This window comes from Streptomyces sp. NPDC089919, from assembly GCF_040684615.1.
In the GTDB taxonomy this organism is placed as follows: Bacteria; Actinomycetota; Actinomycetes; order Streptomycetales; family Streptomycetaceae; genus Streptomyces.
In genome coordinates this window covers 1-57,671 of the sequence record NZ_JBFBGK010000033.1, presented here as the reverse complement: position 1 = coordinate 57,671, position 57,671 = coordinate 1, and the positions used below count along the sequence as shown (strand labels likewise).

Genomic DNA, 57,671 nt, shown 5'->3' with positions numbered 1-57,671 from the left:
ATAGCGCATGGCCCGCGGGCTGCCCCAGGCCGAACTGCCCACCGTCAGGCTCGGCCGGGCCGTGAAGAGGCTGTCCTGCGGCTCGGACCAGTACCCGGACTTCGCGCTGTACGGGCCCTTGCGCAGCGCCTCCCACGCCGCCGCGGCCTGCGGGTCCGCCCCGCCGTACCGGCTGCGCGCGTACGCGGCGAACCACGCCTTCTGGTCGAGCGGCCCCGGCTCCCAGGCCAGGTCGGTGAAGAGGTCGAAGGCCGCCGGGTCGGTGCCGGCCGCCTCCGGCAGGTAGGCGATGCCCCGCAGCGCGCTGTCCGTACGGGTCCGCCACTCCTGGAACCGGCTCAGCCACACCGCCGTGTTGGCCCCGATCGTGGTGTGCCCGCCGAAGTTGTGGATGCTGCCGAAGGCGTACGGGGTGCCGCCCCAGCGGGTCTCCCGGTCCAGCTTGTCGTACCGGTCGGAGAGCCCGTCCAGGATCAGCAGCTTGGAGGTGTCCACCCCGGACAGCAGGGCCTTGGTCGGGTCGTCCTGCCAGCCCAGCACCGCCCAGAGCGCCCCCGGGTGCGCCGCGAACAGGGCGCCCTGCACCGCCCCGGCGGCGGCCTTCACGTCCACCGAGCCGACCGCGCCGCCCTCGTGCAGCGGGCTCATCCGGTACATCGTCGAGTCGCCGAAGGCGGCCCGCTGCTCGCTGTAGTAGTCGGTGGCCAGCTCCGCGAAGACGGGCCCGGCCGGATCCAGCCAGTCGGGCCGGTCGAAGCCCGACCAGTCGCCCTGCGGCACGGTCTTGGCCCCCGGGTTGCGGCCGCTGAACCCCGGCGGGACGGTGCCGAAGTACCCCGGCAGCACCGGGGTCATCCCCAGGGCGCGCAGCTCGTCCGTCACCCGGCGGCCCAGCTCGGCCCGCTCGGTCAGCAGCCTGTCGGTGACCGGCCCGCCGAAGCCGCTGAGGTTCTGCAGCAGCCACCAGCCCTGGTGGGCCGGGCCCGGGATCCAGGCCCGCAGCTCCTCGGCGGTGTAGCCGTAGCGCTGGAGCGCCTTGTAGTACGGGTACTCGGCCCCCACCTGGACGAAGACCTCGTTGATGCCGTGCAGGGCCATCAGGTCGATCTCCCGGCGGCGCTCCTCGAAGGAGCGGTACGCGCCCGCGTACCCGTCGTCGGTGTCGTTGAGCGCGAACCGGTGCGGCACCTGCGCCGAGCGGGTCACGGCCGCCGGGACGGCCGGCAGCACGGCCGGCAGCCGGCCGACGCTGTCGCCCGGCCAGCCGATGTCCACGTGCGCGACGTGCTGGAGGTACCAGCCCACGCCGGTGAGCTGGGTGGCCGGGGTGGTGCCCCGGACGGTGATGTGACCGGCCCGGCCGGAGACCGTGAAGGAGTCCTTGCCGTCGGCCCCGCGGGCGGCCGGGAAGAGCGAGAACTGCCCGGCGTGGGCCGGCAGCAGCCGCTCCAGCGCCGCCTCCGCGGGGCGGTCGTCGAAGAAGCCCCGGTCCTCGGCGGACCCCGGCGGGGGCTCGGCCGCCCCGGCGCAGACCGGGGTCAGCAGGGCGAGCAGGGCCGCGGCGAGGGTGGTGGTACGGGTCAGCCTCATACGGAATCCCTCCGGGTCAGACGGGCAGCGCCCAGGTCTGGTTGACGAGGTGGTCGCCGCAGGGCAGCGCACGCAGCGGACCGGCCGGGTCGGTGCCGGCCGCCACCGGAGCGTCCAGGCAGCGGCCCGCCTCATCGGTCAGCCGGCCGTCGGGCCGGGCGTCCCAGCGCTGCCCGGCGGCGGCGCCCGCCGGATCGCAGTCCGCCAGCCGCACCGCGTCCCCGGCCGAGGTCAGGCACTGGCCGGCGACCCGCAGGGTGCCGTCCGGGGCGGCCGTCCAGCGCTGGTCGCCGCCGCCCGTGCAGGGGGCAAGGCCGACCGTGCCGTCGCCCGTGGTGTGCTCCCCGTCGGCGCACTGGGCGCCGTTGCCGGTGAGCTGGCCGGTGGGCAGCGGCTCGGCGCAGCCGCGCGGGGTGAGCCGCCAGACCGCCGTGCCGTGCGCGGGCACGGTGGCGGACAGCTCGGTACGGGTGCTGCCGGTGGCGCCCGTCCACAGGTTCCGGGTGCGCACGGTGCACTCGGAGGGGAAACCGAGGTCGGCCAGCCGGACCACGGCCCGGCGGGCGGCGGAGGTGCGGTTGAGCACCGCCACCGCCCGGTCGCCGTTCGCCAGCGGGCGGGCCAGCAGGTCGGTGCTGCCGTCGGTGGCCAGCACCGCCGCCTGCCGGCCCATCGGGTCCTGGTCCAGCTCGATCAGGTCGTCGTTGCCGAGCGCCGCCAGGCCGGCGGGGGTGAGCTCGGAGACCTCGGAGGAGAGGATGAAGGGGGCGGCCATCATGGCCCAGAGCGCCACCTGGCTGCGGCCCTCCTCGGCGGTGAGCCCCGGGGCGCCGGCGATCAGGAAGTCCGGGTCGTTCCAGTTGCCCGGCTCGGCGTACCGGCCCAGCCAGCGGTTGTAGCCGTAGTTGCCCAGCACGGACTTCCAGCGGGAGGTGGCGGGCGCGCTCGGCTTGTACACCTGGATGTCCCGGCCCTCGCGCCACAGCTGGCCGGTGGAGCCGACCCAGTCGAGCACCGAGAACCACGACGGGCTGCCCCACTCGCCGTTCTGGAAGTACGCGGGCGCGGACGCCGAGTGGACCATGGGCCGCCCGGAGCTGCGGATGGCCCGGGCCACCGCCTCGTACGCCTCGCGGTAGGCCGCCTCCTTGGTCTGGCCGGGGGCCACCCAGACGTTGCAGCCGTCCATCTTGATGTAGTCCACCCCCCAGGAGGCGAACTGCCGCACGTCCTGCGCGAAGTGGTCCGGCCCGCCGCCCTCGGGCGTGCCGCTGCCGGGGTAGCGCTCGCAGGTCAGCGCGCCGGTGTCCTCGTAGATGCCGAACTTCAGGCCCCTGGCGTGCAGGTAGGAGCCCAGCCAGGCCATCCCGCGGGGGAACTTCACCGGATCGGGGACCAGTTCGCCGGCCGGGCCCCGGCTCCTGGTCATCCAGCAGTCGTCCACGGTGACCGTGTCGTACCCCTTGGCCGCCAGCCCCGAGGAGACCAGCGCGTCGGCGTTGGCCAGCACCTTCGCCTCGTCGATGTCGCACATGTAGTGCGCCCAGTTGTTCCACCCCATGGGGGGCCGCAGGGCCAGGGCCGCCAGCGGGCCCGGACCGGCGCCCGACCCGGCCCGGGGGGCCGGCCCCGGCGCGGGCGCGGCCTCGGAGGGGCCGGCGGCCAGCGACAGGGCGAGCAGGGCGGCGGCGGTGAGCCCGCCGGGGAGCGCGCGCAGGCGGTACGGCACGGAAACTCCTTGACGTGAGGGCGTGCTGACGGTCTGTCGTGCGCCCAGTGCAGCCGGGTGACCACCCCGTGTCAACGAAGATCAGGAGATACAACCCCATGAGATGGAATATGGGCGCAATCGGGTGTACTCGCGCCCGCGCGGGCCGGGCGCGCGGGGGTACCCGGGGCGTACGCGGCCGAGGCCGCACCGGGGGGAACCGGTGCGGCCTCGGGGGGTTCTGACGGGGGATCGGGCGGGATCGGGCGGGCGGGGGGTCAGACCTTGCGGTAGCTCCGGGCGTCCTCGGCGGCCGCCAGCACGGCCTCCAGGTCGCCCCCGACGGCCGCGGTGAGCGTGATGGCCACCGCGCCCTCCAGGAACGGCGCGTCCACGATCCGGGTGTTCCCGGGCAGCCCCGACGCCGGGTCCCCGACCAGGGACTTCAGTGTCAGGACGGCACTGCCCATGTCGCACAGCACCGCCACGCCCAGGCCCTCGTCCACCTGCCGGGCGGCGGCCAGCACCAGCTCGGCGCTGGTGCCGACGGAACCGTCGGCGGTGCCGCCGGCCACCGCCAGCGGCCCGCTCACCGCGCCTCCGAGCAGGGCCCGGGAGAGCTCCGCCACCGACTCGGCCACGGCCTTGCTGTGGGAGACCAGGACGACGCCGACCCGCGGGGTCTCGGTGCGCGCCGCGCCCCGGGTGCCGGCGGCCGGCTCCGCGGCGGCGGGGGCCGGGGTCGCCCCGGCGTCCGCGCAGCCGCCGCCGCACCGGGTGCCCGAGCACCCGGCGCCCTTGCACCCCGAGCCGCCGCACCCGCCGCCGCAGCCGGTGTCCGCGTACTCGGCGTCCGTGCTGTCCACGGCCGTGCGCAGGGCCTCCATCAGCAGCACCACCGAGTTGGCGCCCGCGTCCTGGTGGCCGACGCTGCGCTCGCCCAGGTAGCTGGCCCGGCCCCGGCGGGCCACCAGCTCCGCGGTCCCGTCCGCGCCCTGGCGGGCCGCGCGGACCGCGCCGTCCAGGGCCTCCCGCAGCGGCGCGCCGGCCTCCGCGGCCCGGGTCAGCGCATCGACCGCCGGCGCCAGGGCGTCGACCATGGTCGCGTCGCCCACCTCGGCCCCGCCGAGCTTCTGCACCGAGCGCAGCCCGGCACCGAGGGCCGCGCCCAGCTCGACGCCGGTGGGCGCCGCGGTGTCGCCGAGCACCTTGCCGGTACGGCGCAGCGCGGTGCCGAAGAGCGGCCCGGAGGCGCCGCCCACGGTGTTGGTGAGCGTGCTGCCGGCCAGCGTCAGCAGCGCGCCGGGGGTGGCCGGCCGGGCCTCGGTCACCGCGGCGCCGACCGCGCCGAAGCCGCGGACCAGGTTGGCGCCGTGGTCCCCGTCCCCGATCACCGCGTCCAGGTCGGTCAGCCGGGCGCCGTCGCGCCGCACCAGGCGGGCGCTCTCGAGCAGCCAGCGGGTGAAGTAGGCGGTGTCCAGGACGGGCTGCGGCGCGGTGGTGGTGGGCATGGCGGGTGCTCCTTGAGGGGAAGGCGGGGTGTTCGTGGTCGGGCGGGGGAGGGGCCGGGGTCGCGCACCGCTCCGGCGGGCGGGCCGGGGCTGCGGGCCGGCCGGCGGGGTCAGCGGCCCCAGCGGAGCGAGGGGGTCTCCACCGGGGCGTCCCACAGCTCCAGCAGCTCGGCGTCGGCCCGGCAGAGCGTCAGGGTGCAGCCGGCCATGTCGAGGCTGGTGACGTAGTTGCCCACCAGCGAACGCGCCACCGTGACGCCGTGCTCCGACAGGACCCGCTCCACCTCGGCGCGCATCACGTACAGCTCGATCGGCGGGGTCGTGCCCAGCCCGTTGACCAGGAGGATCACCGGGTCGCCGGCGCACTGCGGAAGGTCCTCGAGGATCGCGGCCAGCATCGCCTCGGCGGTCTGCGCCGCGGAGAGCAGCGGCCGGCGCTCGCGGCCCGGCTCGCCGTGGATGCCGATGCCCAGCTCGATCTCCCCCTCGCCCAGCTCGAAGTTGGGGCTGCCCTTGGCGGGGGTGGTGCAGGAGGTGAGCGCCACGCCGTAGCTGCGGGAGCGCTCGTTGACCTTGCGGGCGACCGCGGCCACCTCGGCCAGCGGGGCGCCGGACTCGGCGAGCGCGCCGGCGATCTTCTCGACGAACAGCGTGGCGCCGGTGCCGCGCCGGCCCGGCCCGCCCTGGCCGGCGGCCACGGCGACGTCGTCGTCCACCACCACCTGCTCGACCGTGACGCCCTCGTCCTCGGCGTCCTCGGCGGCCATCGTGAAGTTGAGGATGTCGCCGGTGTAGTTCTTGACGATGTGCAGGACCCCGGCCCCGGCGTCGGCCTCGGCGGTCGCCCGGGTGATCACCTCGGGCACCGGCGAGGTGAAGACCGGGCCGGCCACCGCGGCGGTGAGCATGCCCGGGCCCACGAAGCCCGCGTGCAGGGGCTCGTGCCCGCTGCCGCCGCCGGAGAGCAGCGCCACCTTCCCGGCCGGCGCACCGCCGGCCCGCAGCACGATCCCGGCCGGCGCGTCCACGCGCAGTTCCGGATGGGCGGCGGCCATACCGCGCAGCGCATCGGCGACCACGGATTCCGGGGAATTGATGAGCTTCTTCACGGGTGCCTCTTTCGCATTTCTCGGATCCGCGGGACGGGAATCACTGGAACTTTATGTCGCGCGAGCAGCCAGTCGCCGAGGGCCTTTGGTCCCGAATCCCGTCGTTGAAAGCCCTGTTCAGAAGGGGTCTGTGGATTTCTCTACGACGGCAATTCCGCGTGATAGGCATGGAGCCACCGCCCGGCAGCCGAATTGCCGGACCGTGCGGAAGCACGATGAAGTGCGCTGGAAATCTGGAGGATTGACCGTGAAGACCGTCGGCACCCGCATGATGATCAGTCCGCCGAAGTACGTACAGGGCGCCGGCGCCATGCACGACCTCGGCGAGCACGCCGCCCTGCTCGGCGAGAACGCCGTGGTCCTCGCGGACAAGGGCGTCTGGGGCTTCGTCGACGACGCGGTCACCGACTCGCTGGCCCGCTCCGGCGTGAAGCTGACCAAGGAGGTCTTCGGCGGTCTGTGCACCCAGAAGGAGATCGACCGGGTGGCCGCGGCGGCCAAGGCGGCCGGCGCCGACGTGATCGTGGGCATCGGCGGCGGCACCGCCATCGACACCGCGAAGGCCGTCGGCCACGCCCTCGGCGACATCGCCGTGGTCAGCGCCCCGACCGTGGCCTCCACGGACGCGCCCACCAGCGCCCTGGCCGTGATCTACACCGAGGACGGCGCCTTCGAGCGGTACTCCTTCTTCACCCGCAACCCCAACCTGGTGCTGGTGGACACCGCACTGGTGGCCAACGCGCCGAGCCGGTTCATCGTCTCCGGCATGGGCGACGCGCTCGCCACCTGGTACGAGGCCCGGGTCTGCGTGGCCGCGCACCGCACCGCCATGGCCGGCGGCCTGGCCACCGGCGCCTCCCTGAGCCTGGCCCGGCTGTGCTGGGAGACCCTGATGGAGTACGGCCACCAGGCCCGGCTGGCCGCCGAGCAGCACGTGGTCACCCCGGCCCTGGAGAAGGTCACCGAGGCCAACACCCTGCTCTCCGGCCTCGGCTTCGAGAGCTGCGGCCTGGCCGCCGCGCACGGCATCCACAACGGCCTGACCGTCTCGCACCGCACCCACGGCATGATGCACGGCGAGAAGGTCAACATCGGCACCCTCGCCCAGCTGGTCCTGGAGGGCGCGTCCACCGACGAGCTGGACACCTACCTCACCTTCAGCCGGTCGGTCGGCCTGCCCACCACCCTCGCCCAGATCGGCCTCGTCGACCCGGCCCGCGAGGAGCTGCTGGCCATCGGCCGGGCCGCCACCGCCGAGGGCGAGACCACGCACAACATGCCCTTCCCGGTGACCCCGGACATGGTGGCCGACGCCCTCCTGGCCGGCGACGCCTACGCCCGCGCCACCGCCGCCTGAGCACCGCCCGGAGCCTCAGCCCACCAGGAGCACGATCGCCGAGCCCCACAGCGTCAGCAGGACGTTGCCCAGGGCGTAGGGGACCGTGCAGCCCAGGCCCGGGATCTGGCTCCGGGCGCGTTCGTTGAGGGCGCCGATCGCCGCCGTGGTGGTCTGCGCCCCGGCGAGCGCCCCCAGCAGGGTGGGCAGCGGGATCCGCTGCACGAAGTGGCCGAAGGCGAAGCCGGCCAGCAGCGGCAGGGTGCTCGCGGCCGCGCCGGCGGCCAGCAGCGGCCAGCCGGCCTCGGCCAGGCCGTGCGTGAAGCCGGGCCCGGCGTTGAGGCCGACCACGGTGATGAACATGCACAACCCGAGGGTGCCCAGCAGCCACTGCGCGGCGTCGGGCAGGTTCCCGTAGGTGGGCCGCTTGGCCCGGACGTGGCCGAAGACCAGCCCGGCCAGCAGCGCGCCGGTCGAGGTGGAGAGCGACAGCGGGGCGCCGGCCGCGTGCAGCGCGGGGATGCCGATGCAGCCGCCGAGGAAGAGGCCGCTGGCGATCCAGGCCATGTCGGTGGCGGAGGTGGTGGGGACCGGCTGCCCCAGCCGCTGGGCCGCCCGCTCGACCAGCTCCCGGGGCCCGGTGATCACCAGCGTGTCGCCGCGCCGCAGGAGGTTGTGCCGCCCCATCGGCAGCTCGGCACCGGCCCGCAGCTGGCTGAGGATGAACACCCCGGTCATGAACTCCTCGAGCCGCAGGGTGCGGATGGTGGTCCCGTCCAGGTGGCGGCCGGTGAGGACGATGTGCAGGGTCTCGGTGCGGTAGCCGAGCAGTTCCACGTCGTCGGACTCGACGCCGATGTGGGTGCGCGCGTCGAAGGCCACCAGATCGCCGCGGACGGCGCTGATCGCGACGGTGTCGCCCAGCCGCACCCGGGTGTCCTGGTCGTGCTCGATGATCTCGCCCGCCCGGCGGATCCGGGTGATGTAGACCCGCCGGTCCAGCTCGCGCTGCTCCGCCTCGAACTCGCCCACGGCCCGGCCCGCGAAGCCCTCCACGTCCACCTCGTACGCGCGCAGCACGTGCTGGTAGTAGCCCTGTCCGGCGTCGAGGTCCGGGTCGGGGACCGCGTCGTCCAGGTCGGCGGCGAGCAGGGCGGTGTCGGCGGCGAGGTCCCGGCGCAGCAGCCGGGGCAGCACCGTGGGCAGCAGCACCGCCGGCAGCACCGTGCCCAGCGGGTACGTCACGGCGTACGCGATCGCCACCAGGTGCGCCTGGTCCTCGGCGGCCGCGGGGGCCAGACCGGGCAGGTGCACGATCGAGTCGGCGGCCACCCCGATCACCGACGACTGGGTCAGCGCCCCGCCCAGCAGCCCGGCGGCCAGCCCCGGCCCGTACCCGAGCAGGGTGGCCAGCCCCCAGCAGCAGAGCAGGCCGCAGACGCAGACCACGACCGTCAGGAGCAGCTGCGGCAGGGCCTCGCGGCGCAGCGAGCGGAAGAACTTCGGCCCCACGTCGTAGCCGAGGGCGAAGAGGAACATCAGGAAGAAGACGGACTTGACCGGGCCGGTGATCTCCACGTGCGCCTGCGACCCGATGACCAGCCCGGCGACCAGGCAGCCGGTCACCGCTCCGACCGTGAAGCCCCGGTACCGGATCCGGCCGATCAGGAAGCCGACCGCGACGGTGAGGAAGACCAGCAGTTCGGGGTAGGGCGCGAAGACGTGCTCCCGCAGCCAGTCCATGCCTCGTGCCTCCCCGCCCTCGGTCTCCGCAGGTGTACCTCCCCGCCGGGAGCGGGCCCCTGACGGGCGGCGGCGTCCGTTCCCCCGATCGGCGGACGCGGGCGGTCCGGCGACGGGGGAGTGACGGCTGATACGGCGTACGATACGGTGTATCTCATGCCCCGCCGCTCCGACGCCCTCGACCGGGCCACCCCCGAGGCCATCGCCGCCGCCGCGCTGCGGCTGCTCGACGAGGCCGGGCCCGCGGCCCTCAGCTTCCGCGCCCTGGCCGAGGCGCTGGAGGTGTCCCACGCGACCGTCCAGCGGCGCTGCACCGACCTCGCCGGGCTGCTCGACCTGTGCACCGACCACCTGGCCGCCCGACTGCCCGAGGTGCCCGCCGGCACCGGCTGGGCCGAGGCCGCCGAGATCCGCTTCGGCGCGCTCTACCGCCTGCTCGCCGCCCACCCCGGACTGCTCGCGCTGCGCGGGGCGCGCCCCTGGCTGGGCCGGAACCTGCTGGCCCGGCTGGTCGAGCCGGCCATCGCGGACGCACTGGCCGCCGGGATGACCGCCACCGGGGCGATGACCGCCTACCGCCGGCTCTACCTCTTCACCCTGGGCAGCGCCGCCTTCGTCGACCACCGCGACCCCGCCGCCGCCACCGACGCCTCCCGGGCGGCCCTCGCCGCCCTGGACCCGGCCGCCTTCCCGGCCCTGGCGGGACACGTCGCCGCCCTGCTGCCACCCCTCACCGACCACGAGGTCTACTACGGGGGCCTGCGGCAGCTGATCGCGGCCCACGACCCCGCCGCCCGCCCGTGACCCGCACCCCTCAGGAGACCGCCGTGACCGACCACGCCCCCGCCGCCCCCTCCTACGACGACGTCAGGGCCGCCGCCGGGCGGATCGCCGGGCGGGTACGGCCGGTGGCGGTGGTACCGGCCGGTGAGGGACTGTGGTTCGCCCTCGAACAGCTCCAGCACACCGGGTCCTTCAAGGCGCGCGGGGCACGGAACTTCATCGCCGCGCACCGCGAGACCGGCACCCTGCCGGCCGCCGGGGTGACCATCGCCTCCGGCGGCAACGCCGGGCTCGCCTGCGCCTGGGCCGCCCGCGGCGAGGGGGTGCCGGCCACCGTCTTCCTGCCCGAGTCGGCGCCCCGGGTCAAGGTCGACAAGCTCCGCTCCTACGGCGCGGACGTCCGGCTGGCCGGCACCGAGTACGCCGAAGCCCTGGCCGCCTGCGAGGAGTTCGGAGCCGGCAGCGGCGCCCTGGTCAGCCACGCGTACGACCACCCGCTGATCGCCGCCGGGGCCGGCACCCTCCTCGACGAGATCCGCGACCGGCTGCCGGAGCTGGACACGGTGGTGGTCTCCGCGGGCGGCGGCGGGCTGTTCACCGGGGTCGCGGTCGCCGCCCTGGCGCACGGCGTCCGGGTGCTGGTCGTCGAACCCGAGAACTGCCGTGCGCTGAACGCCGGACTGACGGCGGGTCACCCCGTCGACGTGCCGGTGCGGTCGATCGCCGCCGACGCCCTCGGCGCCCGCCGGGCCTCGTGGGCCGCGGTGCGGACCGCGGCCCGCCCGGGCGTCACCTCGCTGCTGGTGCCCGACGCCGCCATCGCCGAGGCCCGCCGGGCCCTGTGGGAGGAGCACCGGCTGGTGGTCGAACACGCCGCGGCCACCGCCTACGCCGGCCTGGCCGGCCGCCCCGGGGAGTACGGCAAGCAGGTCGCGGTGGTGCTCTGCGGGGCCAACACCGACCCCTCGGACCTCGCGGTCTGACCGCGGCGGGCGCCGGCGGACCCCGGCCGGCCGGTCCGGACCCCGGCCCGTCCCGTACCGGTGCGGTCGTGAGCCCGTCCCGACCGGGGCCGGACCTCAGCCCGTCCCGACCGGGGCCGGACCTCAGCCCGTCCCGACCGGGGCCGGACCTCAGCCCGGCCCGTCCGGGTACGGGCCCAGGAAGCGGTAGCCCGTGCGCTCGGCCCGGTAGAGGTAGGTGCCGCGGGCCGGGGGCAGCAGGTGGGTGTCCGGCGCGAACTCCAGCCGCTTGGCCAGGCCCTGATAGACCGTCCGGAGGAGCCGGGGCGCCAGCTCCGTCCGTCCGGCCGCCGGTCCGGCCGCCGCCAGCGCCGCCGCCACCAGCCCCACCGCGTCGTGGGCCTCCACCGCCCACCGGCCGGGCGGGGCGCCGTACGCCGCCTCGTGCGCCCGGACGAAGGCGCGGGCCCCGGCGCCCCGCACCGCCAGCGCCAGCGGGTCGGCGAACTGCGCGGAGAACACCCAACCCGGCCCCGCCGCCCCGGCGTCCCGCAGGAACCTCGGCTCCATCGCATACTGCGGGGCGGCCCGGGGCCCGGTGAATCCGGCCCGGCCCAGCGCGCGGGCCAGCAGCGCCGCCCGGGCCGGGGAGGTGCCCGTGTAGACCACGCCCTCGGCCCGGCCGGCCACCACCGAACACGCCGCAGCCCGGAAATCCGCCGCCCCGGCAGCGATGTGATGGATCGTCATCCGCCCTTCGGCGGGCGGCGCCCGGCGCAGCTCCCGGGTCAGCTCCACGGCCGGCGCGCCACCGGCCAGGTCCTCCACCACCGCGGTCCGGCGCACCGGCCCGGCCGATGCGAGGTACCGGATCAGCGGCAGCGCCAGCCCCTCGGCCGCCGGCCGGGTGGCACACAGCATCGGCGCCTGGGCCGGATCGAGGGCGCCCGGCTCCGCCGAGACCAGCAGCAGCGGCAGCCCGCCCCGGCCGCAGACGGCGGCCACCGCCGCCACCGCCCCGTCCCAGCTGGGCCCCAGCACCGCCAGCACCGCGGGGTCCGCCACCAGCTCGGCCGCCACCCGCGCCGCCCGCGCCCGGTCACCCGCATCGTCCGCGCTCCGCAGCAGCAGCCGGAAGGCCGCGTCGGTACGGGAGTTGTACCGCTGCACGGCCAGCCGGGCGCCCCGCTCCTGGGCCCGGCCCACCGCCGCCCCCGGCCCGCTGAGGTCCGCGTGCACCGCCAGGACCCGCACCGGGCGGCCGGCCCGCCGGCGGGCCGCCGGACGGCCGGACCGCAGCGCCCACAGCCCGGCCCCGCCCGCCGCCAGCGCCACCGCACCGCCGGCCAGCAGCAGCCGGCGGCGGGCCGGTGCGGATCCGGCGGCGCCCGGCCCGCCGCCCGGCCACGTCGGCTCCGGGTCCGTCGGGGCCAGCGCCGTGGCCGCCCGCGCCGCGATCGACCGGAGCAGTGCCGGCGGCAGCCAGGGGCCCTCCCCGGGATCCGGGCCCAGCAGCGCCCGCAGCTCGCCGGGGGTCGGCCGGGCCTCCGGCTCCTTCGCGAGGCAGGCCGCCACCGCCGACCGCAACTCCTCCGGTACGCCGTCCAGTTCCGGTTCCTCGTGCACGGTGCGGAAGACCACCCCGGCCGGGTGCCCGGCACCGAACGGCGGGGCGCCGCCCGCCGCGAAGGCCAGCAGGCAGCCCAGGGCGAAGACGTCCGCCGGCGGGCCCGCCGCGCCGCCCGCCCGCGCCTGCTCCGGCGCCAGGTAGCCGGGCGTCCCCACCACCGCGTCGGCGGCCGTGAGGGTGGTCGCCCCGGCCGCCCGGGCGATGCCGAAGTCGATCAGCCGGGGCCCGTCCAGGGCGAGCAGCACGTTCCCCGGTTTCACGTCCCGGTGCACCAGCCCCGCCGCGTGCACCTCCGCCAGGGCCTCCGCCAGCCGCGCGCCCAGCAGCCGGACCGCCGCCACCGGCAGCGGCCCGTACCCGGCCACCGCCTCGGCCAGCGACGGACCCGGCACGTACGGCGTCGCCAGCCACGGCTGCGGCGCCCCGGGGTCGGCTGCGAGCACGGGCACCAGCCACCGGCCGCGCAGCCCGCGGGCGGCCTCGGCCTCCCGCCGGAAGCGCTGCCGGAAGCCCGGGTCCCGGGCGTGCCCGGCGGTGATCACCTTGAGCGCGGTCAGCGACCCGCCCGGGCCCCGGGCCAGGTAGACCGTACCCATCCCGCCCGCGCCGAGCCGGCCCAGCAGCCGGTAGCCGCCCACCACGGCCGGGTCCCCGGGTCCCAGGGGCCGCATCCGCCCTCATCCCCCCGGCCGCTGCGGCGCGGGGCCCGCGTACCGGATCCGGCCGCCCTCGACCCGGTACAGGTACGAGACGGTGCTCCGGATCCGTCCCGAGCCGTCGAAGGCGTACTCCTTCAACAGGCCGCGGTAGGTGCCCCCGCGGAGCCCCGCCAGCAGCTCGGCACGGGCCGGGCGGCGGCCGCCCGCGGCCAGCCGGGCCAGCCGGTCGGCGACCAGCAGCGTGGCGTCGTACGCCTCCGCGGTCCACGGCGCCGGGTCGGTGCCGTACCGCCGCCGGTGGGCGGCGGCGAGGGCGGCGACCGGCGGTGCGCCGGGGCCGATGCAGGGGGCCAGGAACTGCCAGCCGGCCGCCGCCGGCCCCGCCGCCCGCAGGAACTCCGGCCCCATGCACGGGTAGTCGGCGGCGCGGGGGCCCCGGAAGCCCGCGGCCGCCACCAGCCGGGCCGCCTCCGCCGCGCCCGCCGGGGTGCCCGTGTACAGCAGCCCGTCCGGCCGCCGGGCCAGCAGGTCGGTGACCACCGGCGCCAGCCCCCCGCTCGCGCCGCGCGGTACGACCCGGGGGAACGCCTCGGCGGCCGAACGGTAGTAACCGACCGTCAGGTCGACGAGGAAGGCGGTCTCCCAGGCCGGGGAGCCGCCGGACCGGTCGCAGAGCACGGCCAGCCGCCGGACGCCCTCGGCGCCGACCAACTGCCGGTTGACCGCGCCCGCGTGGGCGGCGGCCACCGGGCAGCTCTGCAGCAGGGCACGCCGGTCGGCGGCGCCGAAGGCGGAGCCCGCCGCCGAGACCGTCACCAGGGGCAGCCCCGACCGGGCGTACCGGTCCAGGCAGGTGAGCGCACAGGCGTCCGCGGTGGGCCCGAGCACCGCCAGCACGTCCGGATCGCCGGCCAGCCGGTCGGCGGCGGCCGGTGCCCGGGCCGGGTCGCCCGCGTCGTCGGCCACCGTCACGGAGAGCCGGAAACCCTGCGTGGTGCGGGAGTTGACCTCCTCGACCGCCAGCCGGACACCCCGCTCCTGGGCCCGGCCGAGGTCGGCCCGGGGTCCGGAGAGGTCGGCCTGCACCCCGATCACCCAGCGCCGGGCCGGCGGCGGGGGCGCCGGCCGGTCCCCGTGCAGCCCCAGCCAGGCGGCCGCCGTGCCGCCCGCGGCCAGCGCCGAGGCCCCGGCGGCCAGGGCGAGGAAGCGGCGGCGGCCGGGCCGGGGGCGCGCCAGGTCCACGACGAGGGTGGCCTCGATCTCGGGCAGCGACAGCAGCTCGGTGGCGCGCGCCGCGACGGCCGCCACCAGCGCGTCCGGCAGCCACTCCGGGCCCGCTCCCGCCACCACCGCCGGTTCCGCCGGTCCCGATGCGACCGCCGTTCCGGGACCCGGGCCGGGCACCGTCCCCGCCGCCCCGCCCGCCGACCGCGGCCCCGGCTCCGGCGGCCCGGTCAGGGCCGTGGCCAGGGCCGCCGCCGGCGGCCGGTCGGCGGGCTCCTTGGCGAGGCAGCCGCGCAGCAGCCCGGCCAGCTCCGCGTCGCCCAACGCGGCCCAGGACACGTCCGGTTCGTCGTGCACCGTGCGGAAGAGCAGTGCCGGGGCCGGGCCGGTGCCGAACGGCGGCCGGCCGGTCGCCGCGTACACCAGCAGGCAGCCCAGTGCGAAGACGTCCCCGGCCGGACCGGACCGGCCGCCCAGGGCCTGTTCGGGCGGCAGGTAGCCGGGCGTGCCGACCAGGACCCCGGTGGCCGTCAGGGCGGTGGCGTCCCCGGCCCGTGCGATGCCGAAGTCGATCAGCCGCGGCCCGGTCACCGACAGCAGGACGTTCGCCGGCTTCACGTCCCGGTGCACCAGCCCCGCCGCGTGGACGACCGCCAGCGCCCGGGCCAGGGCCCCGGCCAGCGCCCGGACCGTCCGCACGGGCAGCGGACCGTACCCGGCCACCGCCTCGGCCAGTGACAGTCCCGGCACGAACTCCGTGGCCAGCCAGGGTGGTTCGGCGTCCGGATCGGACCCGGTGACCCGGACCAGGTGCGGTCCCCGGACCCGGCGGGCGGCGGCCGCCTCGCGCCGGAAGCGCTCCCGGTAGCCGGGCTCCTCGGCGCACTCGGGCCGGATCACCTTCACGGCGGCGAGGGCGCCCGCCCCGGTCCGGCCCAGGTACACCACACCCATCCCGCCCGCGCCCAGCCGGCCGAGCAGCCGGTGGCCGCCGATCCGGGACGGGTCGGCGGCCTCCAGCGGCCCGATCACGCCCACCGCCCGATCCGCTGCCCGGCGCGCAGCAGCATCCGGGCCCGGCCCGAGGCCACGAGCGGGGCGATCGACTCCCGGCCCGTGCCCGGCCCGCCCCGGACGCCCACGGCCACCGTGACCGGGCCGTACCGGGCCGCGGACCAGCCGTAGGGGTAGGGCCCGCCGCTCTGGTCGTGGAACTCGCCGGTCTCGGAAAAGGCGTCCCGGGTGGCGGAGTCGTCCTGCTCGCCGGCGTACAGGGCGGCGGGGAAGAGGGCGCCGACCCACTGGTCCTCGCGGAGCCGCTGGGCGGGGCAGCGCATCAGGTCCTCCATGGCGCGGGCGAGCTCCCAGGCGGCGTCGTCGGAGCTGCGGTACACGGTCACGGTGGCCGTCAGCCGGGCCGCTTCGCGGCCCGGGCCGGCCGGGATCCGGAAGCTGCGGGTGCGGGTGGCGAGCACCTCGCGCGGCAGCGGCCGCTGCCGCCAGTCGCACTCCCCGTCCAGCACCGGCCGCTGCCCCGGGTCGCTCTCGTACGGCAGGCCGGGCCGGGCGGCGGGGCCGAAGTCCGCCGGTCCGGCGATCACTTCGGCGACCAGGGCCCGGGCGCGGCCGGGCGTCCGGGGCGCCCGCGCCGGGTCCACCGGGGGCCCCGCGACCCCGGTCGGGGAGGCGGGGGAGGCGGGGACCGGCACCGGGGCGGCGGACGGGACGTCCGGGGGGCGGCGGCCCGCGGGCCCGCCGCCCGAGCAGCCGGACAGCAGCACCGCCCCCGTGCAGAGCGCCGCCGTGCCGCGGCCGGGGCGGCGCGGCATGTGCATCCGCCACGCCCCGGGCCGTGCCGGTCTCCGTGCCGTCCTCGCGCCGTGCCCCATCAGAGCCCCCACCCACGCGCAGTGATGAACGACGAACGTCGTACAGAGTGGCGACTTTCGAATACAGCGATAGCCCTTGCGTTCCGCAAAGGTGGGAAACGACCGAGAACGTATGAAGGAATGACCGGAAGGAACGGGACGTGGCGCAGCGCAAGGGCTGTCTCATCGGCTGCGGAGTGGCGGCGGTGATCGGCCTGGTCCTGCTGGGGGTGGTCGGCTTCGGCGCCGTGAAGCTCTTCGGCTACGTACAGGACAGCATGATCGACCCGAAGGTCTACGAGGCGGTGAAGGAGGGCGACGCCGAGTCCGCGGTCCGCGGCAAGCTGCCCGCCCCGGACGACAACCTCCTCACCTCCGCGCTCAAGGACGGCGGGCCCGCCGAGCCGGCCGGCTCCGTGTGCGTCTGGTACCTCAGCGACCGGGACGACAGCGACCAGGTGTTCCGCTTCTGCTTCAAGGACGGCAAGCTCGCGCAGAAGGCCCAGTACGCCATGAAGTGAGGCCCGCCCCCACCAGGACCCGGGGGCCGCCCGGCCGGCCAGGACTAAAGCGGTTTAGCGAGAACGGCCGCATTGCCCGGTACGGGCCCTTTCCGGCGGGCCGTCCCAGCGGTCAGATCGAGTCAACCTTTTCCCGAGGGCGACCCCGGCACCGGAATGCGGAAACCGCCGCCCGAGAGGCGTACTAAAGCGCATCAGTCCTGGCCCGAGCGGTGCCCCGGGGGATTTCCGGGCGTCCGCCGGCGGATTGGCACGGCGATTGCGCACGGCCGTCCCGCGCCCCTTGCGCCCGACGGCGTCATTGACGCCCCCCGGCTTTCCGACCAGCGTGGGCCTCCCTTCCGGTGACCCCACCGGATTCGGCGAAGGGGCGACCATGACGCGACGGAGAGCGACCCGGACCGCACTGGCCGCGGTGGCGGCCGGCACCCTCCTGGCGGCCTCCGCATGCGGGGTCGGCGGGGACGGCCGGGGCACCGCGGGGGCCCGGGAGCCGGAGCGGACCGGCACGGTGAGCGGCACCATCACCTTCCGCACCCTCCAACTGAAGCCGGTCTTCACGCAGTACGTCCAGGGGGTGATCGACGCCTTCGAGAAGCAGCACCCCAAGGCGCACGTCACCTGGGAGGACGTCCCGGGCGAGGGCTACAACGAGAAGCTGGTGGCCGACGCGCAGGCCGGATCCTTACCGGACGTGGTCAACCTCTCCACCGACTCCTTCCAGCTCCTGGCCGACCGGGGGATGCTCGCCGACGTGGCCCGGCTCGACCCGGGGATCGGCAAGGAGTACGTCCCCGGCGCCTGGGAGCAGTTCAAGCTGCCCGGCCACGGCCAGAGCGTCTACGCCTATCCGTGGTACGTCACCCCCGAGATCCTGACGTACAACAAGGAGCTCTTCACCGCCTCCGGACTGGACCCGGCCCGGCCGCCGGTCACCGTCGAGCAGTTCTTCGACTACGCCGAGCAGATCGCCGCCCGCTCCCGCGGCCGGTACACCGCCTTCATGGCCGACCCCAAGGGCCGTCTCCCGGGCGACTGGCAGAAGATGGGCGTGCCGATCCTCAACCCGGCGAAGAACGCCTTCACCTTCGGCACCGACAAGGCGCTCGAGTGGATCGAGCGGATGAAGGAGCTGTACGCCAAGGGCGCCATGCCCAAGGAATCCCTCACCGGTTCCGCGGACATCAACCAGCTCTACGGGGCCGGCCGGCTGGTGTTCGGGCCCGGCTCACCCGGCTTCATCAAGGACGTCCGGCAGAACTCCCCCCGGATCTACGCCACGACGCAGGTGGCGCCCACCGTCACCGGCACCCTCGGGCACATCGGCATCTACGCGCAGTCCCTCGGCATCCGCAAGGACACCAAGTCCCCGGACGCGGCCGCGGAGTTCGCCCGCTGGGTGACCAACGGCCCCAACCAGGTGGCCTTCGCCCGGCAGGTGACGATCTACCCCTCCAACGCCCGGGGCCTGGCCGACCCCTACTTCTCCGACCGCGGCGACGGCCGGGACCCCGAGACCCTGTCCCGGGCCGTCGGTGCCGCCGAACTGCGCGAGGCGGCCCTGGACGCCAACACGCCCGTGCAGTGGACCAACCAGGTCGGGGACGTGGTCGTGCGCGAGATGCAGAAGGCCATCAAGGGCGAGACCGACCCGCGGACCGCCCTGCGACGCGCCCTCACCGGCGCCAACAAGATCCTCGCCGACCAGGCCCGCCGGTGACCGCAGCGGTGCACCGCCGCTGGTGGGTGCCGTACCTCTTCCTCGCCCCGGGCCTGGCGACGGTGGCCCTCTTCAGCCTCTGGCCGTTCGTGAACACCGTCGTGCTCTCCCTCACCGACGCGCAGATCCTGCGCGGCGGCCGCTACGTCGGACTGGCCAACTACCAACGCGCCCTGTCCGACCCGGAGTTCTGGACGGCCGCCGGGAACAGCGTGCTGTACCTGATCGTGGTGGTGCCCTGCCTGGTGGTGCTGCCGCTGGCGCTCGCCGTGCTGGTCCAGAAGGAGATCCCCGGCATCGGCTTCTTCCGCTCCGCCTTCTACACCCCGGTGATCGCCTCGACGGTGGTCGTCGGCCTGATCTGGCAGTGGGTGCTGCGCAGCGACGGCCTGGTCAACACCGTCTTCCGGCGGCTGCACCTGATCACGGAGCCGGTGCCCTTCCTCACCGACGGGACCGTGCTGCTCTTCTCGGCGATGCTGGTCACGGTCTGGAAGGGCCTGGGCTACTACATGGTCTTCTACCTGGCCGCCCTGGGGAACGTGCCCGGCTCGCTCTACGAGGCCGCGGCGCTGGACGGGGCGGGCCCGCTGCGCCGCTTCCTCAGCATCACCGTCCCCTCGGTGAAGCCGATGATGCTGCTGGTCGGCACCCTCTCGGCGATCTCCGCGCTGCGGGTGTTCACCGAGATCTACGTCCTGGGCGGCGAGAGCGGCGGCCCCGGCGGCGAGGCCCGCACCCTGCCCTTCCTGATCCGGCAGGTCGGCCTCGGCTTCGCGGGCGAGACCGGGTACGCCGCGGCCCTCTCCCTGCTGCTGTTCCTGCTCACGCTGGCCTTCAGCCTGCTGGGCCGGCGCCTCTCGAAGGGGGACGAGGGATGAGCGCCCGCACCGGCCACCGGCGGGAGCGGGGCGTCGCCCGGGTCCGGGCGGGCCTGGCCGGCCGGTACCTGACGCTCGTCCTGATGCTGGTGGTGATGCTCGGGCCGATCGTCTGGCAGTTCCTGACCTCGCTGCGGGGCCGCCGGGAGAACGTCTACCAGGGCGTGCTGCCCGCCCGTCCCACCCTGGACAACTACGCCCGGGTCGCCGAGTCCTTCCCGCTGCTCCACTACGTCGGCAACACGCTGACCGTGGCGGGGCTCGCGGTCGCCTCCAACCTGCTCTGCGCCGCGATGGGCGGGTACGCGCTGTCCCGCCCCGGCTGGAAGGGCCGCCGGGTGGTGTTCACCGTGTTGGTGGCCACGCTGATGTTCCCGTTCGAGTCCGTGATGATCTCGATGTTCCTGACGGTCCGCGAGATGGGTCTGGTCGACACCCTGATCGGCGTGTGGCTGCCCGGCGCCGTCTCGGTACTCAACATCATGATCATGCGGGCGGCGTTCCTCGCGGTGCCCGACGAACTGGAGGAGGCCGCGGTGCTCGACGGGGCCGGCGAGTGGACCCGGTTCACCCGGATCTTCCTGCCGGCCGTCAAGGGAGCCCTGGCCGTGGTCTGCATCACCAGCTTCATCGGGGCCTGGGACGACTTCCTGTGGCCCCTGATCGTCCTCACCGACAGCGAGCACTACACGCTCCAGCTGGGACTCAAGACCCTCGCCGGCGCCACCACCGTCAACGACCAGCGGCTGATCGCGGCCGGGGCGATGGCGGCCCTGCTGCCGATGATGCTCCTCTTCTTCGCCCTCCAGCGGTACTTCTTCCGGGGTGTGGGCGAAGGGGCCGTGAAGCTCTGAACCACCGTCGCCGAGCCCTGGAGGGCGTCATGCATGATGACCGCAGCATCGTCGAACACCGCCTGCGCCGCGTCCTGGCGGAGCGCCTGCGGCCCGCCGTCCGGGCCCGCTCGGTGCCGCTGACGGCGGCCCGCTGGGAGGCCCCGGGCGAGCCCGTGCCGGTGGCCGAGGCGCTGGCCGCCGACTACCGGCCCTGCGCCGTGGGGGACGAGTGGGGCCCGGCCTGGGGCACCACCTGGTTCAAGGTCACCGGTGCGGTGCCCGCCGACTGGGCGGGGCGGACCGTCGAGGCGGTCCTGGACCTCGGCTTCGACCGGATGATGCCCGGCTTCCAGTGCGAGGGCCTGGTCCACCGCCCGGACGGCGGCGAGGTCAAGGGACTGCACCCGTACAACGACTGGGTCAAGGTCGCCGACCGGGCGGCCGGCGGCGAGCGGGTCGAGTGGTACGTGGAGGCGGCCTCGAACCCGGTCCTGGTCGAGCACCGGCCCACCGCGGAGGGCGACCGCCGCACCAGCTCCGGACGGCCGCTGTACCGGCTGGCCCGGCTGGACCTCACCGTCTTCGAGGGCGAGGTCTGGGAGCTGGTCCAGGACCTGGAGGTGCTGCAGGCGCTGATGCTGGAACTGCCGGAGACGGAGGCCCGCCGGCACCGGATCCTGCGGGCCGTCTCCCGCGCCCTGGACGCCGTGGACCTCGACCGGGTCCCGGAGACCGCGCCCGCGGCCCGGGCCGAGCTGGCCCCGGTGCTGGCCGCGCCCGCGCACGCCTCCGCGCACCGGATCAGCGCCGTGGGCCACGCCCACATCGACTCCGCCTGGCTGTGGCCGCTGCGCGAGACGGTCCGCAAGGTCGCGCGGACCTCGGCGAACGTGGTGCACCTGATGGACGAGCACCCGGAGTTCGTCTTCGCCATGTCCCAGGCCCAGCAGTTCGCCTGGATCAAGCAGCACCGGCCGGAGCTCTTCGAACGGGTCCGCAAGCAGGTCTCCGAGGGCCGGTTCGTGCCGGTGGGCGGCATGTGGGTGGAGTCCGACACGAACATGGTCGGCGGGGAGGCGATGGCCCGTCAGTTCCTCTACGGAAAGAAGTTCTTCCTCGACGAGTTCGGCATCGAGACCAGGGAGGTCTGGCTGCCGGACTCCTTCGGCTACACCGCGGCCCTGCCCCAACTCGTCAAGCTGTCCGGTGCCCGCTGGTTCCTCACCCAGAAGATCTGCTGGTCGCAGACGAACACCTTCCCGCACCACACCTTCTGGTGGGAGGGCATCGACGGCACCCGGGTCTTCACCCACTTCCCGCCCGTGGACACCTACAACTCCGACCTGGGCGGAGCCCAGTTGGCCCATGCGGCCCGCAACTACCGGGAGAAGGGGCGGGGTTCCCGCTCCCTGGTCCCCTTCGGCTGGGGCGACGGCGGCGGCGGGCCCACCCGCGAGATGCTGGCCCGGGCCGCCCGGCTGCGGGACCTCGAAGGCTCCCCGCGGGTCACGGTGGAGCGCCCGGACGCCTTCTTCGAGCAGGCCCGCGCCGAGTACCCGGACGCGCCCGTCTGGGCCGGCGAGCTCTACCTCGAGCTGCACCGGGGGACCTACACCTCCCAGGCCAAGACCAAGCAGGGCAACCGGCGCAGCGAGTCCCTGCTGCACGAGGCGGAGCTGTGGTCGGCCACCGCGGCGGTCCGGGTGCCCGGGTTCGGGTACCCGTACGACGCACTGGAGCGGATCTGGAAGACCGTGCTGCTGCACCAGTTCCACGACATCCTGCCCGGCTCCTCCATCGCCTGGGTGCACCGCGAGGCGCGGGAGACCTACGCCCGGCTCGCGGCGGAGCTGACCGCGCTGACCGCCGCCGCCCAGGAGGCACTGGCCGGGGAGGGCGGGGTCCCGCTGCACTTCAACGCCGCCCCGCACGCCCGGCGGGGCGTGCCCGCCGGGGGTGCGGGCGTCCCGGCGGCCGGTGGCGAGCCGGTGACCGCCGCCCCGCGGGAGGGCGGCGGGTACGTCCTGGCCAACGGGCGGCTGCGGGTGGAGGTGGACGGGCGGGGCCTGGTCGTCTCGGCCCGCGACCTGGCCGCCGACCGCGAGGCGGTGGCCCCCGGCGGGGCCGCCAACCTGCTCCAGGTCCACCCCGACTTCCCCAACATGTGGGACGCCTGGGACGTCGAGGAGTTCTACCGCCACAACGTCACCGACCTCACGGACCGGGACGAGCTGGCGCTCGCCGAGTCCGGACCCGCCGCGGCCACGGTCCGCGTCACCCGCTCCTTCGGCGCCTCCCGTGCGGTGCAGACCCTCACCCTGCGGGCCGGCGCCGGCACCCTCGACATCACCACGGAGGTCGACTGGCAGGAGACCGAGAAGTTCCTCAAGGCCGCCTTCCCGCTCGACGTGAAGGCCGAGGACACCGCCGCGGAGACCCAGTTCGGGCACGTCCGGCGGCCCACCCACACCAACACCTCCTGGGAGGCCGCCAAGTTCGAGATCTGCGCGCACCGCTGGATCCACGCGGCGGAGCCCGGCTGGGGGGTGGCGCTGGTCAACGACTCCACGTACGGCCACGACGTCACCCGGGACGTCCGGCCCGACGGCGGCCAGACCACCACCGTCCGGCTCTCCCTGCTGCGGGCCCCGCGCTACCCCGACCCGGAGACCGACCAGGGCGTCCACACCCTGCGGTACGCCCTCGCCCCCGGTGCGACCCTGGGCGACGCGGTGGCCGAGGGGCACCGGATCAACCTGCCGGAGCGGGTCCGGACCGGCGCGGGCGTCCCCGTCGCCCCGCTGGTGGCGGTGGACCAGGACGCGGTGGTGGTGGAGACCGTCAAGCTGGCGGAGGACCGCAGCGGCGACGTGGTCCTGCGGATCTACGAGTCCCGGGGCGGGCGGGCCCGGGCCGTGCTCACCCCGGGCTTCCCGGTCGCCGGGGCGCAGGAGTGCGACCTGCTGGAGCGCCCGCTGCCGCCGACGGCCGTCGGCACCCCCGGCCCGGCGGGCACGGTCGCGCTGACCCTGCGCCCGTTCCAGATCGTGACCGTCCGGCTGCGCCGGGCCTGACCGCGCCCGCCGGCCGGGGCGCCCGGCCCCGGCCGGCGGCGGTCCGGCCGCGGCCGCCCCTATGAGACGCGCCACACGGGTTATGCACTTAGTTGCACAACCCCCCGCCCGCTCGCTACAACAAGGTGGACACCACCGCGCGAGGAGGCGCCCCTCATGAGCCAGTACCCGCATCTGCTGAGCCCCCTGGACCTCGGCTTCACCACCCTGCCGAACCGGGTGATCATGGGCTCGATGCACACCGGGCTCGAGGAGGCCCCGCAGGGCTTCGAGCGGCTCGCCGCCTTCTACGCCGAGCGGGCCCGCGGCGGCGCCGGCCTGATCGTCACCGGCGGCATCGCCCCCAACGACCGCGGCCGCCCCTTCGAGGGCGGCTCCCGCCTCACCACCGAGGCGGAGGCCGAGGAACACCGCTTCATCACCGAGGCGGTGCACGCCGAGGGCGGCAAGATCGCGATGCAGATCCTGCACTTCGGCCGCTACGCCTACCACGCCGACCTGGTCGCCCCCAGCGCCCTCCAGGCCCCCATCAGCCCCTTCGTCCCCCACGCCCTCACCGACGAGGAGGTCGAGCAGACGGTCGAGGACTTCGTCCGCGCCGCCCGCCTCGCCCGGTCGGCCGGCTACGACGGCGTCGAGATCATGGGCTCCGAGGGCTACCTGATCAACGAGTTCATCGCCGAGCACACCAACAAGCGCGAGGACCGCTGGGGCGGCTCGTACGAGAACCGGGTCCGCTTCCCGCTGGAGATCGTCCGCCGCACCCGCGAGGCCGTCGGCCCCGACTTCATCCTGATCTACCGCCTCTCCATGCTCGACCTGGTCCCCGGCGGCTCCACCCTCGACGAGGTGGTCTCGCTGGCCAAGGAGATCGAGGCCGCCGGCGCCACCATCATCAACACCGGCATCGGCTGGCACGAGGCGCGCATCCCCACCATCGCCACCTCCGTCCCGCGCGGCGCCTACACCTGGGTCACCCAGCGCCTGATGGGCGCGGTGTCCGTCCCGCTCGTCACGAGCAACCGCATCAACACCCCCGAGGTCGGCGAGCAGCTGCTCGCCGAGGGCCGCGCCGACCTGGTCTCGCTCGCCCGCCCCTTCCTGGCCGACGCCGACTTCGTCGCCAAGGCCGCGGCCGGCCGGCCCGAGACCATCAACACCTGCATCGGCTGCAACCAGGCCTGCCTGGACCACACCTTCAGCGGCAAGATCACCTCCTGCCTGGTCAACCCGCGCGCCTGCCACGAGACCGAACTGGTCCTCGCCCCCACCCGGACCAAGAAGCGCGTCGCCGTCATCGGCGCCGGCCCGGCCGGCCTGGCCTGCGCCGTCTCCGCCGCCGAGCGCGGCCACGAGGTCACCCTGTACGAGGCCGCCGGCCACCTCGGCGGCCAGCTCGACATCGCCCGCCGCGTCCCCGGCAAGGAGGAGTTCGACGAGACCATCCGGTACTTCGCCACCCAGCTCGAACTCCGCGGCGTCGAGGTCCGCCTCGACACCCGCGCCGACGCGGCCGGCCTGGCCGCCGCCGGGTACGACGACGTGGTGGTGGCCACCGGAGTCACCCCCCGCACCCCCGAGATCGAGGGCGTGGACCACCCCAAGGTGGTCAGCTACCTGGACGTGCTCCGCGACGGCGCCCCGGTCGGCGAGAAGGTGGCCATCCTCGGCGCCGGCGGCATCGGCTTCGACGTGGCCGAATACCTCACCGACAGCGGCGAGGGCGCCAGCCAGGACCCGGCCGTCTACTTCCGGCACTGGGGCGTGGACACCACCTACACCGCCCGCGGCGGCCTCGGCGCGCCCGAGCGGCCCGCCCCGCCGCGCAGCGTCCACCTCCTCCAGCGCAAGACCACCAAGGTCGGCGCCGGGCTGGGCACCACCACCGGATGGATCCACCGCACCGAGCTCAAGCACCGGGGGGTCACCATGGTCGCCGGCGCCGCCTACCGCCGCATCGACGACGAGGGCCTGCACATCACGGTCGACGGCCAGGAGCACACCCTGCCCGCCGACACCGTCGTGCTGTGCACCGGCCAGGAACCCCGCCGGGACCTGTTCGAGGAGCTGACCGCCGCCGGCGTGCGCGCCCACCTGATCGGCGGCGCGGACGTGGCCGCCGAGCTGGACGCCAAGCGCGCCATCAAGCAGGGCACCGAGCTGGCCGCCGCGCTCTGACCCCCTGATCGCCGCAGGTGTTGTGGCGGCCGCGCACCGGCCGCCACAATGCCCCGGTGACCCTCACCACGGCCGACGCCGAGCAGATCCTCACCGACAACTTCGCCCCCTGGGTGCTGGCCCTGGGGCTGACCGTGGCCGAGACCGGGGAGCGGCACGCCGTGCTGCGGCTGCCCTGGTCCGACCGGCTGGCCCGGGACGGCGGGGGCCTGTCCGGCCAGGCCATGATGGCCGCCGCCGACACCGCCACCGTGATCGCCGTCTCGGCGGCCCGCGGCGGGTACGGCCCGATGACCACCGTCCAGCAGTCCACCAGCTTCCAGCGCCCGGTGATCGGCGCCGACCTGCTGGTCCGGGTCGACATCACCAAGCTCGGCAAGCGGATGGCCTTCGCGGACATCACCATGACCGCCGAGGGGACCGAGGAGCCGGCCGCCCGGGCCTCGACGGTGTACGCGCTGCTGGGCTGACAGGTTCCCGTACGACGCCGGAGCCCCCCGGCCGCTGGATGCGGCCGGGGGGCTCTCGACTTTCCTGCTGTCAGCGGTTGTTGGTGGTCAGCTTCCGGATGAGGCGCAGGATCTGGTTGCCCTCCGGCACCTTGGACGTGCGGTCCTCACCCACCTTGCAGGGCTTGACGATCCGGGCCAGGTTCTCCCCCTGGAGCTGCCAGGTGTGCATCGCCTCCCCCCACTCCGCGGGGATGCCGGCGTACCACTTCGAGCCCGTCGTCGAGGCATCCTGGTGGAGGTACACGTCGTCGCCCTCCTGCTGGACGCTGAAGGTGATGGTCGAGCCCCGGTCGTCGAAGTAGTCGTCGGAGACGACCTCGAAGGTGAAGCTGGTCTCGGCGGTCGTCACCCGGACGACCCCCTCGCCGCCCACAGCCGGGGAGGCCGGGTGCAGGGTGCACAGCGCCCCGTCGTGGAACTCGTCGCAGCCCGTGACCGGGAAGGGGAAGACCTTGCCGGGGTTGCGCTGGAAGATGGCCATGACGCTCTCCGGCGAGCCGGTCTCGGAGACCTTCCCGAGGTATTCCTGGTAGCCGTACTTGTAGTCGTCCCAGTAGTCGTGGATCGGCTTGATGTGGGTGACCCGGTCCTGCGGCTTCGGCTTGGGCTTCTTGCCGTACATGCCGGTCCGCCGCGCCGTGTTCGACATCTCGTGGGCGGCCTCCTTGCAGAAGTCCCGGTCGCCGCAGTTGTCGGAGAAACCGTCGATCACGCCGTCGGTGTCGCCGGGGACGCCGGCGCAGATGCCGTCGGCGCCGCCACCCGGTGCACCGTGCAGGCACATGCGGCCGTCCGGGTCCGTGTTGTCCACCGGGTTGTTGTTCGCGTAGGCGTACCCGTTCCACTGCTGCGGGTCGTCGGGCGAGAGCAGCGGGTCGGGGCTCAGGAACCGGCCGGTGACCGGCTGGTACTGGCGGACGCCGAGCGCGGTCAGCCCGGTGGTGTCGTCCTTGGTGCCGCCGACGAAGCCCTTGTCGCCGCCCCAGGCCGGTTGGGCGCCCCGGGCGTTGCCGAACGGGTCGGTGCGGCGGCGGGAGGCCGCGAGGGTCGACAGGTCGACCGTCAGGTTGCCCGTCCCGTGGTGGTCGGCGACCTGGGCCGTGAAGGAACCGGCCGCGGTGCCCGCACCAGTGCGCACGATGCTCACGCCGCCGGGGACCGGGTAGTAGCGGGTGCCGACGGCGGCCTTGGTGGTGTTGTCCACGGTCAGCTCGTCATTGCCGAGGGTGAGCGTGGTGCTGGCCGGGTTGCGGCGGATCAGCTGGTTGCCGTCCGCGTCGTAGAGGTAGGTGGTGGTGGTGTCGGGGATGCTCCACTTCTGCCCGGCGGGCACGGTGGTGGCGCAGTCGCCCAGGACGGTGTTCAGGGCATCGGTGGCGACGTCGCCGGGGACGGCGAGGCAGCGGGCCGAGGCCGGGTTGTAGAGGGTGCCGTCGGCGCGGGCGGTCCAGGTCTGGTCGGCGCCGCCGTCGCAGTCCTGGAAGGTGACGGCTGAGCCGGCCGCGGTCCCCATGGCCTGCACGCAGCGGTTGCCGCTGGAGAGCGTGTTGCCGGCGGTGGCGTACCGCTGTCCGGCGGCGGTGTTGCAGGTGTAGATCTGCAGCGGGCTGCCGACCGCGGTCGAAGCTCCCTGCGCGTCAAGGCACTTGCCGCCGATGCCCTTGATCTGGGTGGCGGTGGTGAGCGAGGCGGGCTTGCCCTCGCTGTTCCAGGTCAGGCTGCTGGTGCCGGCCTTGCCGGACCGGTAGGACGTGGTCGCGCCGTTCGCGTCGAACCGCGAGAGGTCGTCGTCGGTGGTCGCGCCCTTCTTGGTCTGGGCGCCCAGCAGGGCGTGCGGGCCGCCGGTGCCGCCGCCCGTGGCGGGCGCGGTGGTCGGGGTGTTGCCGGCCGCCGGGGTGCCGAAGGTCTGGGTGGTGACGGCGTCCTTGGTGGCGTCGCCGGCCGGGTCGTGGACGGTGAGCCTGGTGCGGTTGCCGGTCAGGTCGTAGGCGTACTCCTGCCAGTAGGGGGCCGGGCCGCCGACGGTCGTCTTCGCCGGGGCGACGGCGCCGCTGGTGGGGCTGGTGTTGGTGCAGGCGCCCTGGTCGGCGCTCTGGTGCGCGGCCGGGTCCGGGACGGTGATGCCGCCGGTGTCCGACCAGGCGGTGGTCAGCCGGCCCAGCCGGTCGTACGCGAAGCACTGCCGGTCGGTCTGGGCTGGGGTGTTGTCCGCGATGCTGGTGAGCGAGGTGATCCGGCCCGCCAGGTCGTAGGTGTAGCCGGTCTGCTGGACGGCGCCGCTGGCCGAGGTCTGCTTGTCGACCAGCTGGGAGCGCAGCCGCCCGGAGGCCTGGTCGTAGTCCAGGGTGGTCACGACCTGGGAGGCCCACGGGTTGACCGTGGAGCGGACCACCCGGCCGAAGGCGTCGTACTCCGTCTGCGTGTCGTAGGTGGTGGCCCCGGCGAACTTGTACAGCTGGCCGTAGTCGTTGTACGAGTACGCGATGTCGTCCAGCGGCAGCCCGCCCAGGGCCGGCAGGACAGTCCCCTTCGGGCTGCCGGTCAGCGGGTCGAAGGTCGTGGAGACCTTGTAGGTGAAGGTGCCCGAGGCCAGGCCCGCGTCGGTGCCGGGCACGCTGATGGTGGTGCCGGTGACCCGGTAGCCGTCGTCGTAGCCCGAGACCGTGCTGCTGTACGCCTTGCCGCCGGTGCCGCCGACGTACCGGGTGGAGCCCGCGGGCTTGCCCTTGCCGCCCGGGACCGTGTCGAAGGTCCAGCCGGCCAGCTGCTTGGCGCCGCTCACCGAGCCGTCGTACAGGCCGGTCTTGCGGCCCAGCAGGTCGTAGGCGTACACCAGCGTCTGCTTCTTGGCGTCGGTGACCGTGGCCAGGCGGGAGGCCCCGTCGTAGGTGCGGGTGGTGGTGCCCGCGTCCGGGTCGGTGGTGGACACCAGCCGGCCGCGCTGGTCGTAGGTGTACGTCCAGGTGTTGCCGGCCGCGTCCGTGCGGGACAGCGGCTGGTCGTCGAAGGTCGAGGTGGTGCGGGTGATCTGGGCGTCCGAGGCCTGCCCGGTGATCGTGGGCGTGTTGTACTGCCACAGCTCGGACTTGTGGCCGAGGGCGTCGGTGATCACCGAGGTGGGTGCGGCGCCCTTGGGGGGCACGACGTCGGTGCGCTCCACACCGGGGTAGGAGGTCGTGGTGCGGTTCTGCTCGGTGCCCAGCGACCAGGCGGCGGTGACGGTCACCCGGCCCTGGCCGTCGTAGGTGGTCCGGGTCTGCGCCGGAACGGTGCTGTCCGCGGCCGCGACCAGGGTGCCGCCGGGACCTGCCGCGTCGTTGTACCAGGCGGAGTTGGCCGTCTTGACCCGGCCCTGGGAGTCGTACTTGCTGTCGGTGACCAGCCGGCCGGAGTACGCCGGGTTGGCCGGCGTGGCCTGGGTCTGACGGGTGCGGGCGAAGCCGTCCATGAGCTGGACGGAGGTGGTGCGCACGGGGGTGCCGCCGTCGACGGTGAGCTGTCCCGTGGTGACGCTGGAGGGCACGCCGGTCTGGTTGGAGACCTTGTAGCCGAAGGTGAGGTCGGCGTTGGGCTGGCCCGCGGGGGTCCGGCCGGGCAGCCACACCCCGGTCATCCGGCCCAGCGCGTCGTAGGCGGTGCTGGTGGTCTTGGAGTTGGGGTCCTTGACCGTCAACGGCTGGGACCGGCGGGCGTCATAGGTGGTGACGGTGTCCCAGGTACCGGTGGCGGAGCCGGGTACCGGCGCGGAGACCGTGACGGTGACCGGCAGTTCGCCGGCCGCGGCAGCGGTGTACGCCGTGCCGGTGGTGGCGCCGTCCGGGTGCTGGGCGTCCTTGGCGGACGGGTCGGTGACCGAGGTCGGCCGGCCGTAGCCGTCGTAGGCGGTCACGGCGGTGGCCGTGAAGACCGCGCTGCCGTCCGCGGCGTAGCGCTCCAGGACCTCGGTGCGGGTCGGGTCGGCGGTGGCGCCGGCCTGCTGGTAGCCCTTGCCGTCGTAGAAGGTCCGCTCGCGGGTGCGGGTGTTGGCGGCGACCGGGTCGGCCGTGCAGGCCCCGGAGCCGGTGACCTTCAGCACCTCGGCGACCAGGTCGGTCCGCTGAGCATCGGGGCCGGTGGCGTAGCTGGTGCGGGTACAGACGTCCGGCACGCCCTCCAGCTGCTCGAGGGTGGTCACGGGCCGGTTGTGGTGGTCGGGGTCGGTGACCATGGTGGTGGTCGTGGTCCGCCAGGTGCCGTCGGCCTTCTTGCCACGGGTGGTGCTGGTGACGGTGGTGGCGCCGTAGCGGGCCACCAGGTCGGGCAGTCCGCTGCCGCGGCTGTGGGTGGCGGTCGTCACCGGACCGGTGGACGCGGCCACGGTCTGGCTGGTGACGGTGCCGCCGGCCTGGTCGAAGGTCTCGGACTGGAGGATCTGGCCGTTCAGCCAGTCGACGTCCGTGACGTCCCGGCCGAGCGCGTCGGTCAGATGGACGGAGCGGTTGGAGCCGTTCTTCCTGACGTCCCCGTCCATGCCCTGGCGGTAGGTCGTGCGGGTCTGCCCCTTGGGGCCGTCGGTGCCGGAGCCGACCGTGGTGGTCACCGAGGCGAAGCCGCGGAAGTCACCCCAGGTACGGGCCTTGGCCTCGGTCAGCTCGCTGTCGTCCCGGTGCCAGGCGGCCGGGCCGTAGGTGTAGGCGGTGATCTTCTGGGGGCTGTCGGTGACGGTGTCGTTCTCCGTCAGGGACTTGACCGTGTAGTGGTGGAACCAGTCCAGTACCGGGTCGGCGTCGGCGACCGAGCCGGGCGGGGACCAACGGACGGGGTAGCAGGCCTTGTTGTTGTCGTCCTCGGCGGCCGGCATGACGTTGTTGATGCGGGAGCAGGCGGGCAGGTCGTAGTCGACGTCGAGGACGCCGCCGGTCTCGTTGCGGATCTGCTGGATGCGCGGCCGGTTCATGAGCGGCGGCGCGGGGACCAGGGTGGTGCCGTCCACGCGGTTGGGCAGCATGACCGGGGTGAAGGTCACGGCCGGCAGGTCGAGGCTGGGGGTGCCCGTCTTGCCGGTGTGCTGGACCGAGTCCAGCCACAGGGCGCGCTGGCTGCCGGCGTCCTTGGGGTCGGGGAAGGACTGGCCGAGCTGGTAGGAGTCCACGTCCTGCCAGGCGTTGTTCACCCGGACCTGCGTGGTGATCTGCGTCAGCCGCTTGGAAGAGAAGTACGTGGCGCCGTAGTTGGTGCAGGCACCGGTGCTCTTGCACTCCTGGTCCACCGGTACGTCGGGCCAGTTGGCCTTGTTGGCCACGGTGCGGTTGGCGACGTCGCAGGCGGTGCCGGCTGCGGTGCACCGCTCGGCGACGGTGAAGTCCACCCGGGCGGCGGGCTGGAGGGCGCCCTTGGCGGCCACCTGCTCGGCCAGCTTCTGGCCGTAGGAGATGCGGGAGAGGGTGGTGGCCCGGGTGTAGGCGGTCAGCGTTCCGGTGCCGTTGTTCATGCCGGCGCCGCGTTGGTAGTAGTTGGTCTCGGGAGCCCAGGTGTACGTGGTGAGGTTCCCGTGCGCGTCCACCACGTGGTCGAGGGAGAGCCGCTGCCACATCGTGCACCAGGAGTTGTTGCCCTTGGCCGCGTCGTAGCAGGGCTGCCCGCTCTTGGGGGAGTAGATCGGCATGGCGGAGACGGAGTTGGTGGCCGGGTCGCTCTTGTCGCCGCCGGGCAGGTGGTTGATGCCGAAGTAGTAGGTGGTGCCGGAGGAGTCGGTCACCTTCGCGTACGAGCCGTCCTTGACGCCGTTGGCGGCGCCGGAGCCGAACTCGATCTTCGTACCGTCGTCGTCCTTGAGGTGCCATGCGCCGGTGGCCTCGTCGGAGGTGGCCGACGTGGAGCCCGCGGCGTTGTCCCGGACCAGGACGCCCGAGTGGCCGCCCAGCGAGAGGGTGGCGTTGAACCCGCCCCAGCACGTGTCGCCGGAAAGCGTGAGGCCCGCCTTCGAACAGGGCTTGAAGGACCGCTCGATGTACCCGGGGCTGTAGTCCCAGCCGTCGCCGATCCAGGAGGCCTGCGCGTTGGTCGCCGAGGTCTTCCCGTCCACCGAGGAGGAGTCGTACGACAGGTTCACCTCGGGGGCGCGGCCGCCCAGGGCGGCCGGCATCTGGACCGGATAGTCGTACGTCAGCGCGCCCGAGGAACTACCCGAGGCCCAGCTCTGCGAAGGGCTGAGGGAGGTGGCCTCGTACGTGCCGCCGCCGCCCGCGGCGCCGGTGTCGGCGGCCAGCAGCAGCGGCACGGCCGACCCGGCGACCAGGGCCGAGGGCCGGGCGGTGCCCGGCGAGGGCGCCGCCGCCGGGGCGCCGGGCAGCGTCACCTCGGCGAGCACCCGCTTCGTCGCTCGGTCGTACCGGGTGGGCAGCGGGGTCCGGACCTGGCAGCGGGCCGCCTTCGGGGTGGTCAGGGCGCAACCGGGCAGGGTCACCAGCCGGCCCCGCGAAGTGAACTCGCCGCCGGTGGCGGCCTGGAGGTCGGCGAGGTCCAGGCCCACCCGGACCCGGGCCGGCGTCCCCGCGGCGCCGGCCGGGGCGGCGAGGCTGAAGAGGGTGCCGTCCACGCCGGCGCCGCGGGCGGCGCGGTCGTCGGCGCGGACCACCGTCACCGAGCCGGGCGCGGTGGCCGGGGCGGCCTTCGCGGGCTTGCCGGGACGGGCCGCGCCCCGGGCCTGCGCGGAGATCCAGACCGGCAGGGAGCCGGCCCGGACCGGCGTGTTGCCGCCGCCCGCCGTGAGGTCCGCGCGGCCGCTGACCGGCGCCGGGTGCGCGGCCCGCCGCTGCGGAGCGGTCCGGGGCGGGACGGGGTAGTGCGGGGCGATCGCCCGGGGTGCGGCGGGCGACAGGGCGGGCACCGACTTCGTGTGCGGAAGCGGCCGGTTCGGCGGCTTCCACAGTCGACTGAAGTCCGCTCCGGCGGCGCCGGCCGAAGCCTCGGCCACCGGTGCCCCCACCAGCAGCGAGGCCGCGAGGGCCAGGACGAGCGGGGTCACCACCCGGGAGCGGGGTGCGGGTGCGGCTCTGCGCACGCCACGGCTTGACATGACGATTCCTCCGTCTGTGGACAGGCAAGGGCAGAGGCGCCCGGGGCAAGCGGAGACCTCGTCGGAACTGGAGCTGGGGGAGTGACCGGATCTAACAACGAGCAGACGGAGGAGGCGCGTTGGTTAGAGCGCGGGTACAGCTCATCTCCAGTTGGCTTGAGATCCACTGGAGTTGAGCTAGTGAATAAATTTCGCCGAACCCGGACAAGGGGTCGGGAACCATCGAGTCCGGGCAGGGTTTCGGTCGAGCCCTGGTGTCAGAGTTCCTGTGTCCCGGTCGCGTGACCGGAAGACGTCGTTCCTACATGGGGGAGTGGGTAGCGCTCATGGACACCGCCAGAAGATCCCGTCCGAGAGGACCGGTGCCCGCGGCACTGGTCCTGGGACTCACCGGAGCCCTGCTGCTGGGCGCCCCGGGTGCCGTCGAGGCCGCTGCGGCCGCGACGCCCGCACCCGCGACGCCCGCGGCGGCGCCCGCCTCCGGCGGCAGCACGGCCGCGAAGCGCCCCGCACCCCCGGCCGCCGACACCGCCTCCCCGCTGGAGCGGGCCTGGGCGCGGGCGAAGGAGACCGGCCGGGACGTGCCGGTGCCGGAACTCACCGACGAGTTCAGCACCGCCTACGCCACGCCCCGGCACACGGTCCGCAAGGAGACCAGCGTCCTCCAGCAGCGCATCAAGTCCGGCAAGACGGGCTGGCGTTCGCTGGACGACACGCTCGCCGTCCGGGCGGACGGCACGGTGGCGCCGAAGGCGGCCAGCTCCACCCTGGTGATCTCCGGCGGCGGATCCGGTCCGCTGGCGACGATGACCTCCGCGGACGGCAAGCAGCTCGCCGTCTCCTCGCCGTTCGCCGGACCGCTCCCCAAGCCGGTGCTGCGCGGAAACGACGCGGTCTTCGAGAACGTCGCGCCCGACACCGACCTCCAGGTCAGCGCCACCAAGTACGGCGGTTACACCACCGTCGTGGTGCTGCGCACCCCGGCCGCGGCGGCCGACCCCGCCGTCCGCAACCTGGTCTTCCCCACCAGCACCACCGGCCTGACCCTCACCAAGGGCGCGGACGGCGGTCTGACGGCCGGCGACGGCAAGGGCACCGCCTTCCGCGCCCCGGCCCCGCTGATGTGGTCCGCGGGCGAGGCCCGCACCGCGGGCAAGCGCGGCTCCCGCTTCGCCGACCTCGACGCCCCGGCCGCGGCCCCCGCCTCGGCCGACCGCCCCAGCAGCGCCGACGGCCCGGGCGCCGGCGCCTCGGTCGCCCGCATCCCGGTGACCCGCGCGAAGGTGACCGGTACCTCCCGCCGGGCCGCCGGCGCCATCGAACTCGCCCCGTCCGCGGCCCTGCTGGACGGCGCGGACACCAGGTATCCGATCTACGTGGACCCGTCCTGGTCGGTGGACGCCCGCGGCAAGCAGCACCACGCCTGGGTGCAACAGGCCTACGACAGCGGCAATTTCGACCGGACCGGCTCCGATGACCGGGATCACCCGGGCGTCGGGTTCCAGGGCTGGGAGACGCGGACCGGCATCGAGCGGGCGCTCTACGAGTTCGACCTGAACGGATACGCCGGGGCGACGATCAACTACGCCAACCTGCGCCTGAACCAGTACATCTCCGCGGACTGGTCCTGCACCACCACGCACCCGGTGCACCTCTACCGCGCCGGTGCCTTCGACGGCGGCGTCAAGTGGAGCAACCACCAGATCCGCGAGTGGATCCAGAACCAGGACGTCCCCGGCAACGGCAACAGCGGTGACTGCTACGGCGACATCGGGGTGGACTTCAACGTCACCAACGCGATGCGCGACGGCATCAAGAACACCGGCACCCCCCTGGCCTTCGCCCTCACCGGTCAGGAAGGCACCGGCGACAAGATCGGCTTCAAGCGGTTCAACTACGGCGCCACGCTGAGCGCCGAGTACGACTTCCCGCCGCGCAAGCCCGAGAACCCGCACACCAGCCCGAGCCCGCACCGGGTGAGCGTGCCGGACACCGACGCCTGCTACGAGGCCCCGCTCAGCGCCTACGGCTGGATCACCTCCTCCAGCACCACCCTCGTCTCGAAGGTGAGCAGCCCCAACCAGGGCCAGCTGACCGAGTACACGGCGATCTGGGACAACAGCACCGGCAGCAGCATGGTCAACACCGGCTGGTCCGGATTCGTCCCCAACAACTCCGACGCCTCCTACAGCCTGCCGCAGGGCTCCCTGAAGGACGGCCACCACTACGGCTGGCAGACCTGGGGCGACGACGGCCTGCTCCGCGGCACCGGCAGCGAGGTCTGCCACTTCGCGGTCGACCTGACCCCGCCCACCCTCCAGTTCGGCCGGTTCACCGACCCGGCGACGCAGTTCCCGCCGGCCGGCAACGGCCAGATCACCGACCTGCGCCTGGGTGACGAGGGCAGCATCCCGGTCATCGCCGCCGACCCCAGCCCCGGTACCGGCCTGCTCTCCTCGGGCCTGGCGTGCATCCGCTGGGGCTACGACCCGCAGCTGACCAGCCCGCAGCAGAAGTGCGGCGCCCCGCTGGCGGTCACCGACATCACGACCAAGCCCACGCACTGGGGCACCAACGTCCTCTACGCGCAGGTGCTCGACGAGGCGGGCAACGCCTCCCCGACCCAGTCCTACGCCTTCTACGTGCCGTGGAAGGACGGGCCGGTCGCCTTCGGTGACACCACCGGCGACGCCCGCCCCGACGTGCTGCTGCCCGACACCGCGGGCAACCTGGTCACCTACGGCCGCGCCTCCGACGGCACCGCCGCCAGCACCCTGCCCAGCGGTACCGCCGCCACCGCCCTCCAGGCCCCCGAGGTGAGCTCGGGCCGGACCTGGAAGGACTACCGGACCGTGCACCGCGGCTCGCTGGACCCCGGCCGCAACGTCGACGACCTCTTCGTCCACCAGGAGCCCGCCACCATCGGCGGCCTCGGCGGCGACAAGCTCTTCAGCTACGACAACAAGCTCTCCGACCCCGGCGTCTTCACCCTGGGCACCAAGAACTCCGTCACCAAGCCGGACTGCGACCCGGCCAAGGGCACCGCCTGCACCGGCTACCACAACACCCCGACCTGGCAGTACTCCAGCCAGATCACCCCGACCGGCCCGGCCCGCACCACCCGCACCCCCAGCCGCCAGGTCACCGACGCGACCGGCCTGCTGGCCGTCGAGTCCGGGAACCTGTGGTTCTACCCGGTCAAGACCAACCAGACCCTGGCCTCGCCGACCCTGGTCGACGCCGCCGGCACCTGGGACGACAAGGACCTGATCGTCCCGGGCAACGCCCTGAACATCGGGACCGCCACGGACACCGCCCCGGCGCTGTGGGTGCGCAACCGCACCAGCGGCGACATCTTCCAGTACGCCCTGACCACCGCCACCCGCGCGGCGGACCAGTACCGCGTGGTCACCGGCATCACCCTCCAGCCCGCCACCAAGGTCGGCTCCGGCGTCAGCGGCGCCGCCTTCCCGAAGGTCGGATCCGAGGGCGACGTGACCGGGGACGACGTCCCCGACCTGTGGGCCCAGGACTCCGCCGGTCAGCTGCGGGTCTGGCCGGGTGCCGCCACCGGTACGGCCGTCAGCGGCTTCACCGGCAGCCACGTCCGCGGCTACGCCAAGGCCCCGACCGTCCAGTGGCGCCTGGACGGCGACGCCAAGGGCATCCCCGCCACCGCGGCCGGGGGCGGCTCCAACGACGCGACCGCGACCGGTGTCACGTACGCCCCGATGACCGTGGACGGGCGTACCCGTCAGGTCGCGGTCTTCGACGACGCGGCGAAGTCCGTGATCACGGGGCCGGCGAAGGCGGTGGACACCCGCCAGTCCTTCACCCTGAGCACCTGGGTCAAGCAGGACAAGGCCGACGGCGTGATCGTCAGCCAGGACCAGGCGCACGCGAGCCAGTTCATGCTCTGGGCGGACGCCGGCTACTGGCGCTTCGCGATCGCCCGGGGCGACGACGACGGCTGGCCGCACGACTTCAACGAGGCCGTCAGCCCGGCCGGCGCCTTCAAGGCCGGCGTGTGGACCCAGCTGACCGCGACCTACAACGCCACCACCGGCGCGATGAACCTCTACGTCAACGGCCAGCTCGGCTCCACCGGCTACCACGCCGCCGCCGGCAGCCCCGCCCCCTCCGGCGCGCTCGTGCTGGGCCGGTACAAGTACCAGAGCCAGCCCAGCAACTACTTCAAGGGCGCCATCGCGGGCCTCTCCGTCTACCAGGGCACCGCGGTGCCGGTCACCACCGACAAGCTCCCGATCCGCCTGGCGGCCTCCCCGGAGCTCTGCCAGGACGCCCCCAACTCCGACGCCTCCAACGGCCGTGCTCCGCAGCTGTGGTACTGCAACGGCAGCGACGCCCAGCAGTTCAGCGTCAACGCCAACGGCACCCTGACGGTGAAGAACCAGTGCGTGGCCGCCAGCGCCAACGGCACCGCCGAGGGCACCGACCTGATCTTCTGGGGCTGCACCGGCGAGGGCGGCCAGCAGTGGCTGCCGCGTGCCGACGGCAGCATCTGGAACCCGCAGTCGGGCCGCTGCCTGGACCTCTACCAGGACAACCGGGCCTGGGGCTCCCGCTTCAAACTGTGGGGCTGCAACGGCACCACCGCCCAGCAATGGAGCATCCCCACCCTCCGGGCCCCGAACCTGCCGATGGCCCCGTAGGCACCACACAGGCACGACCGAAGGCCCCACCCCGCACGGGGGGTGGGGCCTTCGTGCCGTGACCGCGGCGGCCGGAGCCTCAGATCAGCCGGCACAGCAGGGCGTCCGGGGTCTTCCCCTTGGCCCAGGCGCCGGTGAAGGCGATGCCCGCGGCGTACTCGTTCGTCGCGCACTGCCCCTTGTAGTTGCCGTACCCGAACTCGCCGCCGGGGCCGCCGGCCGGGCGGTTGTCGCCCCGGTCGAACCAGACGGTCCGGCCCTGGGTGGACAGGCTCCGGCCGGCCTGGGCGCACAGCACGGCCGAGACCGCCTGCCCCCGCACGCTGTACCCGGTCATGAACTGGCCGGGCCCGCACTGGTACTTGGTGTAGCCGCCGGCCCAGTCGCCCTGCTGGACGTACCGCTCGTCGGTGACCGCCGTCGGCTTCGGGTCGGCCGCGGCCAGGCCCGGGGCGCCGGCGTCGGTGCACAGGCCGCGCCCGTCCTTGTGGGACAGGCCGATCAGCCGCTGGCCGTCCGGGCAGACGCCCTTGCGGGCACCCGGGTCCCAGTCCCCGCGGGCCCGCACGGACGCGGACTCGACCGCGTCGGCGTGGTCGAGGTTCAGCATGTCCCACACCTCGGACACCGGTACGACCCCGCTCTGCTGCGGGGCGCCGACCAGCCGGCGCCAGTCCGCGGCCCGCCAGTCCGGGCCGTCCAGGATGCCCGAACGGCGGCCCTGCGCATCGAAGTTCAGGATCGACCAGCTGCCGTGTCCGGCCCAGCCCAGCAGCGGCCAGTAGGCGAAGTCGGCGTCCCGCTCGATCAGGAAGTCGACGAAGTTGCCGAACCAGGCGCGGGCCTGCGGGTTGCCCTCGTCGCTGCCGATGCCGAACTCGCTGATCCACAGCGGCGCGGTGAAGTGCTGCCCGGTCTCGGTCGTCACGTAGAACGCCTGCCGCTGCAAGGTGCTGAACAGGTCGGCCCGGGACAGCTCCTGGTACCGCCAGTCATGGGTCTCGCCCATGCCGGTGGCTCCCGTGTGGTTGGGGCCGGTGTACCCGTAGAAGTGGGCCGAGTAGACCAGCTTGCCCGAGGTGACCAGGGTGTGCGAGAGGGTGCGCACCGGCTCCAGGGTGGGCCGCCAGTGCGAGAATCCGTCGGCGGGGATGCCCTGCCAGTTGATGCCCTCGACGATCACCAGCAGGTCGGGACTGGCCTCGGTCAGCAGCCGGTCGCCGAGGTGCTGGGAGGCCGCCCACCAGTCGTGGGAATCGCCCCAGCCCCAGTTGGCGTCGTCCGTGACGGTGCGGCGCACCTCGTTGTACAGGTCGGCGCCGACCACCCGCTTGTTGTCCTTGTACCGGCGGGCCAGCGCGATCCAGTCGTTCTCCCACTGCTCGGCGGACTGGCTGGTGTTCCAGCGTTCGTTGCCGTCCAGGCCGCAGCAGAACCGGGAGGTGTTGGTGTGGTTGTTGAGCACCACCGCGAAGCCGTCCGCGGTGGCGGCGGCGATCACGGCGTCGAAGACCTGGAGCGGGGTCCTGCCGCGCAGGGCCGGGTTGGCCGCCACCGCGGCGTCCGGGACGGCCCGCTGGTCGTGCAGCATCTCGTTGGAGAAGGGCATCCGCAGGCTGTTGATGCCGAGGTCGTGGAAGCCGGCCAGGATCGTCGGCAGCGGCGCCCGGTCCAGGCCCAGGGGCAGCTGGTCCGACTTCTCGCCGTCGTGGTGGTTGGCCGGGTCGTTGATGTCCCCGGAACCGTTCCACGAGCCCTGCGCACCCTGCCAGTTGGCCGACTTGAGTTTGAAGCGGCGGCCCGTGGCGTCGACGATCCACCGGCCCCGGGTGCTCAGCGGCGGGGTCCACGAGTCGGCGAGCGCGGTGGCCGCGGCGGTCGGCGGCGGCCCGGCGGCGGGCGCCGGGGCGGCGCCGGCCGGGACGGCGCCGAGCGCTCCCAGGAGCAGCGCTGTCGCGAGCAGCGCCGGGAGCAGGGGTCTTCTCACGGTGTCCTCCGGAGTCCTGGCAGGGGTGGGACGGGTCGGGGGTGGGGCGGGCCCGGGGCGGATCAGGGCAGCGGGCCGGACAGGACGGCCACCGCCCGGGGGGCGAGGACCAGCCGGTCCACGGGGGACCGGTCGCCGAGGAGGTCCCGCCGGGCGGCCGGCAGCCGCACCTCGCGGGCCTCCTCGGAGTGGTTGAGCAGGAGCAGCACCTCGTACCCGTCGCCGTACCGGACGGAGGCCTGCACCCCGGCGGGCAGACCCGGCAGGACGGGGCCGATCCCGGCGTCCGCCAGGGCCCGGCGGGTGAGCTCCCGCATGGTCGCGGGGTCAGGCCGGGTCGCCACGTACCGGGCCGTGCCGGCGCCGTGGCGGTGCACGGTGGCGGCGGGCCGGCCCTCCCAGTCGGGGCCCTCGAAGAGCAGCTCCGCAAGGGCGCCCTCGAGGTGGACGTCCTCCCGCCACAGCGAGGCCGGCAGTGGCGCGGGCCTGCCGCCGCCGTCCCCGGCCGGGCGCACCGGCACCGGCTCGCCGTCCGCGGCCGGCCAGAACTCCTCGACCCGCAGGCCCAGCGCCCGCCGCAGCGGGGCCGGGTAGCCGCCGGTGTGCACCCGGTCGTGCTCGTCGACGATCCCGGAGAAGAACGAGACGAGCAGCGATCCGCCGGCGGCCGTGAACCGGGTGATCCGCTCGGCGTCCGCGGCCGAGAGCAGGTAGTGGCTGGGCAGCACGAGCAACCGGTACGGCGAGAAGTCGGCCGCGGGGTGCACCAGGTCCACCCCGACCCCCGCCTCGAACAGCGGCGCGTAGTGGTCCAGGACCCGCTCCGCGCACCGCACGGCGTCCGAGGGATGCGAATCCAGCTCCAGCGCCCACCAGTTGGCCCAGTCGAAGAGGATCGCGACCCGGTTGCGGATCCGGGTGCCGGCCAGCTCCGGCACCCGCGCCAGCTCCGCACCCAGCTCCCGCACCTCGGTGTGGACCCGGGTGCCGGTGCCGGCGTGCGGGACCATGCCGGAGTGGAACTTCTCGGCCCCGCCGCGGGACTGCCGCCACTGGAAGTACATGACGGCATCGGCGCCCTGGGCCACCGCCTGCCAGCTCCACAGCCGCATCCGGCCGGGCGCCTTGGCGGCGTTGCGGGCACGCCAGTTGACCGCGGACGGCGCCTGCTCGGTGAGGATCCAGGGCGCGCCGCCGGCCGCCCCGCGCAGCAGGTCGTAGGAGAGCGCCGCCCCGACGTGCGCGGCCGGGTCGTGCGGGTCGGGGTAGCTGTCCAGCGCCAGGACGTCCATGCCGGGCGCCCAGTCGAAGACGTCGACGGACTTGTGGCCGGCCAGGAAGTTGGTGGTGATCGGCACGTCCGGGGTGGTCCGGCGCAGCACCGCGGCTTCGAGGTCGAAGCAGGTGCGCAGTTCGCGGCTGCTGAAGCGCTTGAAGTCGAGCTGCTGGGCCGGATTGGGGTAGCTGGGCGCCGCGCGGGGCGGCAGCACCTGGCGGAAGTCCGTGTACCGCTGCGACCAGAAGTCCGTGGACCAGGCGTCGTTGAGGGCCGCCACGTCCCCGTACCGCTCGGCCAGCCAGGCGCGGAAGGCCGCGGCCGAGGTGTCGCAGAAGCACTCCGCGACATGGATGCCGTACTCGTTGCCCACGTGCCACAGGCCCAGGGCCGGATGGTCCCGGTAGTGGGCGGCCACCGCCCCCGCCAGCCGGACGGCCCGGTCGCGGTAGACCGGGCTGGAGGGGCAGAAGTGCTGGCGGCTGCCGGGGGAGAGGACCGTGCCCCCGGGCGTGACCGGCAGGATCTCCGGGTGCTCGGCGGCCAGCCAGGGCGGCGGCGAGGCGGTCATGGTGGCCAGGCCGGCGGTGATGCCGTGGGCGGCCAGGTCGTCCATCACCCCGTCGAAGAAGCCGAAGTCGTAGGCGTCACGCGCCGGTTCGACCCGGGCCCAGGCGAAGACCGCCAGATTGACCAGGTTCACCCCGGCCTCCTTCATGAGCCGCAGGTCCTCGGCGCGGGTGGCGGCGTCCCACTGTTCGGGGTTGTAGTCCCCGCCGAAGCCGAGCCCGCCGAGCCGGGTGCGCAGGGCCCGCAGGCGCTCCGCTGCCGGAGAGTTCATCGTGGTACGCCCCTTCAGGGTCGGGTCGGTTCGGCGGCCCGGTCGCGGGGCGGCGCCGTACTGGCGCGGGGCACCAGGGTCGGCACCACCGACACCAGGGAGCGGTCCAGGGCCGGTTCGTCCTCGATCTGGTCGAGGAGCCGCCGCACACAGGCCGCCCCGACCCGGGACAGGTCCTGGTCGACGGTGGTCAGCGGCGGGATGAAGTGCGCCGACTCGGTGATGTTGTCGAAGCCGACCACGCTCACCTCGCCGGGCACCGGCCGGCCGGCCTCGTGCAGTGCCCGTACCAGCCCCAGCGCCATCTGGTCGTTGGCGGCGAACACCGCGCTCACCTCCGGGCGCCGGGCCAGCTCACGGCCCGCGCGGTAGCCGCTCTCGGCGCTCCAGTCGCCGTACACCACCCCGCCGGGCGGGGCCCCGGCCGCCTCCAGGGTCTGCTGCCAGGTCTCGGCGCGCCGCCGGGCCGGATGCGAGTCCCGGGGGCCGGCCAGGTGCCAGACCGTGCGGTGGCCCAGCTCCAGCAGGTGGGTCACGGCCAGCGCGGCGCCCGCGGCGTGGTCGGTCTGCACACCCGGGTAGCGGTGGTCGTCACCCCCGTCGACGACCACCACCGGCAGGCCCATCGGCAGCATCAGCGAACCGGCCAGGATCTGCGCCTCGTTGACGATGATGCCGTCCACGGCATGGGCCGAGAGCCGCCGGAACGCCGCCAGCACCGCCTCCTGGGTCTGGGCCTGCGGGACCACCACGTTGACCGAGTACTCGGTGGACTGCACGGCGGAGACGATCGACTCCAGGGTGCGGGCGTTGCCGTGGGCCTTCAGGTCGAAGCTGATCACCCCGATCATCCGGAACCGGCCGGTGGCCAGGGCCCGGGCCGCGGTGTTGGGGCGGTACCCGAGCATGCGCACGGCGCGGACCACCCGGTCGCGGGTGGCCTCGTCCACGTGGGCGGTGGCGTTGACCACGCGGGAGACGGTCTGCGCCGAGACCCCCGCCATCGCCGCCACGTCCGCCATCGACGGCGGCCGGAGCCGGTCGCCCGCGGGGGTCCGCGGCCGGCGCGGCCGCTGCCCTTCCTTCGCCATGCTGCTCCTCTCGTGCCCGTGCCGCCGGGGCCGGCGCGGTGCCGTCCCGGCCGGAGCATGTTTGCGCGAACATCTCCTGTCGGTCAACCGTCCCGACGTACCCGGCGGGAATCGCATCCTGCCGCTAATCCTGTGTGAACACAGGGAATTGACGGTTCGCCAGATTGTCCGCCGCACCCCCTTGACACCCCTCAAGGGCGGTCGACACACTTCCGACCGCGCCGCCGTGTTGGCGCTAACATGCCTCGGAGGTGTTATCCGTGAAACGCGGCGCCATCCGGCGCGAGACCACCGCGTACGCGTTCCTGCTGCCCTTCCTCGCCGTCTTCGCCCTCGGCGTGGCGGCCCCGCTGCTGTACTCGCTCAAGCTGAGCCTGTACCAGGAGCGGATGGTCGGGGGCCGGGTCTTCGCCGGCCTCGACAACTACCTCACCGCCGTCCAGGACCGGCTCTTCCACGCGGGCCTGGCCCGGGTGGCGCTCTTCCTCGCCGTCCAGGTCCCGCTGATGCTCGCCCTCGCCCTGGCGGCGGCCCTCGCCCTGGACAGCGGACGGCTGCGCGGCGCCGGGCTGTTCCGGATCGGGCTGTTCGTGCCGTACGCCGTCCCCGGCGTGGTCTCCGCCCTCATCTGGGGCTACCTGTACGGCGACCGCTTCGGACTGGCCGGCGAGGTCTCGGACCTGCTGCACACCCGGTTGCCCGACCTGCTCTCCGGCGGCTGGATGCTCGCCTCCATCGGCAACATCGTCACCTGGTCGTACACCGGCTACAACATGCTCATCTTCCACGCCGCGCTGCGTGCCGTCCCCGCCGAGCTGTACGAGGCGGCCGAGGTCGACGGCGCCGGCGCCCTCCGCAAGGCCGTCAGCATCAAACTGCCCGCGCTGCGGCCCGCGTTGCTGCTGGCCACCACCTTCTCGGTGATCGGCAGCTTCCAGCTCTTCAACGAACCCAGCGTGCTCCAGGCGCTGGCCCCCGCCGCCATCACGACCAACTACACGCCCAACATGTACGCCTACAGCCTGGCCTTCGACGGCCGGCAGTTCGACTACTCGGCCGCCGTGGCCGTGCTCCTCGGCCTGGTCGTGGTGGTCGTGGCCTACGCCGTGCAGCGCGCCACCGCGCGGACGGAGCGGGCGCTGTGACCCGCCCGCCCGCGCGCCGGCCGGCACCCCGCGCCGCGCGCCGCCGCCCCGCCAACTCGGCCGCCCTGACCGGCGCCATGGCCCTGCTGCTCGGCTACACCCTGCTGCCGCTGGTCTGGCTGCTGATCAGCGCCACCAAGTCCAACCGCACCCTCTTCGACTCGCCCGGCCTCTGGTTCGGCGACGGCTTCCACCTCTTCGAGAACGTCCACCAGGTCCTCACCTACCAGGACGGCATCTACCTCCGCTGGTTCGCCAACACCCTGCTGTACGCGGTGGTCGGCGCCGGCGGCGCGGCCCTGTTCGCCACCCTCGGCGGCTACGCGCTGGCCAAGTTCGCGTTCACCGGCCGCCGGGTGGTCTCCGCCCTGGTCATCGGCGCCATCTCGATCCCCGCCACCGCCCTCGCGGTCCCCACCTACCTGCTCTTCAGCGACATCGGCATCGTCAACACCCCCTGGGCGGTCCTGCTGCCCTCCCTGGCCAGCCCGTTCGGGCTGCACCTGATGCGGGTGTACGCCGCCGAGGCGGTGCCGGACGCCATGCTGGAGGCCGCCCGCATCGACGGCGCCGGGGAACTGCGGATCTTCGCCACCATCGCCTCCCGGCTCCTCGCCCCCGGCTTCGTGACGGTGCTGCTCTTCGCCCTCGTGGCCACCTGGAACAACTACTTCCTGCCGCTGATCGTCCTGAACGACCCCGAGCTCTTCCCCCTCACCGTGGGCCTGCGCCAGTGGGACGCGCTCGCCCAGGGCGGCAGCGGCGCGGGCGCCACCCCGATCCTGCCGCTGGTCATCACCGGAAGCCTGCTCGCGGTGGTCCCCCTGATCGCCTCCTTCCTCTGCCTCCAGCGCTACTGGCAGTCCGGCCTCGCCTCCGGCGGGGTCAAGCAGTAGCCCACCCCGCCTGCGCCCGGAAGCACTGCCGCGCCGCCCCGTACCCCTCCCGACCCCCGGAGCCGTCCGACATGAAGAGCACCGCATCCGCATCCGCACCCGCATCCCCATCCGCGTCCGCCTCCGCCGGAGCGCGCCTGGTGCGCGCCGCCGCCCTGGCCGCGCTGGTCCCGCTCGCGCTCACCGCCTGCGGCGGGGGCGAGGACTCGTCCGGCGCATCCGGCCCGGGCGCCGGGCCCGGGGCCGGGGCCGTCCGTGCGGCTCTGGAGCAGCCGGCCGAGCTGACCTTCTGGAGCTGGGTGCCCAACATCGACCGGACGGTGGCCCTCTTCGAGGCGAAGTACCCCAAGATCAAGGTCAAGCTGGTCAACGCCGGGCAGTCCAAGGACGAGTACACCAAGCTCACCACCGTCCTCAAGGCCGGCACCGGAGCCCCCGACGTCGCCCAGATCGAGTACTTCGCCCTCCCGCAGTTCGCCCTCACCAAGTCCCTGGTGGACCTGACCGGTTACGGCGCGGGCGCGCTCCGGGACACCTTCGCCGCCTCCGCCTGGGACCAGGTGGCGGTGGCCGGCGGGATCTACGGCATCCCCCAGGACACCGGCCCGATGGCGATGTTCTACCGCAAGGACGTGCTGGCCCGGTTCGGTGCCGCGCCGCCCCGCACCTGGGCCGAGTACGCCGAGCTCGGCCGCCGGATCCACCGGGCCGACCCGGACGCCTACCTGTCCTACACCGACCCCGGCGACGCGGGCACGGCCAACAGCCTGCTGTGGCAGGCCGGCGGGAAGCCCTTCACCGTCAAGGACGGCACCGAGGTCGCCTGCACCTCAAGGACGACCCCGGCGCCAAGGCCTACACCGGCACCTGGGGCCCGCTCCTGAAGGACGGCCTGGTGGAGTCCACCGCCAGTTGGAACGACGAGTGGTGGAAGTCCATGGCCGCCGGCCGGTACGCCACCTGGATCGCCGGCGCCTGGGCCCCGGCCGTCCTGGAGCAGAACATCCCCCAGAGCAAGGGCAAGTGGGCGGTCGCCCCGATGCCCGGCGGCGTCAGCGCCGAGAACGGCGGCTCCTCGGTCGCCGTCACCTCCCAGGCGCGCAACAAGGCCGCCGCCGTCGCCTTCGCCCAGTGGCTCAACACGGACCCGGCCGCGGTCCGCTCCCTCAACTCCGACGTCGGGCTCTTCCCGGCGGTCAAGAGCCTGCTGGACAGCCCCGGCTTCCGCGGCGCGGCCGTCCCCTTCTTCCCCGGCAGCAAGCCCAACGAGGTCTTCGCCGACATGTCGAAGGCCGTCCGGCCCGGCTGGCAGTACCTGCCCTACCAGGTCTACGCCAACAGCGTCTTCAAGGACTCGGTCGGCCAGGCCCTGCGACCCGGCGGCGACCTGCCCGGCGCGCTGGGCGCCTGGCAGGACCGGCTGACCTCCTACGGCAAGGAACAGGGCTTCACCGTCCACTGACCCGAGCGCGGCGCGGGCCCGCCCCCGCGCCGCCCACCCCCACCCCCAGGAGCCCCGCGCATGACCGACACGCCCGCGACGACCACCGGGTCGAGCGCCCTGCACCTCCCGCTCCTCGACGGCGAACGCTGGTGGGGCGGCGCCGCCGCCGAAGGCCGGCACATGCCCTTCCCCGAGGGCTACCGCTTCGACCTGCGCGACGTGCTCGCCAACCAGGGCATGCCGCTGCTCCTCTCCGACCGCGGCCGCTGGCTGCACGCCACCGGCACCTTCTCCTTCGCGATCGGCGACGGCCGGCTCACCGCGCACCCGCACGCCCCGGACACCGTCCTCGAGACCGGCACCGGCCACGGCGACCTGCGCGGCGCCTACCGCGATGTGATGGCCCGTCACTACCCGCCCACCGGCACCATGCCCGATCCGCTGCTGCTGTGCGCCCCGCAGTACAACCTCTGGATCGAGACCGTCTTCGAGCCCACCCAGGACAAGGTCCTCGACTACGCCGAACGGCTGCTCGACGCCGGCTTCCCGCCGGGCGTCCTGATGATCGACGACCGCTGGAGCAACGACTACGGCGACTGGACCTTCCACCCCGGCCGCTTCCCCGACCCCGCCGCCATGGTCGACCGGATGCACCGGCTCGGCTTCAAGGTCATGCTCTGGCTGGTGCCCTACATCACCCCGGACTCCCCGACCGCCCGGGAACTCGGCGACCGCCGGCTGCTGGTCCGCGACACCGGACCCGAGGGCATCGCGAGCGTCGCCCACTGGTGGAACGGCTGGAGCGCCGGCCTCGACCTCCTCGACCCCGCGGCCCGCAGCTGGCTGGCCGATCGCCTCACCCACCTTCAACACACCACAGGGGTCGACGGGTTCAAGTTCGACGGCGGGGACGCACCCTGGTGGCGCGCCCTGGGCTGCACCGACCCGGAGGCCTACACGCACGCCTGGAACCGCTTCGGGACGCAGTGGCCGCTCAACGAGTTCCGCGACTCCTGGCGCGCGGCCGGACTGCCGCTGGCCCAGCGCCAGCAGGACAAGTACCACCGGTGGGAGGGGAGGTTCGGGCTGGACGGCCTGATCCCGCACGCCCTGGCCCAGGCGGTCACCGGGCACGCCTTCACCTGCCCGGACATGATCGGGGGCGGGGAGTTCCGGTTCGTCCCGGACGCCGCCGGCGACGGCTTCGACCAGGAACTCTTCGTCCGCTACGCCCAGGTGGCGGCGCTCTTCCCCATGATGCAGTTCTCCGCCGCCCCCTGGCGGGTCCTGACCCCCGAGAACCTGGCCACCGTACGCGCCGCGGCCCACCTGCACACCGGCCTGGCCCCCGAACTCCTCGCCCTGGCCGAACACGCCGCCGCCACCGGTGAACCGATCCAGCGCCCCCTGGAGTGGGCCTTCCCCCGCCAGGGCTACGCCGACGTCGCCGACCAGTTCCTGATCGGGGACGACCTGATGGCCGCCCCCGTGGTGACCCAGGGCGCCCGCAGCCGTACGGTCCACATCCCGCCCGGCACCTGGCAGGCGGACGACGGCGACCGCCATCAGGGTCCGGTCACCGTGACCGTCGACGCACCGCTGACCCGGCTGCCCTACTACCGGCGGGTCGGACATCCGCCGGTGCACCCGCCGGTGCACCCGAAACCCGCTTGCGGCCGGGGCGACCGACGGGTCGGATGAACCCCCATGACGACACGCGACACCGGCACCACCGGCCCCACCGGCCGCACGGCCGCCACCGACACCAGCACCGGCGCAGCCCCCCGCATGCACGCGGACGAGCACCCCGTCGACGAGGAGCTGGTCCGGCGGCTGGTCGCCGGCCGCTTCCCGCGCTGGGCCCACCTGCCGGTCCGCCGCTTCCCCTCCGGCGGCACCGTCAACGCGATGTTCCGGCTGGGCGAGGACCTGGTCGTACGGCTGCCCCTGGTGGCCGGCGGGGCCCCGGACATCGCCATGGAACGCGGCTGGCTGCCCCGCCTGGCGCCGCTGCTGCCGGTGGCGGTCCCCGAGGTCCTGGGGTCCGGCGAGCCCGCCGAGGGGTACCCGTGGCCCTGGTCCGTGTACCGCTGGCTGCCGGGAGAGGTCCCCCGGGCGGGCGACCCGGCCGACCCGGTGGCCCTGGCCGAGGACCTGGCCGGCTTCGTCCGGGCCATGCGCGCCGTCACCCTGCCCGGCGCCCCGGCCGCGCACCGGGGCGGCCCGCTCGCCGAACAGGACGCCGACACCCGCGCCGCGATCGAGGCGCTGCGGGCCCTGCCCGAGGAGGCCGTGGACTGCGACGCGGTCCTCGGACTGTGGGACGACGCCCTGCGGGCCGCCGACCGGGAGGCCGCGCCGGTCTGGCTGCACGCGGACCTGATGCCGGGCAACCTCCTGGTGTCCGGCGGCCGCCTCGCCGCAGTGATCGACTTCGGCTGCACCGGCGTCGGCGACCCCGCCTGCGACCTCTTCCCCGCCTGGAACCTGCTGCCCCCGGAAGGCCGCCGGGCCTTCCGCGACGCGCTCGGCGTCGACGCCGCCACCTGGGCCCGCGGCCGCGCCCGCACCCTCTCCCAGGCCCTCGTCGCCCTCCCGTACTACCGGAGCACCAACCCCGCGATGGCGGCCAACGCCCGCCACGTCATCCACGCCGTGCTCACCGACCCGGACCGCTAGCGCGACTGCGGGCCACCCCGGGGCGTTCGCCGTCATGCGGGGCGACGGCAACCTCGTGCTCTACCGGGCGAACGGCACGGCGGCCCGGGCCGGCAGCACTGCGGGCAGGTAGCCGGACCTGGGCGTTCGGACCTGCGGCCGGTGCTCCCGGCCGCGGGCCCGGCGCTCTGCCGGGCGGCCCGCGCCTGTATCGTCGGCGGCAGCCGAGCAGGGAGGGGGACGGCGGCATGCGGGCAGTTGCAGCAGCGCCGGCGCAGGGCACGGAGGGGCCGGCAGGCCCGGACGTCCTGGAGCTGATACGGGAGTGGCGGGAGCGTCATCTGACCTCACCGCTCAAGGAGTTGCTGGTCCTCGGCCACGCCGTCGACCTCCCCGGTCTGGAGGCGTACGCGATCCCGCTGGCGCGCGGCCTGGGCGCCCGGGTCGCGGTACTCCAGGACGCCGGGGCCACCGGGGACGAACCGCCGACGGGACCCGCGGGCTGGCCCGGCCACCTGTACGGGACCGCCGAGCACCCGGGCGGCCTGCACGCCGAGCTGGTCCTGCTGCTGGGCGAGGACAGCTGCCGCATCGCCGTCGGCCCCGGCCGCCCGGCCGCCCCCGGCGCCGATCACCGGCGCTGGACGGTCGTCGCCACCGACGACGGCACCTCCCATCCGCTGGTCGCGGACCTCGCCGACTGGCTGGACGGACTGCCGGACGCGGTGGCCGTCACCCCCGAGTGGGCGGAGCGGCTGCGCCACCTCGCCGAACTGCTCACCGAACTCCACTGCGCGGCGCCCCCGTCGGAGCCCGCCGCCGACGACGTGCGGCTGGCCCCGTCGGCGCCCGGGTACGAACTGACGGTGATCGGCGCAGCGACGAGCGGGGCCGCCGAGCCCGCGGCGGAGCCGCTGCCGGACGCGCCAGCGCCCGCGGCCGCTCCTGCGCGGCCGGTCCCGCCGGCCGCGCCCTCGACCGCCCGGGTCGCGCCCACCGCGCCGGTGGCCGGGCCCGCAGCGCCGGCCGCGGTGCCCGCGGAGCGGGCCGGCACGGCCGCCGGTAACGGGGCCGCGGACACCACTGCGGCCGTCGGCGCGCCTGCGGACGCTGCCGTTGCCCTGGGCAGCGAGACCACCGCCGCCACCGCCGCCGCCCCGGCCGGCCCTGACCCGCGTACCACCACGGGCCCCGGCGCCCCCACGGACCCGGGTCCCACCACCGGTCCGGTCCGCGCCGTGGACCCGGCCGGTGATGCCGTCCCGGCCCCGCCGGTCACGCCCGCCACCACTCGGGCGGAGGATCCCGCACCCGCGCCCGTCCTGACCCCCTGGCCCGGGGCCGGCGAGGCCGACGGTCTCTTCGGCGACCCGGTGGACGCCCGCCGCTTCGAGGACGACCTCACCAGGCTGCGGGAGTTCGTCCTCGGGGACTCGCAGTGGGCGCCGGCGGCGGAGTCCGGCGCCAGCCACGGCCCGGCCCTCTCCGACGACGCCCGGGAGCAGGCCCGGACGCGCCTGGTCCGGCTGGCCCGGCAGCTGGCCGCGGTGACCGAGCCGGCCGACCCGGCCACCGCGGCCCCTCGCCACCGGACCCTCCCGGCCGCCCTGCCGGCCGCCGAACTTCACCTGCACCTGCTCGCCGCCGGAGTCTGGGACGAGGACGACTACGGCTGGCGTCCGGTCAGCGCGGAGCTGATCCGCGCGCTCGCCGCGCCCGGCCGGCCCGGGGAGCCGGAGCCATCGGAGGCGCTGGGGCAGCGCGTCGACGCCGTGATCGCCGTACTCATGTCACTGCTCGGCCTGCACGCCGACATCGAGGGGGCGGACGCCGACCCGACGGCGGCCGGGGCCTGGCGCCTGAGCCGCCCGGCGGTCGGCCGGGCCCGGCCCGAGGACGCGGCCGACCTGTACCTGCCGGCCGGCCGCCGCGGCGCCCCGGTGGCGACCGGGGAGGACGTCGAAGCCCTCGGCAAGCGGGCCCGGGCCGTACCGGACCCGGTGGCCGAGGCCCGCCGCGCACTGGCCGCGGCCGGCCTCAGCGCGACCTACGAGGCCGGGATCTGGGAGCTCGCCGGGGTCTTCAACAACCCGCAGGCCGCCTGCGCGAAGGCGGTCACCCTGCTCGCCGGCCTGCCCGACGCCGGATGGCCCGGACCGGCCCTCGCCCGGGCCCGCGGGCCGCGCTTCCCCTGCTTCATGGCCTGGCACCGGCCGCTCCTGGTCCGCCAGGTCGGCCGGCAGTGGACCACCTTCCGGATCACCGCCCCGGGAACCCCCCTGGCCGCCTTCCAGAGCGGGGCGCCCCGCCCGGTCGCCCGGGACGACCAGGCCCGGCGCGAGCTGGGACCCCTCCTCGAGGCCGCCGGGCTCGACGTCGTGGAGCTCTTCCTGCACCTCAGCGGAGCCCCCGGGCTCCCCGGCTGATACCGCCCGGGCCGGCGCCGCCGAGCACCCCGGCGCCGGCCCAGAAGTCGCACCGGTGCTCGGCCGCGAAGGCGGTCGAGACCCGGCTGCCCGCCGGGTCGAGCACCAGCACGGCGCCCCGGGCCCCGGCCCGGGGCCAGTGCACCCCGCCCGGCAGGTCCGGGCGGCCGCTCCGCGCGAAGGCGGCCCAACGCCGCTTCATCCCGTCGGCCAGCGCCACCTGTCCGGCGTCGAGCGGCCGGTCGCCCATCGTGAACTCGTGCAGATAGGCGAGTTCGGCACTGTGCCCGTTGGCCATGTCCACCCCCGGCACCTGCGCCCCGTACAACGTGGGGGAGCGCGGATCGTCGAACTCGTAGACGAAGGTGGGGACCTGGGCGGCGAAGACGGCCGCGGTCCGCCAGGTCTGGCAGGCGAAGCCGGAGTCGGTGAGGACCGCCGACAGCGCGTCGTACGGCGTCTGCCGGTCGTCCACCGGGTACCGGGCCAGCACCTGCGGGGCCAGCGGCCCGAAATCGGCCCGGACTTGGGCGGCGTACTCCGCCGCGGTGAGGTGCGGCCGGCTCAGGGCGACGAAGAACCGGGCCTCGGAGCGGGTCGAGCCGATCAGCACCGGTACCTTGTGCCAGGCGCCGGCGGCGATCGCCGCGGCCGGCTCCCTCGGCAGCAGGCCGTCGCCGAAGGCGGGGCCGGCGGTGGGCCGGGTACCGGCGGCGGCCAGCAGGGCCGCGGTGGGCGCCGCGCGCAGGCAGGCGGCCCGGACGGCCGGGTCGGGGCAGCCCGCGGCGACCGCGAAGTCCCGGGCGTCCGCCGCGGCCCGCACCGAGTCGGGCGGCCGGATCAGGGAGCACGGCCCGCTCTGCAGCACGGCCCGCGCGAACAGTCCGGCGGCGCGCGGCGCGGTGAGCAGGGCGCAGACCGAGGCGCTGCCGGCGGACTGCCCCCAGAGGGTGATCCCGGCCGGGTCGCCGCCGAAGGCCGCGATGTTCTCCCGCGTCCAGCGCAGCGCCGCGAGCTGGTCCATCAGCCCGAACGAGCCGGAACCGAGCGGGTCCTCCCGGGCGATCTCGGCGGCGGCCAGGTAACCCAGCTGACCGAGGCGGTAGTTGATGCTCACCACCACGCTCCCGGTCTGCTCGGCCATGGTCCGGCCGCCGAACTGGGTGCCGGTGCCCTGGCTGTAGGCGCCGCCGTGGATCCAGAACAGCACCGGCCGCCGGTCACCGGGACGGGCGTGCCGGGGCCGGTACACGTCCAGGTACAGGCAGTCCTCGCTCACCTCGGCCGGGTCGCGCAGCCCGAACGGCGAGAACTGCAGGCAGGCCGGCGCCTGCCGGACGGCCGGGCGGACCCCGGACCAGTCGGCGGCCGCCACCGGGGCCCGGAACCGGCCCTCGCCCACGGGTGGTCGGGCGTACGGAACACCCAGGAACTCCTCGGCCCGCCCCTCGGCGTGGCCGGCGAGACGGCCTTGGCCGGTGGTGACCACCGGCCGGTCGGCGGCGGCGGGTGGCGGGGCCGGGACGGCGACCGCCGGATGGGTGCAGAGCGCCGCCGTAGCGAGCAGCAGGGCCACCACCACCGACGGCAGGAACGAACGCGTCATGCTCTTCAACTCTCCTTCAGGGCACGCCAGGTGGAGGACCGGGGGTGCGCCGCGCGGGGGCGCGCCGCGCCGCCCCGTCCCGGCGGTGCGGCGCCGGGACGGGACGGGGCGGGGGCCCGGGGAGCGGGCCCGGGCCGTTCGGGGAAGGGCCGTTCGGGGAAGGGCGGGGTCTACGGGCGCAGTCCGCCCAGGGCGGCCGCCGCCCGGGCGAGGTCCGCGGGGCCGGTGTTCCAGTCGGCGCTGATCGGGGTGATCGAGATCCGGTCCGCGCCGACGGCGGCCACGTCCCCGCCCGGCCGGGCCGGCGCCGGCACCAGCGCGACACCCACCTGCCACGTGCCGTCGCCCGCATCCGTGTAGGTCGCGTCGAGACCCAACTGCGGGTCCTGGGTGGTGAGGGAGACCCCCCGGGCCGTGCCGGTGCCGTCCGCGCCGACCACCGGGTGGTTGACGTTCAGCCCCACGCCCGCGGGCAGCAGCCGGCCGCCGTCGGCGCGGGCGCGGAGCCGGTCGATGAGCTTCACGGCGAAGTCGTCGGTCGGACGCATGGCGTTGAGGATCTGCTCGGGTACCGGCACGGCCAGCTCGCCGGTGCTCACCGCGATGGCCGGCACCCCGCGCTCCAGGGCGGCGACCGCGCCGCCGACCGTACCCGAATGGGTGGCCAGCGCGGCCACGTTGGGGCCGAAGTTGGTACCGGAGACCACCAGGTCCGGCGCGCGTCCGGCGAAGACCGCGGCGAGCCCGAACGACACCGAGTCCCCGGGCGTACCGCCGACGGCCCACACCCGCGCCGAAGGGTGTTCGACCTTGACGGTGGCCCCGCTGGTCAGCTTGGTCCCGGTACCGCTCTGGTTCGTCAGCGGGGCCACGATGGTGACTTCGTGACCCGCGTCGGTCAGCCGCTGGAACAGCATGCGGATGCCGGGGGCGTCGTACCCGTCGTCGTTGGTCAGCAGGATGCGCAGCGGCCGGGCAGCCGGGCCCGGCTGCCCGGCGGCGCTCGCCGGCGCGGTGCCGGTCAGTGCCGGAGTGCACAGCAGGAGGGCGGCCAACGGCAGAACGCGCTTGGATCTCACGGAAATTGCTCCTTCGAGGAGGTGCGGAAGAGGTCGGGGGGAGGGGTGGTGCGGGCCGACGGGCGCGTGTCCCCCCGGGCACGCGCCCGCGGATCGGCGGGCGGTGGTGCGCCGGGTCAGCGCACCCCGCGGATGGGGAGGATGGCCAGCGCGCCCAGCAGGGACAGCGCGCCGCCGATGAGGAAGAGCGGGGTGTAGCCCCCGAAGGCCGTGACGATCGCGGACGCCACGAACGGCGCCACGATCTGCGGCCCGGCGTTGGCGATGTTGAGCACGCCCATGTCGCGGGCGGCGTCCTCGGCGCGCGGCAGGACGAGGGTGACCACGGCGGTGTCCACCGCCATGAAGCAGCCGAACCCCAGGCCGTTGAGGGCGCTGAAGGCGAGCATGCCGCCCCAGGTCGGGCTGATCACGGGGATCACCATGACGCTCCCGGCGAAGGCCGCCGAGGCTCCGACGAACACCTTGCGCCGGTCCCAGCGGTCCGACAGCAGGCCCCCGACCACGGTGGAGAGGGCCATCGCCGCCATGGACACCGGGGTGAGCACGGCCATCGCCCCGGCCGGCGACAGGCCGTCCGGCAGGCTGATGTGATCGTCGAGGATGTAGAGCTGGTAGCCCACCACGGAGAAGTAGCCCAGGACCAGCAACGCCCGCCCGATGAAGGCCCATCGGAAGTCGTGCACGGCCAGGGCGGACAGGAAGGCTGCCAGCCGCTCGCGCTTGCCGGGGCCGGCCGCGGGCCCGGGCCGGGGTACGTCGCGGCAGCAGGCGGTGAGCAGCACCGCCGCGCCGGCCGCCACCAGGCCCAGGACGAGGTAGCCCACCGCGGGCCGGTCCGCCGTCCAGGAGGCGATCATGACGCCGGTCGTGCCGCCGACCGGCAGGGCCAGCCCCACCAGGGCGGAGGCGGTGCCACGGCGCCCGGCCGGGATGCGGTCCGGGACCACGGCCGTGACCGCGGCCTGGTAGACGTTCATGGTCGCCTGCACCAGGCACCACCCGACGCCGACCAGCAGCACGGTGCCCGCCTGGCCCAGCAGGACCAAGCCCGCCAGGGAGGCGAGCGCCCCGCCGAGGATCCAGGGGTTGCGTCGGCCGGTGCGGTCCGACAGGGCGCCGGCGATCGGGTTGAAGGCGGTGGCGAAGACCGCGCTCACCCCGCCCACGACACCGAGGACCGAGACCTTGTGCACCGGGTCGAGATCCGCGATCTGGGTGGGCAGCAGCACCGAGCCGACGCCCATGTACACCGCCATCAGCGCGGAGTTGGCGACCAGGAGGAGCAGCATGAGGCCGCGCTGACGGGGCGCGAGAGCCGCTGGTGCGGACGGGGTCCCTGGTATGGACGGGGCCGATGGTCTGATCAGTTCTTCGGCTGACACGGGGACTCCTCGGGGGACGGGAGGGAGCGCGGAGCGGCGCGCCGGAGCGGGGGAGCGGAGAGCCCTGGGGGTGCGCGGGGAGGTGGCGATGGCGGGTTCACGCCGGGGCGACCACGGGGGAGGGCAGCGGGCGGGAACGCCGTGGGTTACACGTGTTATCTGCGGCCTGCTGCATTGTGTAGCACCCCAAAGGGGCTGTGAAAAGGCCTTGAACGCGATCTGATGGAGACCGGGACCGGGCGAGCCTGTCAAAATTGGTAACACGTGTAGCTACTGGCCCGGTCGGTCTTGTGCGGGCCGTCGGGAGGGTCCAGGGTGGCTGGAAAATGCCGCCGCCACGTCCCCCGGCGTGGGCCGGGCGGGATCAGGCGCACCTCGACGAGGAGGACTGTCATGCCCGATGTCCCAGAACGGGCGGCACCCCTCGTGCAGGTGCCGGCCGGCCGGCTGCGCGGGTGCGCCGAAGGCGGCCTGTCCGTCTTCAGGGGCGTGCCGTACGCCGCTCCGCCGGTAGGGCCGCTGCGCTGGCGCGCCGCGCAGCCGCACCCCGGCTGGAGCGGCGTCCGGGATGCGGTGTCCCACGGCCCGAGCGCCCCGCAGCCGTACCTCGAAGGCGGCGATCCGGTGCTCGGCGGCCACGGCGACCCGCCCTTCGACGAGGACTGCCTGACGCTGAACGTGTGGACCCCCGCCGCCGACGAAGCCCGCCGCCCCGTCCTGGTCTGGATCCACGGCGGCGGCTTCGTCTCGGGCTCCGGGTCGCTGCCCGTCTACGCGGGGGGCACCTTCGCCCGCAACGGCGACCTGGTGGTCGTCACCCTCAACTACCGCCTCGGCCCCCTGGGTTACCTCTCCTTCGAGGGGGAGGGTGAGGAGGAGGGCGCCAACCTCTGGTTCACCGACCAGCTGGCGGCCCTGCGCTGGGTGCACGAGAACATCGCCCACTTCGGCGGCGACCCCGGCAACGTCACGGTCGCCGGCCAGTCGGGCGGCGCCCTCTCGACGGCCGCGCTCGCCGGCCACCCCGAAGCGCCGCGACTGATGCGCCGGGTGGTCCTGCAGAGCCCGCCCTTCGGGCTGCGCCTGCCCACCCGGGACGAGTGCCGCGAACGCGTCGGCGCCTACCTGCGGTCCACCGGAGCGGACGGCGTCGCCGCGCTGCGACGCCTGCCGTGGCCCCGGCTGGTCGAGGCCGTCGGCGGGCTCTTCGCGCACACCGCCCGCTGGGGGCACTGGTCCACGCCCTTCCTGCCCGTGCGCGACGGAGCCACGCTGCCCCGGCACCCGGCCGCGAACCTCCTCGAAGGCGTGGGCACGGAGATCGACGTCCTGATCGGCTGGACCCGGGAGGAGGCCAACTTCGCCTTCGCCCTGGACCCGGCACACGCCGGGGCCACCCGCGAGCAGGTGCTCGACCGCATCGCGCAGACCCGCGGCTCCGACGGGGCGGCCGAGGTGTACGCGTCGTACGCCCGGACCCGTCCCGGCGCCGGGCCCGCCGGCGTGCTCATGGACCTGATCACCGACGAGCTCTTCCGGGTGCCGTGCCTGGAGCTGGCCGAAGCCCGGGCGGAGCTGGAACGCCCGGTCTGGGCCTTCCAGTTCGACCTGCCGACACCGGCGCACGGTGGCGTGCTCGGCGCCGCCCACTGCCTCGAACTGCCCTTCGTCTTCGACAACTTCGACGCCTGGGCGGACCGGCCACTGGTCGCCGGGATCGATCCGGGGGTACGGAGCGGGCTGGCCCGCAGCATGCACCGGGCCTGGATCGCCTACGCCCGTCACGGCGACCCCAACCACCCCGACCTGCCGCGGTGGGAGCCCTATCGGCCCGGGCGGCGCACCACGATGCGCTTCGACACGGTCACCCTCCCGGTGGACGACCTCGCGGGCCACGCGCGCCGATTGCACGCGAAACCCGGCCCGGGTGGTGCGGCGTGAGGGCCGCCGGTAGCCGCAAGGCCGCGCGGTGGCTGCGGCCGCTCACGGGCGCGCCGGCCTGGCGGCGGGCGCCCTGCATCGGCCTGTCCCTCCCGTTCGAGCCGTTACACGTGTAATCTCGCGGGTGGCCGCACTGGGGGGATGCCGCGGCCCGGCCGGTCCCGGCGTCCTGACGCGCTCGGGGCCGGCCATGTGAGTGGATTGGGCTGGGGGGAGGGGGCGGCGTAGGGGCGGTCCGCGGTGTGTGGGGCCCCTCGCCCCTTGAGGGGGTGTGGCCTGCAGGCCCTGCGGCAGGCCCACCCCGTGGGCTTCGCGGCTGCG

General features: G+C 74.7%; 34 protein-coding genes and 1 pseudogene (1 of these 35 running past the window's edge). 19 read left to right on the top strand and 16 right to left on the bottom strand.

The genetic code is table 11. The features are described from left to right. The 5 genes and pseudogenes from AB0O40_RS16240 to dhaK form a co-directional block, all read right to left on the bottom strand. Positions 1-1,590, bottom strand: partial view of an alpha-N-acetylglucosaminidase gene (locus AB0O40_RS16240; protein ID WP_365041057.1) — the 5' portion only. 615 nt of this gene lie to the left of the window's left edge; the window shows 1,590 of its 2,205 coding nt (coding positions 1-1,590); the start codon lies at positions 1,588-1,590; its stop codon lies beyond the left edge, outside the window. A 16-nt stretch (positions 1,591-1,606) separates the two neighbouring features. Beyond that, entirely contained in the window at positions 1,607-3,319 is a 1,713-nt protein-coding gene (locus AB0O40_RS16235) for a ricin-type beta-trefoil lectin domain protein (RefSeq protein WP_365041054.1), read from the bottom strand. Positions 3,320-3,576: 257 nt separating this feature from the next. Next, the gene (locus AB0O40_RS16230; protein ID WP_365041082.1) at positions 3,577-4,185 is read right to left on the bottom strand and encodes a PTS fructose transporter subunit IIA; all 609 of its coding nucleotides are present in this window, start codon (positions 4,183-4,185) and stop codon (positions 3,577-3,579) included. Then, a pseudogene (gene dhaL / locus AB0O40_RS16225) lies at positions 4,174-4,809 on the bottom strand (dihydroxyacetone kinase subunit DhaL); the annotation flags it as partial. The gene AB0O40_RS16230 and the pseudogene dhaL, both read right to left, overlap by 12 nt. A 110-nt stretch (positions 4,810-4,919) precedes the next feature. Then, positions 4,920-5,918, bottom strand: coding sequence for a dihydroxyacetone kinase subunit DhaK (gene dhaK, locus AB0O40_RS16220; protein ID WP_365041051.1), 999 nt, complete (start codon positions 5,916-5,918; stop codon positions 4,920-4,922). A gap of 247 nt (positions 5,919-6,165) precedes the next feature. Between dhaK and AB0O40_RS16215 the strand changes: the two genes are divergently transcribed. Beyond that, positions 6,166-7,275, top strand: coding sequence for a glycerol dehydrogenase (locus AB0O40_RS16215; protein WP_365041048.1), 1,110 nt, complete (start codon positions 6,166-6,168; stop codon positions 7,273-7,275). A gap of 15 nt (positions 7,276-7,290) precedes the next feature. On the opposite strand, the gene AB0O40_RS16210 is transcribed toward AB0O40_RS16215, so the two are convergent. Continuing rightward, positions 7,291-8,997 carry a TrkA C-terminal domain-containing protein gene (locus AB0O40_RS16210; protein ID WP_365041045.1) on the bottom strand — a complete coding sequence of 569 codons (1,707 nt, stop codon included), beginning with the start codon at positions 8,995-8,997 and terminating at the stop codon, positions 7,291-7,293. A gap of 156 nt (positions 8,998-9,153) precedes the next feature. Between AB0O40_RS16210 and AB0O40_RS16205 the strand changes: the two genes are divergently transcribed. Both AB0O40_RS16205 and AB0O40_RS16200 read left to right on the top strand, forming a co-directional pair. Then, positions 9,154-9,801 (top strand): TetR/AcrR family transcriptional regulator, encoded by a 648-nt coding sequence (locus AB0O40_RS16205; protein ID WP_365041042.1) that lies wholly within the window; start codon positions 9,154-9,156, stop codon positions 9,799-9,801. A 23-nt stretch (positions 9,802-9,824) separates the two neighbouring features. Next, positions 9,825-10,763, top strand: a complete 939-nt coding sequence (locus AB0O40_RS16200) for a serine/threonine dehydratase (protein WP_365041040.1) — start codon at positions 9,825-9,827, stop codon at positions 10,761-10,763. A 150-nt stretch (positions 10,764-10,913) separates the two neighbouring features. Here AB0O40_RS16200 and AB0O40_RS16195 read toward each other — a convergent pair whose 3' ends face one another. From AB0O40_RS16195 to AB0O40_RS16185, 3 genes are read right to left on the bottom strand one after another with little or no spacing between them, the layout of a single operon-like run. After that, positions 10,914-13,043, bottom strand: a complete 2,130-nt coding sequence (locus AB0O40_RS16195; protein ID WP_365041037.1) for a bifunctional serine/threonine-protein kinase/ABC transporter substrate-binding protein — start codon at positions 13,041-13,043, stop codon at positions 10,914-10,916. 6 nt (positions 13,044-13,049) lie between these two features. Beyond that, positions 13,050-15,293 carry a bifunctional serine/threonine-protein kinase/ABC transporter substrate-binding protein gene (locus tag AB0O40_RS16190; protein WP_365041034.1) on the bottom strand — a complete coding sequence of 748 codons (2,244 nt, stop codon included), beginning with the start codon at positions 15,291-15,293 and terminating at the stop codon, positions 13,050-13,052. Next, positions 15,284-16,084 carry a hypothetical protein gene (locus tag AB0O40_RS16185; protein WP_365041031.1) on the bottom strand — a complete coding sequence of 267 codons (801 nt, stop codon included), beginning with the start codon at positions 16,082-16,084 and terminating at the stop codon, positions 15,284-15,286. The genes AB0O40_RS16190 and AB0O40_RS16185 overlap by 10 nt, the downstream gene beginning before the upstream one ends. Positions 16,085-16,284: 200 nt before the next feature. On the opposite strand from AB0O40_RS16185, the gene AB0O40_RS16180 reads away from it, so the two are divergent. The 7 genes from AB0O40_RS16180 to AB0O40_RS16150 all read left to right on the top strand — a co-directional run bounded on the left by AB0O40_RS16180 (position 16,285) and on the right by AB0O40_RS16150 (position 25,803). Beyond that, positions 16,285-16,644, top strand: coding sequence for a hypothetical protein (locus tag AB0O40_RS16180; protein ID WP_365041029.1), 360 nt, complete (start codon positions 16,285-16,287; stop codon positions 16,642-16,644). A gap of 376 nt (positions 16,645-17,020) precedes the next feature. After that, positions 17,021-18,364 (top strand): sugar ABC transporter substrate-binding protein, encoded by a 1,344-nt coding sequence (locus tag AB0O40_RS16175; RefSeq protein WP_365041026.1) that lies wholly within the window; start codon positions 17,021-17,023, stop codon positions 18,362-18,364. Further along, a complete protein-coding gene (locus tag AB0O40_RS16170) occupies positions 18,361-19,245 on the top strand; it encodes a sugar ABC transporter permease (protein ID WP_365041023.1) in 885 nt (294 codons plus the stop codon). Before AB0O40_RS16175 ends, AB0O40_RS16170 begins: the two co-directional genes overlap by 4 nt. Further along, entirely contained in the window at positions 19,242-20,099 is an 858-nt protein-coding gene (locus tag AB0O40_RS16165) for a carbohydrate ABC transporter permease (protein ID WP_365041020.1), read from the top strand. The genes AB0O40_RS16170 and AB0O40_RS16165 overlap by 4 nt, the downstream gene beginning before the upstream one ends. Positions 20,100-20,128: 29 nt before the next feature. Next, entirely contained in the window at positions 20,129-23,155 is a 3,027-nt protein-coding gene (locus AB0O40_RS16160) for a glycoside hydrolase family 38 C-terminal domain-containing protein (RefSeq protein WP_365041018.1), read from the top strand. A gap of 156 nt (positions 23,156-23,311) precedes the next feature. Continuing rightward, positions 23,312-25,333 carry an NADPH-dependent 2,4-dienoyl-CoA reductase gene (locus AB0O40_RS16155; protein ID WP_365041015.1) on the top strand — a complete coding sequence of 674 codons (2,022 nt, stop codon included), beginning with the start codon at positions 23,312-23,314 and terminating at the stop codon, positions 25,331-25,333. 56 nt (positions 25,334-25,389) lie between these two features. Then, positions 25,390-25,803 (top strand): PaaI family thioesterase, encoded by a 414-nt coding sequence (locus AB0O40_RS16150; protein ID WP_365041012.1) that lies wholly within the window; start codon positions 25,390-25,392, stop codon positions 25,801-25,803. 70 nt (positions 25,804-25,873) lie between these two features. Here the strand turns inward: AB0O40_RS16150 and AB0O40_RS16145 are convergent, their stop codons facing one another. Continuing rightward, a complete protein-coding gene (locus AB0O40_RS16145) occupies positions 25,874-32,902 on the bottom strand; it encodes a ricin-type beta-trefoil lectin domain protein (protein WP_365041009.1) in 7,029 nt (2,342 codons plus the stop codon). 362 nt (positions 32,903-33,264) lie between these two features. Between AB0O40_RS16145 and AB0O40_RS16140 the strand changes: the two genes are divergently transcribed. Further along, positions 33,265-37,575, top strand: a complete 4,311-nt coding sequence (locus tag AB0O40_RS16140) for a ricin-type beta-trefoil lectin domain protein (RefSeq protein WP_365041007.1) — start codon at positions 33,265-33,267, stop codon at positions 37,573-37,575. Positions 37,576-37,654: 79 nt separating this feature from the next. Here the strand turns inward: AB0O40_RS16140 and AB0O40_RS16135 are convergent, their stop codons facing one another. The 3 genes from AB0O40_RS16135 to AB0O40_RS16125 form a co-directional block, all read right to left on the bottom strand. Continuing rightward, entirely contained in the window at positions 37,655-39,562 is a 1,908-nt protein-coding gene (locus AB0O40_RS16135) for a cellulase family glycosylhydrolase (protein WP_365041004.1), read from the bottom strand. Positions 39,563-39,624: 62 nt separating this feature from the next. Continuing rightward, positions 39,625-41,679 carry a beta-galactosidase gene (locus tag AB0O40_RS16130; RefSeq protein ID WP_365041001.1) on the bottom strand — a complete coding sequence of 685 codons (2,055 nt, stop codon included), beginning with the start codon at positions 41,677-41,679 and terminating at the stop codon, positions 39,625-39,627. 14 nt (positions 41,680-41,693) lie between these two features. Then, positions 41,694-42,770, bottom strand: coding sequence for a LacI family DNA-binding transcriptional regulator (locus tag AB0O40_RS16125; RefSeq protein ID WP_365040998.1), 1,077 nt, complete (start codon positions 42,768-42,770; stop codon positions 41,694-41,696). Positions 42,771-43,030: 260 nt separating this feature from the next. Here AB0O40_RS16125 and AB0O40_RS16120 point away from each other — a divergent pair, with 260 nt between their 5' ends. The 7 genes from AB0O40_RS16120 to AB0O40_RS16090 all read left to right on the top strand — a co-directional run bounded on the left by AB0O40_RS16120 (position 43,031) and on the right by AB0O40_RS16090 (position 51,339). Next, positions 43,031-43,915 (top strand): sugar ABC transporter permease, encoded by an 885-nt coding sequence (locus tag AB0O40_RS16120; protein ID WP_365040995.1) that lies wholly within the window; start codon positions 43,031-43,033, stop codon positions 43,913-43,915. Positions 43,916-43,980: 65 nt separating this feature from the next. Next, positions 43,981-44,811 (top strand): carbohydrate ABC transporter permease, encoded by an 831-nt coding sequence (locus AB0O40_RS16115; protein ID WP_365041080.1) that lies wholly within the window; start codon positions 43,981-43,983, stop codon positions 44,809-44,811. 140 nt (positions 44,812-44,951) lie between these two features. After that, positions 44,952-45,695: an extracellular solute-binding protein gene (locus AB0O40_RS16110; protein WP_365040992.1), complete on the top strand. Its 744-nt coding sequence runs from the start codon at positions 44,952-44,954 to the stop codon at positions 45,693-45,695. An 11-nt stretch (positions 45,696-45,706) separates the two neighbouring features. Continuing rightward, on the top strand, positions 45,707-46,273 hold the full coding sequence (locus AB0O40_RS16105; RefSeq protein ID WP_365040989.1) for an extracellular solute-binding protein: 567 nt from the start codon (positions 45,707-45,709) through the stop codon (positions 46,271-46,273). Between the two features lie 60 nt (positions 46,274-46,333). Then, positions 46,334-47,956 (top strand): glycoside hydrolase family 31 protein, encoded by a 1,623-nt coding sequence (locus AB0O40_RS16100; protein ID WP_365040986.1) that lies wholly within the window; start codon positions 46,334-46,336, stop codon positions 47,954-47,956. Between the two features lie 87 nt (positions 47,957-48,043). Continuing rightward, positions 48,044-48,934 carry an aminoglycoside phosphotransferase family protein gene (locus AB0O40_RS16095; RefSeq protein ID WP_365041079.1) on the top strand — a complete coding sequence of 297 codons (891 nt, stop codon included), beginning with the start codon at positions 48,044-48,046 and terminating at the stop codon, positions 48,932-48,934. A gap of 227 nt (positions 48,935-49,161) precedes the next feature. After that, positions 49,162-51,339, top strand: coding sequence for a hypothetical protein (locus tag AB0O40_RS16090; RefSeq protein ID WP_365040984.1), 2,178 nt, complete (start codon positions 49,162-49,164; stop codon positions 51,337-51,339). On the opposite strand, the gene AB0O40_RS16085 is transcribed toward AB0O40_RS16090, so the two are convergent. The 3 genes from AB0O40_RS16085 to AB0O40_RS16075 form a co-directional block, all read right to left on the bottom strand. Continuing rightward, complete coding sequence (locus AB0O40_RS16085; protein WP_365040981.1) at positions 51,311-52,945, bottom strand: carboxylesterase family protein; 1,635 nt, start codon at positions 52,943-52,945, stop codon at positions 51,311-51,313. The two genes, AB0O40_RS16090 and AB0O40_RS16085, sit on opposite strands and share 29 nt — an antisense overlap. A 170-nt stretch (positions 52,946-53,115) precedes the next feature. After that, complete coding sequence (gene surE / locus AB0O40_RS16080; protein ID WP_365040978.1) at positions 53,116-54,024, bottom strand: 5'/3'-nucleotidase SurE; 909 nt, start codon at positions 54,022-54,024, stop codon at positions 53,116-53,118. A 116-nt stretch (positions 54,025-54,140) separates the two neighbouring features. Then, positions 54,141-55,316, bottom strand: a complete 1,176-nt coding sequence (locus AB0O40_RS16075) for an MFS transporter (protein WP_365040975.1) — start codon at positions 55,314-55,316, stop codon at positions 54,141-54,143. A 486-nt stretch (positions 55,317-55,802) separates the two neighbouring features. On the opposite strand from AB0O40_RS16075, the gene AB0O40_RS16070 reads away from it, so the two are divergent. Beyond that, on the top strand, positions 55,803-57,350 hold the full coding sequence (locus AB0O40_RS16070; protein WP_365040972.1) for a carboxylesterase family protein: 1,548 nt from the start codon (positions 55,803-55,805) through the stop codon (positions 57,348-57,350). Positions 57,351-57,671: the final 321 nt, after the last annotated feature.

Coding starts and splice junctions, on each gene's coding strand:
- AB0O40_RS16100 (WP_365040986.1), top strand. CDS start 46,334: ATGACCGACACGCCCGCGACGACCACCGGGTCGAGCGCCCTGCACCTC.
- AB0O40_RS16205 (WP_365041042.1), top strand. CDS start 9,154: ATGCCCCGCCGCTCCGACGCCCTCGACCGGGCCACCCCCGAGGCCATC.
- AB0O40_RS16085 (WP_365040981.1), bottom strand. CDS start 52,945: ATGACGCGTTCGTTCCTGCCGTCGGTGGTGGTGGCCCTGCTGCTCGCT.
- AB0O40_RS16195 (WP_365041037.1), bottom strand. CDS start 13,043: ATGCGGCCCCTGGGACCCGGGGACCCGGCCGTGGTGGGCGGCTACCGG.
- AB0O40_RS16075 (WP_365040975.1), bottom strand. CDS start 55,316: ATGCTGCTCCTCCTGGTCGCCAACTCCGCGCTGATGGCGGTGTACATG.
- AB0O40_RS16125 (WP_365040998.1), bottom strand. CDS start 42,770: ATGGCGAAGGAAGGGCAGCGGCCGCGCCGGCCGCGGACCCCCGCGGGC.
- AB0O40_RS16185 (WP_365041031.1), bottom strand. CDS start 16,084: ATGCCGCGCCGCCCCGGCCGCGGCACGGCGGCGCTCTGCACGGGGGCG.
- AB0O40_RS16155 (WP_365041015.1), top strand. CDS start 23,312: ATGAGCCAGTACCCGCATCTGCTGAGCCCCCTGGACCTCGGCTTCACC.
- AB0O40_RS16230 (WP_365041082.1), bottom strand. CDS start 4,185: ATGGAGGCCCTGCGCACGGCCGTGGACAGCACGGACGCCGAGTACGCG.
- AB0O40_RS16165 (WP_365041020.1), top strand. CDS start 19,242: ATGAGCGCCCGCACCGGCCACCGGCGGGAGCGGGGCGTCGCCCGGGTC.
- AB0O40_RS16095 (WP_365041079.1), top strand. CDS start 48,044: ATGCACGCGGACGAGCACCCCGTCGACGAGGAGCTGGTCCGGCGGCTG.
- AB0O40_RS16145 (WP_365041009.1), bottom strand. CDS start 32,902: ATGTCAAGCCGTGGCGTGCGCAGAGCCGCACCCGCACCCCGCTCCCGG.
- AB0O40_RS16175 (WP_365041026.1), top strand. CDS start 17,021: ATGACGCGACGGAGAGCGACCCGGACCGCACTGGCCGCGGTGGCGGCC.
- AB0O40_RS16210 (WP_365041045.1), bottom strand. CDS start 8,997: ATGGACTGGCTGCGGGAGCACGTCTTCGCGCCCTACCCCGAACTGCTG.
- AB0O40_RS16160 (WP_365041018.1), top strand. CDS start 20,129: ATGCATGATGACCGCAGCATCGTCGAACACCGCCTGCGCCGCGTCCTG.
- AB0O40_RS16090 (WP_365040984.1), top strand. CDS start 49,162: ATGCGGGCAGTTGCAGCAGCGCCGGCGCAGGGCACGGAGGGGCCGGCA.
- AB0O40_RS16130 (WP_365041001.1), bottom strand. CDS start 41,679: ATGAACTCTCCGGCAGCGGAGCGCCTGCGGGCCCTGCGCACCCGGCTC.
- AB0O40_RS16070 (WP_365040972.1), top strand. CDS start 55,803: ATGCCCGATGTCCCAGAACGGGCGGCACCCCTCGTGCAGGTGCCGGCC.